The organism is Aequorivita todarodis, from assembly GCF_028561335.1.
Taxonomy (GTDB): Bacteria; Bacteroidota; Bacteroidia; order Flavobacteriales; family Flavobacteriaceae; genus Aequorivita; species Aequorivita todarodis.
The window spans coordinates 57,672-115,342 of record NZ_JAQQTG010000006.1 but is presented as its reverse complement, the minus strand read 5'-3'; the positions used below and the strand labels follow the sequence as shown (position 1 = coordinate 115,342).

Genomic DNA, 57,671 nt, shown 5'->3' with positions numbered 1-57,671 from the left:
TCTTCGTTATTGCAGCCATTGCAAAAGTTTCTTATTGCCAAGTGGGGATTGGCACAACTACACCATCAACCGCATCAATGCTTGAAGTTAGCAGCACTTCTGATGGCGGCAATACCTACAAAGGTTTCATGCCCCCTCGGGTTCCGAACATTCCTGCACGTAATGCAATAATTCCCAATATATCCGACGCGGGACTATTAGTTTTTGTCATGAACAATGGGAATGGACAAAGTTGTCTACAAATATGGGATGGAGGAGTCTGGAATGATATTTACTGCGTAACGATTCCTTCTCCAGAAATCTGGATCAATGAATTTCATTATGATAATGCAGGAATAGATGTTGGGGAGTTTATCGAGATTGCGGGGCCAGCAGGAACAGATTTATCTCTTTATTCACTTGAATTATATAGTGGTGCTACGGGTACCAATTATAGAACAATAGCATTAAATGGGATAATTCCGGATCAATCCAATGGAATTGGAACATATTCTTTTTCAACTGCTGGGCCCTTTCAAAATGGACCAGACGGAATAGCAATCGTTAAAAACGGAATAGTAATTCAATTTCTCAGTTATGAAGGAACTTTTACAGCAACTGCTGGTTCTGCAAATGGAATTACATCTACCGATATTGGAGTTTTCGAAAATGGATCTGATCCTGCAGGACTTTCCTTACAACTCAAGGGTACTGGAAACAGTTACGGTGATTTTATATGGAACGCTCCTTCGGCTGAATCTCCTGGGGGTTTGAATGGTGGCCAGGTTATCAATTAAAAAAAGCAGGCCTTAAAAATACAGGCCTGCCTTATCAACTAAATCTAATTATGAAAATTAGTCCTTAATCACTTTATAGGTTCCAACTTCGCCGTTTACGGAAACTTTTAGAATATAAGTTCCGGCAGCCAGGTTTGAAACATTTAATTCCATGGTGTTTGAGTTGTTGTCCATTTCAATTACACTTTGACCCAAAATGTTGTAAATCGCAGCATTTTCTATAATTGAAGAAGCTTTTAAGTTAACTACATCGCTAGTTGGGTTTGGATAAAAGCTAAAGCCATCCAGCGTATTGTCTTCAACACCAAGTACGGTGGCATTGATAAGTATATCGGTTATTCCGCCAGTGTTCATTACAAAAACGTAATAAGTCTGGTTAGCCAATGTGAATATTGAGGATGAAGTGCCCGGGGCACATTGGTTTGAATTTTGGTCCACCAAAGTCAAATCGGTTTCCGTAGCATTTTCGTCAGCAGCGGTATAAAAAGTTACTGAGCTTGCACCCGCTGGGGTAACAATGGTTGCGTCTGCATTTCCGTCAACGTTTGTTGTGAATTTATACCAAACGCCATTAGCTCCTGTAAGATCGCAATTGTTTGGATTTCCATTTTCAGTGGTCGCTGCAGGCGTTGCAACTGCAGGATCTGTGTAAGGAAAACCAATTTGGTCCACATCAATGGCGTTGGCAATCATATCATTCGGTGGAGGCACTGGCGTACAATCTACATTCAATGTAAAGTTTCCGGTAGCATTCAAGAAACCGTGGACCAAAATGTAGTAAGTAGTATTTCCATCGCTTTGGAAAGAAACTTCAGATTGAAGTCCGCAAGCATCATCGTTAGCGGTTTCGCAAACCAACGCTCCGCAAGCACCCGAATAAACAGTCAATTTACTGTCGTAATCAGTTCCGTTGCAAAGTGAAATGGTGTAATCTGTAACCAGACCGCTGTTGTCGGCAAATTCATACCAAACGCCAGGCCCGGTAATATCAACGCCGCCACAGGCTGGGGCAGAAGCATCAAAAGTTGCATTGGCAGTTGTTCCTGTAACGGTTTCGCCACAAGCTATTGGCAAGGCATTTTCGCATTCGTCGTTTACGGCAAGATCCTCGCAGCTTACCGCCAAGGTAAAGTTGCCGTTGTTGGAGCCAAAACCTTCAACCATAATATAATAGGTAGAAGTGCCGTCGGAAAGAAAGGTAAGTTCTGATTGAATCCCGCAACTATCGTCGTTCATCGCTATTTCATTGGCAAGGGTGCAATCCTCAAAAACCCGGATTACGGTATCAAAATCGGTACCCGCACAAAGGGAAAGGGTTACAAATTGTGAAGTGCCGTTGCCCGTGAACGAATAAAATTCATCATTCGCAGGGTTTCCTCCAGAATCGGTATCGTTAATGGTTTCACCAGTAATTGTATCGCCACAGGTTACGGCTATGGCACTACTGCAATTGTCGTTTCCGTTGTTGTAAAGATTGTAGCGTGAAAAATATCCGTCATAAAAACCTACCACGTTTATAATATCCTCTCCGGCAAAAGGGTTAAAATCAACCGAGGAGCTTCGGAAGGAACCCATAGTTAAAATCTGGTTGCTATTGTTGAAATACACCTGCGGCACATCCTCGGTATTATCGCCGCCAATGGTCCAATGGTTTACGTATTCCCCGGCAGGGGTCATTTCCAATAGAAAATTGTCGCTTTTTCCGTTTGAAGTGGTTAGGGCTTCTGCAGCGCTATTGTCAAAATCAGTTGTACCGTTGAAGGAGCCCGTAGCGAAAAGATTTCCGTTGAAGCCTTCGGTTAGATCGTAAAAATGCTCAAAATCTGTGGTTTCCCCGCCCAATACGTAACTGAAGGCATAATTTCCGTCAGTATCAAATTTGCTCAAAAAAGCATCCCAAGGGCCGTTGGAAACTTGGGTGTTGGTGCCGGTCGTCGGGTCTAAATCGACCGTGCCGGAGAACATTCCTTCCACATAAACTCCGGAAGGCAGGTCGTGAATCGATTTAAAGACGTCCAAACCTGTGCCACCAAAGGCCTGGCCCCAGATATAATCGCCATCTGAAGAAAGTTTTGCCATAAAAAGATCATCACCGCCGTTTGAAGTAAATGTTGAAGTTCCAGCATTTGGATCCAAATCAACCGTATTTCGGAATCTTCCGCCGATAAGGATGTCTTCGTTGGCATCAAATTCCATATCAACTACATCCACAATTCCGGTGGAACCAAAGGTCTTTACCCAAACAAAATTTCCATCGGTATCCAATTTCAACAAAAATCCATCAGGCGATGCACCGCCATTGGTTGAAAATAATTCAAAAGAAGTATTTGGATCCGGGTCAAAATCGGCATATACAAAGCTTCCGCCAATATATACATTTCCGGCACTGTCAACTTCTATGGATTTGGAATCCTCGTTTACGTTTGCGCCCGCCGGGTTACTTACTTGTTTTGCCCAAACGAAATCGCCATTGCTATCCAGTTTTATGATGAAGCAATCACGGCTCAAAAAGGGCGATAATTGTTCCAATAAATATACTCCCGGTCCCGGGTCGGCATCAAAGGCCTGTGAGCCCGCACCTTGAAAATATCCGGTAATATACAGATTGTCATTTGCATCTACGGCTACATCCACGGCTACGTCGTCAAAACCACCTCCAAAGCCTTTTACCCAAACGGGGTTTCCGTCGTTGTCATATTTCGCCAAAAAACCATCTGCATTTCCGCCCGCCCAAGTTATGGAGTTGCCAATGGTAATGGTTCCCGAGTAAATACCAGACGCATACACATTGCCTTGGCTGTCCATGGCCGAACGATAGGCAAAGTCAATGGAGCCGTCGCCAAAAGTGGTTGTTCCAAAATATTCCTGTGCTGTCATAAACATTCCGAAGAAAAATATCGGCAACAAAAGAATCGTTTTTGTAATAGTTTTCATTTTCATTTTGTTTTAGTTAATAATTGGATTTAATTTTTGATATTGAATTCCAGACCTATTCCGCGAACACTGTCAATACTAATGTTGGGGTCGTCCTGAAGCCTTTTGCGAACGCGGGTAATGAATACGTCCATACTTCTTCCCGAGAAAAAATCGGTTTTGTGCCACACGTGCAGAAGAATATCGTCACGCTTAATCAATTGGTTTCTGTTTGAATAGAGATAAAAGAGCAAACGGGCTTCTTTTTCGGTGATTTTCTGGGTTTTGTCGTTAATTTTCAATTCCAGGTTTGTAGCGTCGAACGTGTATTTTCCAATGGAAATGATTTCATTTTGAGGAAGTTCGGCGCGAACGGTTCGTTGTTGTTCCGTACGGTTCATAATATTTTTGATGCGAAGGATCAATTCCTCCGCCTCAAAAGGTTTTACCACATAATCATCTGCACCAAGCTTCAATCCTTTTATTCTGTCTTCCTTGGTTTTGCGGGCTGTAAGGAATAGAAACGGGATTTCCGGATTCACTTCGATTATTTTTTCCGCCAATGAAAAACCGTCCATAATTGGCATCATAACATCGAGAATACAGATGTCAAAATCGTCATTTTTAAAAATTTCAAAACCTTCATTGCCATCCTTCGCCCATGAAACCGAGAATTTATTGAGCTCTAAATATTGTTTCAGCATGGTTCCAAAATCCAAATCATCTTCTGCTAAGAGTATGTTCTTCATATTATTGGAATTTTAATGGTGAATAGGGAACCTTTATTGGCTTCGCTTTCTACTGAAATGCTTCCGCCGTGGGCTTTTATAATTTGCTTTGTATAATACAGACCCAGCCCCAAACCTTTGTAGTTATGGGTGTCTTTCTCGCTTACCCGATAAAATTTTTCAAAAATGAAGCGTTGGTATTTTGGGGAAATGCCAATTCCGTTATCCTTTATGCTGATGTAATGGGTGGAATCGGTTTTGTCAATTCCATAGCTTACCGTCAATTCGGTGCCGCCGTATTTTATGGCGTTGTTCAGCAGATTTATTATGGCCGTACTCAAATAGAATTTATCGGCTTCAAGCGCAATTCCGGTGCTGTCAATGTTTCTTTGAACCTTTATTTCCGAAGAATTTATTGAAAGCAAATAATCGTCCAATAATTCATTTATAAAAACACTTCCATTAAAAGTTCCTTTTGAAAGATGGATTTGCTGATACCCCAAGCTGCTTTGCAAAACCTGGTCTATCAATTTTTGAAGCCTTGTGTTCTGTCTATCTATAACCTGTATCGCGCCGTCCACCATTTCCGTGTTTCCTTTTGTGTGCTCACTGGTAAGGGTTTTGGTGGCGATTGATAGGGTAGAGAGGGGCGTTTTAAGTTCGTGAGTGATGTTGTTGATGAAGTCGGTCTTAATCTTGGCCACACGCTTCTGCTTCATCAAATTTCGTATGGAGTAGTAAAACAAGCTTACCACAAAGAGGAATAACAAGCTGGACAAAATCAGTAGGCCCGATAGTTCCCGCAGCATAATGGCGTCCCAATCTGAAATATTCATAAAAATGCTGGACTGGAAATTGAGTTTAAAAGGGGTCTGATCATCCTGCCAAGTGCTGTTGTTTATAAGAAGCCCGTCTTGGTTCTGAAAATTCTCTCCCAAGAGCATTATGGTATCCTGCTTGGCGGCGTTGTAAATCTGATTGGTGTTTCCCAGGGAATCCGTAAGGGCCACGGAGGTAAGTACCTTTTTGATTTTTACATCATACTTTTCCTTTTCCTTTGCCAGACCCTCATTAAAGAGTTGCACAAAAACTGGATTGATTTCCGAGGTTTTTTGCTGCAGTTTTACAATTAAATCCTGTTCTTTGATATTGCCTTTTTCAAAGGCCTGCAGGTTTTGAAGAAAGTCGGTGCGATACAGCCACATAATGGAATCTACCGTGGCACTGTTATAGACTTTGGCAATGGCATTTCGGGCGTCGATGGTATAGGTTTTCTTCTTAAGTTCATAGGTATTGTAAATAAGATAGCCCTGAATGCCGATTAGGGCAACCAAGGTAAGGACAGAAAAAGCCACTAAAACGTTAAACTTCAATTGCATAGGGTAAAAATATTGTTTAGCCTAAAAGGTAAGGCAATTTTTGAAACCGTTAACTTATCGCTAACCTAAAAAACGGTATTCAATTTAGTCTTCTCAGAAAAGTCCAAAAAAAGCCTCTTTTCAAAATACGAAAAGAGGCTTTAATATGTGAAGCATTGTCGCTATTTCACGGTTATTGTTTAACAATTTTAAAAGTTTCCACAGTGTTGTTTCCAACTACTTTTACGAGATATATACCGCTGGAAAGTGCCGAAACGTTTAATTCTTTATTTGTGCTGTTTGCGGCTTCATTCAGGATTAGCTGGCCATTTATGTTGAAAAGCATAATGCGCTCAAAGGAAGCTGGCGATTTAATGTGAAGCACATCGCGCACAGGGTTTGGATAGAGGGTGTATTCTTGTGTGGTTGCATTGTTTTCCACGGCCAAAATGGTTGGCTCCAGTTTAAGGATAAATCCAACCCGCTGGTAGTTGCTATCTCTACCGGCACCGACGATGGTGGTTCCATCTGCCGAAATATTCAAAGGCAGCGACATAATAATTCCTTGGGTGTCTATTCCCAATGAGTTGGCATAGGTGTTCAGATCTGTAACTCCAAGGGCTTCGGTCCAAATAAACCCGCTACCGAAAAGGGCAGGACCCTGTGGTCGATAAAAGCCCACAATTACACTTCCGTCCCCAGACATTCCGGTAGTGGCACCTCGCCAGCCGGGTTGCAATGGGGGGCCTATGTTTTCAATTCCGGTAGCTTCACTCCAACGATATGCCTGAAAGCTGTTGGCCGAACTACCTTCGCCACCTACCCAAACGGCATCATCAGAAATTACACCGGCGGCCGCGGCCCGTTCTCCGGTAGGGAGGTAGAGGAGCTGCTGCACCCCGTTGGTCCAGACGGCAGCCTGCCGGAACCCGAACTCGCTGTCCTGCCAGCCCACCATCACCGAACCATCTTCACTGGCGGCATCGGCACGGGTACTTCTATCGGTTACCGTCGAGCCTAAATCTACAATTCCAGATGATTCCGTCCAGTAGATAGCGTGGGCACCGGTGCCGGGCAGCCAGCCTAAACCAACTACCGTGCTGCCATCGGGCGAAATGCCCCAGGCAGAGCTTATTTGATCGCCAATTTGGCCACCAATGCCGCCAAGGGGTGTCCAGGTTTGCGAAGGAACATCATAGATTGACATTTCCTTGGCATTGCTCGCAGGATTCAAATAGGGCCCAACGATTTTGTTGCCGTCGTTAGACATTTCCACGTCGCCACCTGTTCCATTTCCGGGGTTGATGCCGCCAATGTTGGTGAAGCCATCTGCCTCAACCCACATAATATTCTCTAGATCATTATAGCCCGCAGCGGCCGATCCGTTTGAATTTACACCTGAGAATGTAGCATTGGGCAGGACAATAAGTTCCCCATCGGAAGGAATGATGTTTACGGATACGTTCATATCAAACAACAAAAAGCCGCCCGCAACCGTACCGCCCATAGCGTGAACAGCTACGTAATACTCTCCTGAGGTTGTGGGGGTAAATGTTTCTGAAGCGGTGTATGCTTGGGTTTTTAAGTCGTTTCCGTCATTTTGGCCAGGAAAAGTACCTTGTTGTAGAATATCATTGTAAGTGCCCAAAATAGTCTGGAATGCTGCAGACGAATTTGGTTCGTCGGTAATTACCAATTCAAAATTTTCCGAGGCTGTACCGTTTCCTAAGTTTAGGGCGTTGTAATCCGTTTCAATAAGATATTCGGTTCCGGCAATCAATGCTATTTTTCTTGTAAAAGCCCAGTCGTCCTTTGAAGGAGTTCCTGCATTTGGAGCTATTATATTTAGTAAAGGATCGTTGTTACCATCACCGGTAATATCGGTTTGATCGTTGTAAGCCCACATAGGAAGTGTGTTGTCTGTGTTTTCATACTCCCAACATTCTGGGGTCCCATTGCTCATGTCTTCTGTATAAGGCACAGTTGCGGCGGTACAGATGGGCACTATTGGGTCTGTGTTTACGGTAACTTCAAAAAGCGCGAATCCTCCGGCCTCATTGCCGGTAGCGCCAGTGGCGTGAATGGCAACATAATATTCGCCCGAAACATTTGGCATAAAAGGTTCTTCCGAACGATATGCTTGTGATTTTACATCATTTCCGTTGTTCTGCCCTGGGAAAACGCCTTGTTGGGCAATATCGGTATAAGTTCCCAATACTTCACTGAAAGTTGCTGTTGCGTTTTGGGCATCGGTAATTACCAATTCAAAACTTTCAAAAGCAGTGGCATTTCCTAAATTAAGCGCATTGTAAAGTGCTGAAACATAATATTGGGTTCCGGCCTCCATTTGTATTTTCTTTGAAAAAGCCCAATCATCCTTTTCTGTAAATTGCACGGCTTGGGGGATCAATCCGTAGAAAGGATCATCAGTTCCATCGCCATCTAAATCTATGGCATCCAAATAGGTCCATTCCGGTGCAATTCCGTCTGTATTTTCATAGGCCCAACAAGCAGGATCGCCGTTGCTGAAATCTTCTAAATAAGGTACAATTGCAGCTGTAGTACAATCAATCGGCGCTTCTTCCACAGAAGTTTTGAACACCAAGAAAACACCCGAATCAGTCCCTGAAGCACCAATTGCGTGGATGGCTACGTAATATTCCCCAGAAGTGGTCGGGGTGAAACTTTCCAAGGCATTGTAAGCGTTTGTTTTGATGTCGTTACCGCTGCCGTTTCCGGGAAAAGTACCTTGTTGCAAAATATTGTTGTAGGTACCAATAATCTCGCTAAAAGTTGCCGTTGAGTTGGGAGCGTCGGTAATCACCAGTTCAAAATTCTCATCGGCTACCGCGTTTCCGAGACCTAAGGAATTATAATCAATCGAAATTTGATATTCCGTGCCCGCTTCCATTTGGATTTTTCGGGTAAATGCCCAATCGTCCTTTTCGCGTTGGGCAGCGTTTTGCGGAACCAACCCCACAAAAGGATCGTTGGTTCCGTTTCCGGTCAGGTCAATGCTATTGTTGTAAGCCCAAACAGGATTTGCGTTGTCCGTATTCTCATACGTCCAGCAAGCGGGAGCTCCCGCGCTAAAATCTTCGCTGTAAGGCACAGTGGCTGCAACCGTACAATTTTGTGCAAGACCCACTGCGGAGAATGCAAGGAAAATTATTAGTAATAAATTTTTCATTGTGAATAGTTTTTTTGATTCAGGGGCTAAAATAAAAAGATAGGCCGCTCGCTTCGGTTAATGAACGGTTAACGGTTAAAATATTAACAAAGAGCACTTTATACAATTGTGTAAGTGCAATCAACAAAATCAGTTGTTTTGCGTTGCGAAGAATGAAATCGGAAAATAATCGAAATTATTTGGCCAAACTATAAGAATTTAGATTGCAACTCAGCAGTCGGAATCATACAACTTTCCCTTTTGCCGAACCATTTGTAGCGGTTTTTGGCGATATAGTCGTACACTGCATTTCTGATGAATTTTGGCACAGCCATAAACCCAAAAAGTAGGGGATAAGCGCCCGACAGTTGTTTGGCAATATGAAGCGCCGCTGAAGATTTTTCGTAATGCTTTTCGCCATCAATAAGTATGATGGAATCTACTTTGGAAGTATCTATGTTATATTTTGAAATCAGCTCTTTCCCAATATCGCTTTGAAGCGCCGCAAATTTGAAAATATTTCTTTTATCGCGTTTGATGATATAGGTAACCGCGCCGTTGCAGAGATTGCAAACGCCGTCGAAGAGGATTATTTTGTGGTCTTTACTTTTCATAAATAGTATTCAGTCGCAGTCTCAGTTAGCAGTTTCATTGAAAACCGCGACTGAAAACTGAAAACTTTTTTTCAGACTTTTTCAAGTTCTTCCAAACTCACATTGGTCGTAAACATTCCATAATTAACGATTGCCTTGTTTTTTTCAATGGTGTCAATCGTGCCGATGGCGCGACCGTCAATCATTCGTACTCTGTCGCCAATTTTTAGGGTAACTTTCGGTTTTGGCGGTGGCAGCTTTTTTGCTTTTTCCTTTTCCTCTTTTTTGCGTTCCCGGATTACTTCCACCTTTTTTTCAACTTCCTGTATCACTTTCTTTTCCTTGGCTTTTACGGCTTTCTTGACTTTGGGCGCCAGCTTTTTACGTTTGCTGTTTTCAATCATCACAAGTTTCATCAACTCGTCAACCAACTGTTTTTTCTGTTTATTGTTAAAATATTTTTCTGAAAGTACATCAACCTTTTTTCCCAGACTGATGAGTTTTTGATTGGCATCAAACAATTCCTGATAACTTTCCAGTTTTTCCTGAACCCGTGCGTTTACCTCTTCCAATTGCTTGCTTTCAATCCGTGCCTTTTGTTCTTCGGTTTTTAACGATTCTGAAGTTTTCCGAAGATTGCTCCGCTCTTTTTGAAGATTGGCAATGGTCTTGTCAAATCGCACTTTACCGCGTTCAATCTTCTTTTTCGCTTTATTTATCAAATTATAGGGAATGCCGTTTTTTTGCGCAACCTCAAACGTATAACTGCTTCCTGCTTCGCCCAAATGCAGCTGATACAAAGGTTCCAGCGATTTATTGTCGAACTGCATATTGGCATTGATGGCGTGTGGCAGTTCATTTGCCAAAAGTTTTAAATTGGTGTAATGCGTTGTGATAATCCCGAAAGCTTCGCGCTCGTAAAAAACCTCCAAAAACGTTTCCGCCAAAGCCCCGCCGAGTTCCGGGTCGCTGCCCGTGCCAAATTCATCAATCAGAAAAAGTGTTTTTTTATCGCACTTTTTCAGGAATTGGTTCATCTTTTTTAGTCGATAACTATAGGTGCTCAGATGGTTTTCGATGGATTGGTTATCGCCAATATCGGTCAAAACTCGTTTGAAAAAACACATTTCGCTTTGCGGTTCGGCAGATATCAACAGCCCACTTTGAAGCATAACCTGCAAAAGCCCAACGGTTTTTAGTGTGATACTTTTCCCGCCGGCGTTTGGCCCAGAGATTACAATAATTCTTTTATCGGGAACCAATTCAATGCTCTGCGGAAATGTTTTTTCTTTCCGTTTGTTATTTGAAACCAGCAACAACGGGTGATAGGCCTTTATTAAAGAAATCTTTTTGTCGGAAACGATAATCGGCAACACGCCGTTTATTTTCAACGCATATTTCGCCTTGGCATAGAGCACGTCCATCGCAATCAAGTATTCCTGATAGCTCGCCAAAAGCGATGCATGCGGCCGTACAAATTCCGTCATTGCCTTTAAAATGCGCTTTATTTCCTCGTCTTCCTCGTATAAAAGATTGTTGAGCTCGTTGGCGTATTCCAGCGTTTCCTGCGGTTCAATATAAACAATGCTTCCCGTTTTTGAACTGCCCAACACGGCGCCTTTCACCTTTTTGCGGTGCATTGCCTTTACGGCCAGCACACGACGGTTCTCTACCACCGACTCGCGAATTTCATCCAAATAATCACTCTGTGCGTATTGTGAAATGGCTTTTGTGAAAGAGGAATTAATTTTTCCCTTTACCACGTTCAATCTCCTGCGAATGGCGCCAAGTTCCGTGGAAGCTTCGTCCTTTATTTCGCCGTATTTGTCAACGCGTTTGTTGATTTCTTCGGAAATGATCGAAGTATAATTTACTTCTTCTGAAAAGGAATTCAAATGAATATAAAACTCTTCAAATTTTTTAAAGAATTTCAGAAGAATCCGCGTGGTTTCAGAAATGGATAGAATTTTTCGGAAACCCGAAATTTCCAGACTGCTGTTTTCAATTTCAAGCAAACGCAGCTCTCGAAAAATTGGATCGAACCCGTGGTTGGGTATTCTATTATCACCTTCGAAAGAGGCTGTGAATTCTTTTACGCGTTTCAATTCCGGCTCAATTTCACCAAAATCCTGATAAGGCGTTATCGCCAAAACCCTTTCGCGGCCGGGCTCTGTAACACAGAATTCAGCAACTTGCCGAAGCACGGCAGGAAATTCTAAATCCTCTAAAGTTTTACTGTCAATACGGGCTTTCCGTTTTATTTCCATTAATTTTACTTTTTCAGCAATCCTACAAAAGTAACAATAATGGAGGTAACAATGGAGCCGGGTTGGAAGGCCATTTTAAAAGATGAATTTGAAAAACCCTATTTCAATAATTTAGTTGAATTTGTAAAGAATGAGTACGCGTCCGCCAAGTGTTTTCCGCCGGGAAAGCAGATTTTTTCGGCCTTCAACCACACCCCTTTTGATGAAGTGAAAGTTGTGATAATAGGGCAGGACCCATATCACGGACCGGGGCAAGCCCACGGTCTATGTTTTTCGGTAGGCAAAGAAGTAGCTATGCCGCCTTCGCTTAAAAATATATTTGAAGAGATACGGACCGATGTGGGTACGGCCATTCCAAACAACGGAAATTTGGAACGCTGGGCAGATCAAGGGGTTTTGCTTTTAAATGCCACGTTGACGGTTCGAGCGCACCAAGCGGGAAGCCATCAAAATAAGGGATGGGAAAAATTTACGGACGCCGTAATCGAAAAACTTTCAACGGAAAGGGAAGGTCTGGTTTTTATGCTTTGGGGCGGACCCGCAAAAAAGAAGGGAGCGAAGGTTGATTCTTCAAAACATCTGGTGCTGACCACCGGACATCCCTCGCCATTGGCCGCGAATAGAGGCTATTGGTTTGGCAACAAACACTTCAGTAAGGCAAATGAATTTTTGAAGGAAAAGGGAGAGACTCCAATCAATTGGTGATATTTCGACTTCGCTCGATAAGTTTGATTCGATTACGCTGGGCAAACATTTTGGAAGAAATACTCAAAATCCCGAAATAGGGATAATCTCAATAAACAATAAGAAATAAATAATAAGAATAGAAACGGGGAGAAATTTTCTATTCTTCTTCGGGTACTTCAGGATCGGTTGTATCGTTACAGCTAAATTGCAATAGCAAGAAGTTTGTGACTAACAACGCCCCCAAAACGATTAAAAAAGTAGTCATAATACTTGGTTTTATACCAATAAGATGCAGCTTCTACTTTTGGGTTGCGTAAATTTTAAGAATTTTTTTTGAAATTTTGTAAGATGTTGTCTTTCTGAATTTTAGCATCAATCAGATCCAATTCCAACAGTTTTTGCTGAATATTTTCCAGCTCTTTCGAAGTCAATTGGCGGTCGCTCCATTCGGTTAACGATAGCCATTCCCGCACGTCCTCGATTTTTTGGCCGTAGCGTTTGGCAATCATTTCATCAATGTTTGGCAGGGTCTTAAAATTCTCGGTTACAGCGTTTATAACTTCCAAGATAGCTTTTATGCTTTCGCCATCTTTCTCCAAAACATCATTCCGAACGGCTATTACAAAACTTGGCCATGGGGTCGGGGACTCACCGACCAATCGGAAAATACCGCTGTCCACATAGGGTTTGGTCATAAATTTTTCCCACATAAAATAGTCGCCGTCTCCCTTTGGCAGCCCTTCCAAGGCACCATCCAAATCCTGGATCACCTTAAATTTTAAATCATTCTTTAAATTCCAGTTATGATTTTCCGCATTTACGAAAGCCATTAAGTGCGAGCCCGAGCCATAGCGGCTAATGGCCGCATCGGTTCCTCGTAAATCGCTCACTTTTTTGTATTCGGAAGTATTGGCAACGTGAATTCCCCAAAGCAACGGGGATTTCACAAAAACCTGCACAATCTTGCAAGGGTTTCCATTGATTATGTCGCGCACAATGCCCTCGGTAAGGATAACGGCCATATCTATTTCCTTTTCACGCAAGGCTTGCGCCATTTCCCCGGTGCCGCCGGGGTAATCCTTCCACCGTAGGTTGATTCCTCGTTTTTGAAATTCCTTATCGCGAAGGGCAATATACCAAGGTAGGTTAAAGTGTTCCGGCACGCCGCCGATTAAAAAATTTTTCATTCCGCAATTTTTTCCAAAGTATATTGAATAAGGGCATCGATGGTTTTTGAGGCATTTTCACTAAAACTTCCCGTGGCGCGATTGGCTACGATAGCGTTCATTGAAACAGCGCGATGGCCCAAAAGTTTCGCCATTCCGTACATTGTGGCGGTTTCCATTTCCAGATTGGTGATTTTTTTTCTTTTATATCGGAAGGAGGTCAGTTTTTCGTTAAGGTTTTCATCCTTCAGTTTTGCTCGAAGTACCCGGCCCTGGGGTCCGTAAAAACCAACATTGGTAATAGTTATTCCCTGAATTGTTTTGCCAGAGGTGAGTTTTTTCAACAATCCTTTATCGGCTTCCACAGCATAGGGAACCGAATTGTCTGGATTCCATTGTGTGTGGTCTATAAAAGATTGCGCGAAATCGCGATTGAAGATTTTATCGGTTTTATCGTAATAGTGCATCACGTTGTCCAAACCTATTCCCAAAGCACTCACCACAAAACTATCTACTTCAATTTCGGGCGTTAGCCCTCCGGAAGTGCCAATTCTTATAATATCAAGTGAAGTGAGCTTTTTGTTGACTTGACGTTTTTCAAAATCTATATTCACCAAAGCGTCGAGTTCATTAAAGACAATGTCGATATTGTCCGGACCAATTCCCGTGGAAATCACACTGATGCGTTTTCCTTTATAGACGCCCGTGTGGGTTTTAAATTCGCGATGCTGGGCGGTGGTTTCAATAGTGTCAAAATATTTTGAAACCATTTCAACGCGGCCCGGATCGCCAACTGTAATAACCGTGGGCGCCAATTGGGAAGGGGCAAGGTCTAAATGGTAGATTTTGCCTTCGGGTGTTAAAATGAGTTCGCTGGGTTGTATGGTTTGGGATTTCAATTTGTTTAAATTTTTAAAGGTTTATGAGCCTGCATGCGTAAGAGGATTAAAATGTTAGAAGGTATAGAAAAGGTGGGTACTGCAAACTGCCACTGCGACTGTAAACTTTTTTCACCCGCCCACTCGTTTCACCTTAAATCCTTTGTCTTTTAAAAACTCCATAATCTTATCGCGATAATCGCCTTGGATAATAATCTGTTCATTTTTAAAACTGCCGCCCACGCTCAACAACTGTTTCAATTCCTTTGCAAGTGTTTTAAAATCTGAATCAGCACCCGTATAACCTTCTATTATTGTTATTGGTTTTCCTTTTCGCTTTTCATATTTGCAAAGCAACGGGTCCTCTTGCATCCAAATAGTAGATTCTTCCTCTGCTTCAGGAATATCATTTGGCTCGTGGTCCGGAAATAGGTTTTTTAATTGGTCTTCTAAAGAATTCAATGTTTCAGGTTTCAGGTTCAACTGCAAACTGCCACTGCGACTGTTTACTTTTTTATCAATCCAATCTCTACCAAACGTTGGTGCAGAAATTCGCCCGCGGTAATATCTTCGTAGGCTTTTGGGTGTTCTTCGTCAATACATTCTGGCAAACAATTCAATTTCATATCGCTGCGCGGATGCATAAAGAAAGGGATGGAATAGCGTGGTTGGTCCCATTCTTCGCGCGGTGGGTTTACAACGCGATGAATGGTTGAGCGCAATTTGTTATTGGTGTGCCTTTCCAGCATATCGCCTACGTTTATAACCAACTCGTCCTCGTTGGGGATGGCATCAATCCATTCGCCGTCTTTGCGCAATACCTGGAGTCCGCCTGCGGAGGCGCCCATCAACAAGGTAATCAAATTGATATCGCCATGGGCTCCCGCACGCACGGCGCCTTTTGGCTCTTCGGTGATAGGAGGGTAGTGGATTGGGCGAAGTATGCTGTTTCCGTTTGTGGCCCAATGGTCAAAATAAAATTCATCCAATCCAATATAAAGCGCTAAAGCACGAAGAACATATATTCCTGTTTTTTCCAGCATTCGGTATGCTTCCATGCCCGTATGGTTGAAATCCGGCAATTCCTTTACTTGCACGTTTTTTGGATATTCTTCAGAAAGGTTTGCGTCATCAGTCGGTTCCTGCCCAAAATGCCAGAACTCCTTTAAATCGCCTTCCTTTTTGCCCTTTGCGTGTTCTTTTCCGAAGGAAATATACCCGCGCTGCCCACCGAGGCCTTCAATTTCATATTTTTTCTTTACTTCGAGCGGAAGCGCGAAAAAACTCTTCACTTCCTTATAAAGTTCATCTACCAAATTATCACTGAGGAAATGGTTCTTAAGCGAAACAAAGCCAATATCTTCATAAGCGGAGCCAATTTGGTCCACAAATTTCTGTTTCCTTTTTGGGTCTTCGGAAAGGAAGTCTGCCAAATCTACGCTGGGTATATTATTCATAGCATTTAAAATTTAGGCTACAAAGATACCAAAATGTAAAAGTTTTTCCGCAGCTAAATATTCTCTTTAATAATCCTTGTTACAATGGGTTTTTTTCTACTTTTGATACTGCAAATTTTTTATGATGAAACCAGAAACTTCCACCCAAATTTTCTTCGACTATAACCGAAAAGACCTCGATGACGCTACCTTATTAAAATTATACCGCGGCATGTTGAAGCCGAGGCTGATAGAAGAAAAAATGCTGATTTTGCTTCGACAGGGGAAGGTTTCAAAATGGTTCAGCGGCATAGGGCAGGAAGCGATTTCCGTGGGAATCACGGCGGTGTTGGACAAAGACGAATATATTTTGCCAATGCACAGAAACCTCGCGGTTTTCACAATGCGCGACATTCCGTTGCACAGATTGTTTTCGCAATGGCAGGGAAAAGCGAACGGTTTTACGAAGGGCCGTGATAGAAGTTTTCACTTTGGAACACAGGAATTCCACATTGTGGGGATGATTTCACATTTGGGGCCACAGTTTGGCGTTGCCGATGGAATTGCACTGGCTAATAAGTTGAAGGGAAACAATAAAGTATGCGCCGTGTTTACAGGCGAAGGAGGAACCAGCGAAGGGGATATCCACGAGGCCTTGAACGTGGCCTCCGTTTGGCAGCTTCCGGTTTTGTTTTGTGTTGAAAATAATGGATATGGTCTTTCCACGCCTACAAACGAGCAATACAATTGCGAGCATATTGCAGACCGCGGAATAGGCTACGGAATGGAAGCCCATATAATTGAAGGAAACAATATTTTGGAGGTTTACACAAAATTAAAGGACTTGGTAGAAAGTATGCGGACCAATCCGCGTCCGATTCTTTTGGAATTCAAAACCTTCCGAATGCGCGGTCATGAAGAGGCGAGCGGTACCAAATATGTTCCGACCGATTTAATTGACGAGTGGGGCTTGCGCGACCCGCTTTTGAATTATGAAAACTATTTGCTTGGGGAAGGAATTCTTTCCGAAGAAAAAATCCAAGAGTTTAAAGAGGAATTTAAGCACGAAATAGATGAAAATCTGGACATTGCCTTTGCGGAACCAAAGATAGAATCTACTGAAGCCAATGAATTAAATGATGTTTACAAACCTTTTAAATATCAAGAAGTTAAGGAAAATTCAGAAAAAGAAAATATTCGTTTGATTGATGCCATTTCCCAAGGATTAAAACAATCCATGGAGCGCCACGACAATCTTGTAATAATGGGCCAGGACGTGGCGGAATACGGGGGCGTTTTTAAAATTACCGAAGGTTTTGTGGAGCAATTTGGGAAAGACCGCGTTCGAAATACACCTATTTGTGAATCTGCAATTGTTTCTGCGGCAATGGGACTTTCCATTAATGGTTACAAAGCGGTGGTGGAAATGCAGTTTGCCGATTTTGTAACTTCGGGCTTTAACCCAATCATAAATTATCTCGCGAAGAGCCATTACCGCTGGAACGAAAAAGCAGATGTGGTTGTGCGCATGCCCTGTGGCGCAGGAGTGGGAGCGGGGCCTTTCCACAGCCAAACTAACGAAGCTTGGTTCACCCACACGCCCGGATTAAAAGTTGTATATCCCGCATTTCCGTATGACGCAAAAGGGCTGCTGGCTACAAGTATTGAAGACCCCAATCCTGTGATGTTTTTTGAACACAAGGCATTGTATAGAAGTATTCGCCAAGATGTGCCAACGGATTATTACACACTGCCTTTGGGAAAAGCATCTCTTTTAAAAGAAGGAAAGGACAATACAATTATAACCTACGGAGCTGGCGTACATTGGGCTTTGGAAACATTGGAACAAAATCCGGAAATCAAAGCAGACCTTATAGATTTAAGAACACTGGTTCCTTTGGACACCGAAGCTATTTATAAATCAGTGAAGAAGACCGGCAAGGCTATCATCCTGCAGGAAGATTCAATGTTTGGCGGTATTGCTTCAGATATTTCGGCTTTGATCACCGAAAATTGTTTTGAGCATTTGGACGCTCCCGTTAAGCGTGTGGCGAGCTTGGAAACGCCTATTCCTTTTGCCGCAAATTTGGAATCTGCCTATCTTCCTAAGGATAAATTCAAAAAAAACTTATTGGAATTGATGTCTTACTAATAATTTAACATTCGCTGTTAAACTTTAGATAAAGGAAATCCAAGTGTTAAAATTGTTGTTTACTTTAGTGAAATACTAATCATTAAAACCCAACATTATGGTACGCTGGATTATTATTTTTCTAGTAATTGCATTGATTGCAGCAGTTTTTGGATTTGGCGGCATCGCAGAAGGTGCAGCTGATATCGCAAAAATTATCTTTTACATCTTTATAGTGCTTTTAGTGCTATCCCTACTTTCAAGATTATTCAGAAGGTAAAAAAATTAACATAACCTATTTTTTAAACACAAACTATCATTTATGAAAAAAATCCTCATTTTGGCCCTTATTGCGGCCACCGCTTTTTCTTGCGGAACCCCGAAAACCGTTCAGGAATCAAGAAAAGTCATTAAGGGATATTGGACTTTGGACAATATTACCTACGATTCTTCCGGAACTTTTAATGTTACCTTATTCAACGAAACTTCCGTAGAGTGTTTTGAAGGCAGTACATGGCGATTTATTCCTAATAACAATACAGGAAATTACACCATTGACAACCCAGACTGTCCGACCGGTGAACGAAATTTCATCTTTACCATCATAGAAATCGATCCCGCGTCCGGACTATATGATTTTATGCTAAAACCAACGGATGCCAAGGGAAGGTCTGAAGATAAAATCGGATTCAGATTGCATCTTGCCCAGCTTAACGAGAACTCAATGCGCTGGGAACAAACCGTGAGTTTGGATGGCAAACCTTTTAAAATAAACATGAACTTTTCTAAAATAAACGAACAATAATTATGAAGACATATTTTAAACAAATAGCATTAGTAGCTTTAGCTTTTACACTTGTTATGAGCCTTGGAAGCTGTGAAGCCACCAAAAACGCCAACAATAAACAAAAAGGTGCCGTAATTGGCGCTACGAGTGGTGCCATTTTGGGTGCCATTATCGGAAATAACGTTGGCAAAGGCGGCAACGGAGCCCTTGGTGCAGTCATTGGAGGTGTAGTTGGGGGTGGAGCTGGAGTTCTTATTGGAAACAAAATGGACAAGCAAGCCCAAAAAATTGAGCAAGAAATTCCCGGAGCCCAAGTAGAAAGAGTGGATGACGGAATCGTGATTACTTTTGATGAAAATAGCGGGGTGTATTTTGATACCGGCAAATACAACATCAACGCAGCCTCGCAGGCTACTTTAGATAAACTGGCAAATGTGCTGAAAGAATATCCAGACACTGATGTTCTTGTCGTGGGCCATACCGATAGCGTTGGTGCCGATGAAATGAATATGACACTTTCAAAGAACAGAGCTGAGTCCGTTACTAATTATTTTGTGCAGAACAAAGGTTTAAGCCCCGGCAGGTTTACGACCAATTGGTACGGTGAAACGGCTCCAATCGCAGATAATTCAACCGCTGAAGGCCGTGCTAAAAACCGTCGTGTAAACCTTGCTATCATTCCAAATGAAAAAATGAAGAAAGAAGCAAAACAACAAGCCGGCGAATAGAGAATCAAAATATTTGATGGACTTTAAACTTAGGCCAAAACTATTAATCAGGTATTTTTTCTGAAAATTTTCAAGTTATTTAAAATCCCGCACCTCTTTTTTTGGTCGGGATTTTTTTTAGCTTTAAGGCAAACAATGGCAAATAAAAGGGATATAATAATAATAGGGGGTGGGTTGGCAGGCCTTACCGCCGCTTTGCGTCTTGCCAACAATAACTGTAAAGTTTGTTTGATCGAAAAAAACGAGTATCCGCATCATAAAGTTTGTGGTGAGTACGTGAGCAACGAAGTGTTGCCGTACCTAAATTCCTTGGGAGTGGATCCGTTTTCAGTAGGAGCCAAAAAAATATCAAAATTTGAGATTACCGATGTAAAAGGATTTCCCCTTAAAGCCAGTTTATCGCTCGGAGGGTTTGGAATAAGTCGGTATGCCTTTGACAATCTGTTTTTTGAATTATTAAGGCATAAGGCTGAAATTATTTTTGATACCGTTGAAAAAGTAACTTTTGAAGAAAATCACTTTTCGGTTACAACGCAAAGAAAAGATGTATTGTATGCAGATTTTGTGATAGGCGCCTTCGGAAAAAGATCTAATTTGGACTCCTTTTTGAATCGAAGGTTTATGAAGAAGAACGCGCCCTGGCTTGCCGTTAAAGCGCATTACGAATATGGGTTTCCCGATGATACCGTAGCGTTGCACAACTTTAACGGAGGATATTGCGGCTTGAGCAAAACCGAGACCAATGCCGTAAACGCCTGTTATTTAGCAACCTTCAAATCCTTTAAAAAACAGGGCGCCATTGATGCTTTTCAGAAAAAGGAACTTTCAAAAAACCCTTATTTGAATCATTTTTTTAATGAAGCAAAACCGATTTTCAAAAAACCTTTGACCATCAGCCAGATTTCTTTTCATCAAAAAGAACCTGTGGAAAACCATATCTTTATGTTGGGCGACAGCGCGGGGCTCATCCATCCGCTTTGCGGCAATGGCATGGCAATGGCGATACGGAGTGCCCAGATTTTTTCAGAAATGTTTTTTGAGGCATTCCAAAAAAGCAGTTTTGACAGAATAAAATTGGAAGAAACATACGCAGCCCATTGGAGGGGCGAATTTGCGGAAAGACTAAAAACGGGAAGGTTTATCCAACAAATCCTGTTGAACCCATTCGCTTCAAAAGTAGGGTTTTCAATAGCGAAGATTGTTCCCTCAGTATTGCCCAAACTAATTGAAAGAACACACGGAAGCCCAATGAAATGATAACATTCAGCGATACATATAGGTCTGAACAAGTAGAGATAATGGACGACCTGGATTTTCAGGGGGAAGAAATGAAAAATCTTCTCAAAGACCTAAAAACCGTAAACAAATGGTTGGGCGGCAATAATATCACAATAGATGGATTGCAGAAATTATTGAAAAATCACCCAAAAAATAAGAGCATTACACTTTTGGATATTGGTTGTGGCGACGGGGAATTCCTCAGAATGTGCAGTGATTTTGGCAATAGAAACAATTTTGATTTTAAATGTATTGGATTGGATTTCAACGAAAACATTTTAAAGGTTGCCAAAAGACAAAGTAATAATCATCCAAATATTTCTTTTGAAAAAGTTGACGTTTTTTTGAATGAAGAATCAATCCCAAATTGCGATATTGCATTGTGCACATTGTTTTTGCACCATTTCAGCAATGAAGAAATTGAAAATTTATTGAATACCTTATTAAAGAAAACAAATATAGGCCTGATAGTAAATGACTTGCACCGAAGCAAACAAGCTTTTAGCCTGTTTAGGATAGTCAGCAAGCTATTTTTGAAAACAAATACGGCGAAACACGACGGATTGGTTTCCATCGCAAGAGGTTTCAAAAAAAATGAACTGGAAAATATTTCCAAAAAAATCCCAAATCAACAAAGTGAAATCCATTGGCGATGGGCATTCCGGTACCAATGGATTCTTAAGAAAAAACTATGAGTATTAAAATAACCACAGTAGCCAAGCAACTTCCTGCACACAGTAGAGAGACTGCGGAAGTAATTCCATTTGTAAAAGAATGGATGAAAGGGCAGGACAGCCGTTTTCAGCGGAAAGTGATAAAAATATTTGAAGGCGCCGGAGTGGACAAGCGCTATTCCATTATGGACCCCGTTGAAGTTTTTGCAAATACAAGTTTTGGGGAACGCAATGATATTTACATCCGTGAAATAAGGAAGCTTGGCGAACAATGCCTCCAAAAAGCACTGGATAAGGCAAGCTGGGAGGCTACTGACGTAGATTTTATAATCACCGTTAGTTGCACGGGAATTATGATTCCTTCGGTAGATGCCTATTTGATAAATGATTTGAAAATGAAGCAAGACATCGTGCGTCTTCCCGTGACCGAAATGGGTTGTGCCGCAGGCATTTCAGGAATTATTTATGCGAATAATTTTTTAAAGGCAAATCCCGGAAAACGTGCGGCCGTTATTGCCCTGGAAGCACCCACGGCGACTTTTCAACTGGAGGATTTTTCAATGGTGAATATAGTAAGCGCAGCAATCTTTGGCGATGGTGCAGCTTGTGTGTTGCTGTCTGCAAATGATGCGGATGATGGCCCCGAAATACTCGCTGAAGAAATGTACCATTTTTACGATGCTACTGATATGATGGGCTTTAAGCTCATAAATACCGGACTTCAAATGATTCTCGACAAAAGTGTGCCCGAAAAAATAGCAAGGCACTTTCCGGCCATTGTCCATCCCTTTCTGAAAAAAAACAATCTTGAAATTACGGATATAGACCACCTTATATTTCATCCCGGAGGTCGAAAGATTTTGGAAACCGTCGAGGATCTGTTCGGCAGTTTGGGCAAAAACATTGAAGATACCAAAGAAGTGCTTAAATTGTACGGCAATATGAGCAGCGCAACTGTGCTATATGTTTTGGAGCGGTTTATGGACAAAAAACCTGCAAGCGGTGATCTGGGGCTCATGCTTAGCTTTGGGCCAGGTTTTTCGGCACAGCGGGTGTTATTGAAATTTTAATTATGGAAGAATTCAAAAATAAATGGGCAATAATCCTAGGCGGAAGTAGCGGACTCGGCTTGGCCTGCGCAAAAAAGCTTGCGTCCGACGGCTTGAATATTTGCATTGTGCACCGGGACCGAAAGAGTAATTTGGCAGCGTTTGGGAAAGAAGTAGAGATAATGAAGTCTTTTGGAGTTTCTGTAAAAACATTTAACAAAGATGCTTTGGACGGAGATGTTGGCAATGAAATACTTAACGAACTGCCCAAGCACAGTGTGAAAATACTTCTGCACAGCATTGCCAAGGGAAGTTTGAAAAAAATGCACGGCGACAAAAATGAAGCCCTTTCAAAGCAGGATTTCGAGATAACCATCCACGCTATGGCCCTTAGTTGGTACGAGTGGGTCCGGGCTTTAATTCAAAAGGAAATAGTCGCAAATAACGCGCGGAGTATTGCTTTTACGAGCGAAGGAAACTCAAAAGTCTGGCCTGGCTATGCGGCAGTTTCTGCGGCAAAGGCGGTATTGGAAGCCTTAATGCGCAGTATGGCCGTAGAGTTTGCCCCATTGGGAATTACAACCAACTGCATTCAGGCTGGAACCACGGAAACGCCTTCGTTCCTGGCAATTCCGGGCAGTGATAAATTAACAGAAATGGCTAAAATGAGAAATCCCTTCAATAGGTTAACCACAGCAGAAGACGTGGCAAATGTTGTGTCCTTGCTCTGTAAAAAAGAAGCTGATTGGATAAACGGCACCATTGTGAAAGTGGATGGCGGCGAGAGTTTAAGATGATATTAAAATATAATTTGAAGCGTACAGAAATCATAGCACAGTTACCGTATTCCGAACCTTTTTTGTTTGTGGATGAAGTGCTTGCCGTTTCGGGGGAAAATATTTCTGGCACCTATACTTTTCAAAAAAACGCGTTTTTTTACAAAGGGCATTTCAAAAACAATCCTGTTACTCCGGGTGTAATTTTAACGGAATGTATGGCGCAGCTTGGGCTGGTATGCCTTGGGATTTATCTTTTGGGCAAAGAGAAAAGTTCGTCAAACCCAACATTTGCCTTGAGCAGTACAGAAATTGACTTTTACCTTCCTGTATTTCCGGGTGAAAAGGTTACGGTGTTTTCAGAAAAAAAATATTTCAGGTTTAACAAGTTGAAATGTGAAGTGAAAATGCTGAATGCAAACAATGAAATTGTAGCCAGCGGTATTATCAGCGGGATGACAGGCCCCTTAAACCCCAAAGGGGAAACCGTGGACGGAAATTGAAAAGAGGCAACAACCAATACAAAACAGTCACTGAGCCTAAACTTTTAAACCCATAAACTTTTAAACTTATAAACTTTTAAACTTTTAAATGAAAAATAGAGTCGTCATAACGGGATTGGGAGTGGTTTCGCCAAATGGTGTGGGCATTCCCAAGTTTACGGAATCCATTAAAAACGGGGTTTCTGGAATCCGTTTCTTCCCAGAATTGCGCAATCTGAATTTTTCATGCCAGTTGGGCGCGATGCCCGTTATTTCCGAAGAAAAAAAACGCGAATATCTTTCAGAGCTGCAACTTCGCAATTTCAATAGCAGCGGTATTTTATATGGTATAATTGCCGGTATGGATGCCTTGAAAGATGCAAAATTGGAACCTGCAAAAAATGATGGGGAACCGCTTTGGGATTTAGGGATAATCTTCGGGAGCGGTACCAGCGGCGTTGAAAAATTTCGCGAAGCCATTTATAGAATCGACGATAAAAATGTGCGCCGTTTGGGAAGCAATTCCGTGGCACAGACCATGACAAGCGGCGTGAGTGCCTATCTTGGCGGACTTATTGGCGCCGGAAATATGATTACCGCCAATTCTTCGGCCTGTGCCACGGGCACTGAAGCACTTTTGATGGGGTACGACCAAATTGCCAACGGGAAAGCCACCTATATGCTCTGCGGCAGCACTAGCGATTCTGGGCCCTACATTTGGGGCGGTTTTGATGCAATGAAGGTAACAACCTATAAATACAATGATTCCCCAGAAAAGGTTGCGGGCCCCATGAGTGCTGATGCCAGTGGTTTTGTACCGGGCAGTGGGGCAGGAGCCTACTTATTGGAATCCTTGGAAAGTGCCCAAAAACGCGGAGCAACAATCTATGCGGAAATACTGGGCGGAGCCATAAACAACGGTGGACAAAGAGGCGGAGGCAGTATGACCGCCCCAAACAGCTTGGCCATCCAAAAATGTATAAAGAGCGCATTAAAAGACTCAAAGATAGACGCTTCCGAAATTGATTATATAAACGGACATTTAACCGCAACCATCAAAGACCCGGATGAGATTGAGAACTGGAGCATCGCGCTGGCCCGAAAAGGGGAGGACTTTCCCTACATCAATTCCTTGAAAGGAATGGTGGGCCACTGTTTGGCGGCCAGTGGAAGCATTGAAATTGTTTCAGCAGTGCTTCAACTTCATCAAGGCTTTGTTTTTCCCAACGTAAATTGTGAAAATCTGCACCCGAAAATAACGACTTTGATTGCTTCTGAAAAAATTTCGATGAAACTACTTAAATCTTCGTTACAAACCATAGCCAAGGCGAGTTTTGGTTTTGGTGATGTGAACGCATGTGCTATCTTTAAAAAAATTTAGAACGCATGACTTCGGAAGAAATTTTCGCACTTCTTGAACCAATTATTAAAACCTATTTGCCACAAGATGTTTCAGCAAAAGAAATAAACCGCGAGAGTGATTTAACCCGTGAGCTGAACATAAATTCTGCCCATCTTGTAGATATTATTTTAGATATTGAGGATGTTTTCAATATTGAGTTCAAAAACGACGATATGGAAAAACTTCGAAATGTAAACGATGCCATTTCGCTAATAGAGCAAAAGATCGCTGTATAACAAAACACGCCAATCGCTTTCTTACAACATTGTTAATTCCATAAAATATGCCCGTTAAAGTGAGTTAAAAGTAATGGCCTCAGCTAATTTATTGAGTAATTTCAATAGAATTTTTAAATCTGAAAGCTATGAAAAAATTAATTTCAATTTTAATACTCTTTATCGGTTTTTCGGCTTTTCCCCAGGATCCATTTCTTCAAAAATCCAATCCCGAAGCAAAAAAGGAAGCCATCAAAATTACCAATCGCTATATTCCCGAACTTGCTTTAACCGGAGAAGAGCAGCTACTGTTCCAGCAAAAGGTTGAGGAATTTTTGATCCGAAAACATAAAATTGAGGCTGAATTTTCCGGAAAGGAAAAACTGGATCTGCTTTATCAGCTCCAGCAACTTGAAACGGACGACATGCAAGATATTCTTACCCGCGAACAGCTACAAGTATATAAGAAGATTAAACCGGAAATTCAGCCGCTGGGAAGCGTAGAAGAGAACGAGAAGAACGAATAGTTATTCGTCCTTTTCAATAAAGTTTTCGTTTTCCGTGGTTCTCTCAATGTCGGGGTCAGCCCCGTTGGAAGGGCTTTGTTCCAGCCCGGCGGAATCCACTTCAAAAAATTCCAGGATTTCCGGAGGATTGTCAATTTGTTTGGTATGCCTGCCCTTTATTGCAATAGGTCGTGAAATTACGGAGTCGTTTTTCTGAATAATTTTCAGCCAATCGTTTGAGCCAAAATTAGCCGTGCTCTCATCGTCAATTTCCAACTGCCTTTTATCCACCAAATCGCCAATTTTAACTCCGAGTGCATCCGCGATCTCGGCCCATTGGGTGTCAGATACTTTGGTTTTTGCCAGATCTATTGCCAGATATTTTTTATCAATTCCCGTAAGATAGCTTAACGTATGCGTTCCAACGCGTGTATTACTACTGTATATAAGTGTAAGTTGTTTGTCGTTTCGTGCTATAACTCCCATATTTTTCATAAAATTAGTGTGCTTTCAATTTTTCCTTGCGTTTTTGAAGTTGTGAGCGAAGTTCTGTGATTACCTTGGCCACTGAGGCTTCAAATGAGGCGGTGGAGGTTTCTGCAAAAATGGTGGCGCCGGGCATACTTAAGCGTACACTGCAGATTTTACCTTTTTCTGGATTAGAGCTATTTTCCTTTTTAAAATAGACATCTGCACCTACTATTGAGTCATATTTATTTTCAAGTTTGTTAAGTTTTTCAGCCAAAAATGCTTCTAATCTCGGGCTCGCTGCCACCTCGTGGTACTCAAAGTTTATGTTCATGCTTTTGTTGATTTTAATTAGCAATTTTAAAGATACGATAGCCAAAAACCCATTCCAAACTTTTAGTAGGATTTTGTGAAATTAATCTTCTTCTGCCGGTTGTGGGTTAGGGTCGGGGATAAGCAAGGAGGCTATAATTCCGGCCGCAAGCGAAAAGCCAATAACGCCGAGCGATAGCCATTCGGGAATTTCAACAGTATGGGAGAGGATCATTTTTACGCCTACAAAAGCAAGTATAACCACTAAACTGTAGTTGATATATCTAAATTTGGTAAGCATCCTCGATATTAAAAAATACATAGAGCGAAGTCCTAAAATGGCGAGTATGTTTGAACTAAAGACAATAAACGGATCCGAAGTAATTGCAAGGATTGCAGGAATACTGTCCAACGCAAAGAGGATGTCCGTTAACTCAATTATTATTAAGGCGACAAAAAGTGGGGTAGCGGCACGAACGCCCATTCGTTTTATAAAAAACTTATCGCCTTCCATTTTATAGCTTATGGGGAAAAGTTTCTTCAGAAAACGAAACATTTTTGATTTTTTTGGATCGAACTCCGATTCTTTATGGAGCAACATCCTAAAAGCAGTTATCAAAAGAAAGGCTCCAAATACATAAATAATCCAATCGAACTTATTGATAAGGGCCACGCCAAAAAATATCATTAACGCCCTAAAAACAATAGCTCCAAGGATTCCCCAAAACAAAACCTCGTGTTGGTATTTCTGCGGAATGGCAAATGATGAAAAAATCACGGCTATTACAAAAACATTGTCAATACTTAGGGAAAGTTCTATTAAATAGCCCGTAATATATTTAAGGACTGCAACATTTGGAGCCAAATCGGTAGGGTTTTCAACAAGTCCGTTCTTGAATAGCCAATAAATAACTCCCGAAAACCCGAGCGCTATGGTTACCCAAATGCTGGTCCAAATGGCAGCTTCCTTTGTTTTGATTACGTGTGGTGTGCGATTGAAAACACCCAGATCCAACGCTAAGAATAAAATGATAAATGCAATAAAAATTCCCCAGACGATCATTGATTACGATTTTGGGCAAAAGTAAGTGTAAACCATGTTTCTAAAGTATAGGAAAATGTTAATAATACAGTTGGCTCGCTATATAGCTGGCTTATTGCAAAGGTTTATAATGGAAAGACCGGCCCTTTCAATTAAAAAATCCCTCCGAAGAGAGATTTTTAAATGTTTTAATTTAGCGAGTGGCAACTTTATTAACCGGGATTAATATCCGCTCCTGGTTTTGGTTTTACCTTTGGTTTCGGTTTCGCTGCTGGTTTAGCGGGTTTTGCTGGAGCAGCGGGCTTCTTTTTAGGTGGTGTTGGCATAATTGAAAGATTATGGTTAAACAATAACTAAAGATACGCATTTAGAAAGTATTGGTTAAATTTTAATTGAAATAAATTCTTCAAGACTATCTGAATTTGAGTATTTTAGCAATACTAACCGAATATTATGAAGCTTAATTCCTTTTTTAAGCAATGCCACGAAAAGGAAGTCTTTAAAATGCTGTCAATATATGTGGTATCTTCTTGGGTGATCCTGCAGGTACTATCAGTAACGTGGCAGCCTTTGGGGCTTCCGCACAAGTCTGTTGCCTTTCTTATCATTGTCTTGCTTCTCTGCTTTCCGATTTACATCTTTTCCCTTTGGAAATTTAAAATCGTCCCTATGCAAAAGGCTGAAATTGACGATGATGAAAAAGGCCAAAAGAAAAAAACAGCATTCCAGAAAATGTACTTTTCTTTTTTGGGGATCATTACTTCGCTTTGCGTAATCGCCGTCTTTTTGATTGTCAACAAAAATTTTTCCCAAGAAAATGATGAAACCCTTCCGAAAATAGTAAAAAGCGATAAAATTGCTGTGTTAAGATTTGGCAACAATACCGGCGATCCAAAATATGACATTGTCAGCAAAATGGCTTCAGACTGGATAATCCATGGAATTACCGAAAACCAGGTGGCACAGGTAATCACCCAAGATTTAATTGATGACTATAAAACCAGTCTAAAGGGAAAAAGCACCGATGATGACGAAAGCACGATAGTCAAGAAGTATCTGAAACCCAGCAAAATCATTTCGGGAAATTTTTATCTCCAAAACGGAAAAATGCTTTTCCAGGGAATGATTACCGACGGAAAAACCAACAAAACCCTCATCTCCTTTAAACCATCGGAATGTGCCACGGAAAACCCCCTGCAGTGCATCGAAGATCTTAACGAATCCATCACCGGATATTTTATAACGGAAGACAAAAAAGGGCTGATGCTCCAAGAAATACCACCCAAATATGAAGCCTATAAATACCTGCTTGAGGCCAAGTACAGCAACAGCAATGACAACAAAGAATACATAGAACTACTTAATAAGGCCATAGCGGCAGATTCCAACTATTTTGAGCCAAAAGTGCTTCGCGTTGCCCATTATTACAATCAAAAGGAATTTAAAAAGGCAGATTCCCTGTTAAATCTTATAAAACCAGATTCCTACTCAAACAAGCGGCAACTGAATTTGCTGAACATGTATGAAGCTCTTTTAAAAGGCGACAATCGAATAGCCTATAAAACAATATTAAAGGAATACGAAATAGCTCCTTTCGATTTAATAACAAATAAAACCGCAATGGTTATTGCCCTACAGTTCGTCAACAGACCGGAAGATGTGGGGGCCATATATAAAACCGTCAATATGGACAGTATGAGCCTGCAAAATTGTGTCTATTGCGTCCAGCGCATTTATGTGAAAGCGTTCGCCGATATTGAATTGGGCAAGTATGAAACCGCAATTCAAAATATTGAAAAGGCACAGAAGGAAGATGAAGCCAAATTATTGAACAGGCCATTGGCCATAGCCTATGTTCGGGGAAACAAAATGGAGGCGCTGGACCAATTTATGAGAAAAATTGAAATTACGGCAAGCCCGGCGGAAGCTCAAGAACTTTATCTACAGGCGGGAAAAGAGTTTTTGCTGAAGGGCGACAGGCCAAAGGCCAATGAATTTTTCGATATGATAATCAATTCCAAGGAAGAAACTTTGGATCCAAAAATGCTTGCGAATGCTTTGTTTTACAAGGAAGCGTATGCCCGGGCGAAGAAAGCTTTAAAAGAGATTCACCTTAAAGAACCCGATAATATTGAGGTTTTGGCAAAATTGGCCATCAGTAATTTTAAAACCGGAACTATTTCCGAAGCAGAAAAGGCCATTCTTGCTTTGGAAAACTTACGTGCAGATTACCAATTCGGGGAAGTGGATTATGCCCTTGGCCAATATTACGCCGCAACCGATAATAAACCTGAACTATATAAACATTTGTTGAAAGCCGCAGCCAGTGGACACTTGTATCATTGGAAATTTTTTAAGAACGACCCCCAATTCAAAGATTATACGAAATCGAAAGAGTTTGAAGAAATCCTGAATTTTTGGAAATAATTTTTTTTATCCCTTCAAACTTTAAGTAAAACAAGAAAATGGCAAAGCTAAAGAACGCCCATGCACTACTAATTGGGGTAGGCAGTGAGGATTTACCGGAGACCGTGAACGATGCCAAAGCCTTATACGAGATATTGGGCAATAAGGAAACGGGCAGTTATTATAAATCAAACCTGAAACTCCTTACGGGCAAAAAAGCAACGCGCAAAGGCATCCTCAAAGCCTTTGACGATTTGCTTGAGAACACCGATGAAAACGCTTCCGTATTGCTCTTTTATTCCGGTCATGGCGGAATGTATAGCGATAATACCTTTATAAAGGACGAGGCAAAGAAGAAACCAGAGGCAGAAAACCAAAAATATTTTCACCTCTGCCCGTATGATTACGATCCAAATAATTACAAAACCACTTGGATAAAAGCCGAAGAGATAAAATATAAGCTTTCACAGTTAAAATCCAGAAGATTGATCTTCTTCTTGGACTGTTGCCACGCCGCGGGAATGACCGCCGGCGTTTCAGGACCGCAGCCCAAACATACCAATGCGGACGGCCTTGCGCAAAACATAGATGATGGCCGCGGAATGACCATCGTTTCCGCCTGCCGAGCGGAACAGTTGAGCGTTGTTTTGGAAGGGGAGGAGAACAGCCTTTTTACCAAATGTATGATTGAAGTTTTAAGAGGAGACAGTAAACGTGAAGACGAAGACCCATTTGTCCGTATTTTTGAAGTAGTTCAATACTTATTTAAGAAAGTACCCGAAATATATCCAGACCAAAATCCGTATGCAAACCTTCAGATATTTGAGGATTTTGTGGTGAGTTTTGCTCCGAAATTGTTAGAAAAAAATGGTGCTGATGATGAAATTGAAACTATAGCAGAGGCTGCTGAAACCATTAAAAAAGAACCGGTTACAAAATTTAGGGAAACCGAGAACTCCAACAGTGCGATTCTTTTTGTGCACGGTTTTTCCGGAGATGCCGAAAACACCTTTTCCGAAGCACCGAAATTGCTAATGGCCAATGAAGAAATGGACGGTTGGGATATGTTTCCGTTAGGGTACAGCGGCAATGTAGTGCCAGAAATGGGGAAGAACATTTGGGCCTGTGCCAGTGACATTAAGCGCAATTCAGATTTTTTGCTCACTTCAATCAAAAACAAGTTTTCCAAATACAAGCGCATTGCCATTGTTGCACACGATTTGGGAGGGATCGTTGCGCAACAGGCTCTATTGGAATTGGAAACAGCAGATTTGGATAGAATCAGCCACGTACTTTTCTTTGGAACACCGAGCAACGGCCTGCCCGAAATTGAACTAAAAAACTTTTTCACTTACGGAAATGATGAAAAGGAACTAAAAGAACGAAGTCCGTATATGCAAAGGCTTAGGGATAATTGGGACAGGAAGTTTCAAAACGGATATCCTTTCACTTTTAAGACCGTTGCGGCCACGAAAGACAAATACGTTCCCACATCTTCGAGCTTGGACCCATTTCCGAAGGAATTTCAGGAGATTGTAGAAGCAGACCATTTTTCTCTAGTCCAGATTGACGATGCGAATGACGATAGCTACCAATTGCTTTTGAAAACCTTGACGAACAAGGGGTTTTTAAATACTTTTTCGAATGCGGAGGAGGTTAATATTGCATTGGGAGAATACAATGCCGTTATAAAATCGCTACTTCCCAAGCTGAAAACCCTTGACGGTAAGGGTTTGGAACAACTGATTTATGCGTTGGAAGGTGTGGGCAAGGAAGTGGAGGCGATGAAAATTTTAAATGGGCACCCAGAGGCAAAGGACAATTCGAACTTATTGGGAATAATGGGAGGGAGGTATAAGCGCCAATATTTAAAGACATTTTCGGCGGAAGACCTCCGAATGGCACTGAAACACTACGGCGATGCCCTAAAAATTGCTGAAACGAAAAATGATTATTCCCAAATATATTATCACGCCATCAATCTGGCCTTTCTCAGTTTGATGAAAGGAGAACGGGGTCCTATGGCCTCGTATGCAGACAAAGCCTACGAAGCCACGGCAAAGGATCCGTTCCCGAGTCTTTGGAAACTTGCAACTTTGGGCGAGGCATTTCTTTATAAAGGCGAATTTGAAAACGCAAAGGACAATTATAAAAGAGCGGCAAAAATGGCGGGCTTGCGCGAAAAGATTTCAATACATTCCAATGCCTACAATGCTTACGTGAGCTTAATGCAGACCAACAATCCCGAAGATCCGTTTATTAAATTTCTAAGAACTAATTTTTTATCGTAATTTGATTCAAAAATAAACGGTATGCTGAAATTTCTTCAAAATGAAAATCCCGAGTTGGATTTTAGGACGGCCAAGAAAAAACCCATCGCCATAAAATGTGTCCAAATTGACGAACCCTTTGAAGTCGAGACAATGGAGGGAACGATGAAAGGGAAGGCGGGCGACTGGCTAATGATTGGCGTGAACGGTGAAAAATACGCCTGTGATAGGGAAATATTCGAGAAAACCTATATGCTATGTGACTAAAATAACGAAGCCCCGAACGCCAAAAAAGAAACAATTAAACAATTTATAAAATGGCTTCAGCAAACACTATTTTTTTTAGTTATTCCAGATCAGATTCAGAATTTGTTCTCAATCTGGCCAAAAACCTTCGGAAAGCCGGAGCAAACATTTGGTTGGACCAATTGGACATAAAGCCTGGCAATCGCTGGGACAGTTCCATTGAAAAAGCGCTGGAAGCATCACAGACCCTTTTGGTCATACTTTCTTGCGCTTCGGTAAAATCACACAATGTAATGGACGAAGTTTCCTATGCTTTGGAAGAACAAAAAACGGTTGTTCCCGTATTATTGGAAGAGTGCGACATTCCTTTCAGGCTGCGAAGGTTGCAGTATGCCGATTTTTCAAAAGACCATAAAATAGGCGTTGAAACACTTATAAAAGCGCTGAACTTAGATAATACCGTGGCTTTAAAATTGGCAGATGTTGCCACGGAAAACCCGCCCGAAGCAAAAAAGGGAAAGACAGAAGCACCTGGACCCAAAACATTTACAAGCGTAGGCCCCGGGAAAACCTTGTCTGAAAGTGAAAAACAGAGCCCAATAGCTTCCCAAAACATCCAAAATCCCCAGAAATCAAAAAAGAAGGTAAAAACCCGCTGGCCACTATTAGTTGGAGCTATCGTGGGCATTGGGATTATAGTATCGCTGGTGGCATTTTTTTCTACCTCAATAGATAACGCTGATAAGAATTCTGAGAATAAAACCGCTGAAGTCCCAACAGATTCACTGCAAGCGGAAAAGGGAAATACTCCCGAAATCCAAACAACAGGGACCGCTGCCACCGATACGGATCCAACAAGAAATACAAAGGACAAAACCAACGAGAAGGCGACAACCAGCAGTACAGTAATTAATGAAGACGTTAAACCAAGTATCGAAACCATTACCATTGAAGGGCAGATATGGACCGCAAAAAATGTAGATGTAAAAACGGCTAACGCCATTTGCTACGGCAATGATCCCTTTAATTGTAAGGAAAATGGGGCTCTTTATACTTTTCGGGACGCCATAGAAGCGTGTAAAAAATTGGGCGACGGATGGAGACTGCCAAACGATTTTGACTGGAAAAGATTGACGCGCGCCTATGGCGGTGCTGCGGGCGATCTGAACACTGGCGAAAAAAGTGGCAAGGAATCGTTTAAAGCCCTTGTGAAAGGAGGTACCACAAATTTTAAGGGAGCCTTGGCCGGGAAAAGAATTTATAACACGGATAACTTTTATTTTTATGACTACAATAGAATAGGTTATTATTGGAGCATTACCCGAAAAAAGCCGCATGAAGATAACGAGGCCATAGTCTATATATTTCGGATAGATGATGAAACGCTTTTGCGCGGATCTATGCCCGTTACGGATTTTGCATCGTGCCGTTGCATAAAGGATTAGGATTATAAATCTGCGAAATTTTGTTTATTATAAAAAGGAGAGGATCACAAGTAAAAAGGACGTGAGCAGCTGTTTTGAGGTGTGTGGTGAAATTATCTATTTTACATAATATAAATTATAGAACATTTATATTATTTTGTGATGCTATCGCTAATTGTGCTATGTTGCTATAATTAGCCGTGTCGCCAATGCCGAGCTTGTCGAATTATAAAATTGCCGCGCACATTTGTGGTTGGTTGATAGATTCTGCTTTTTAAGAATGTTCCCCTATTGTTTTACCAAGGATTTTGAACTTAGGACTGTACTTCAAAAGCTCTTCTTTTAAATTCAAAAGAACGTTTGCCCACATTTTTTTTATTGGGTTCTTAAAGTATCAACCTTCTTGGTTTTTAAGGAATCCAGATTTATATTTTCAATATTTCGCTGCATTTTATCTATTTCGTCCAGCGTCATACCTTCACGAATGGAATCCTTTAGCATCTTCATACGCGCTATTTCCTGATCGGAATAACCTTTTTCATCATCTGCCAGTTCTTTTAAATCTGGTGCTTTTTTTCCAAGCTTGAAATGCATGTCATCACCTGAACCAGTGATAACAACCGGGATTCCAATAATACCAAAGGGTGGCAACCCAATGCGTATTTTCAGATTAAGTTTGCCGTCCAGCGTAGTTTGTCCTTCAGTTTTTAGATGAAATGGTCGCACTTTAAATTTAAATTGCTCTAAATTTAAAACATTGTTGTCTATGGAAGAGTTGATCGCAATTTTAGAAACCGCTGCGTCATTCAATGCCTCAAAACCGGATTCTTTGGATAGCTTGCCCAAAAGCTTATAACCTTCAAATTGAACATCCTCTGCCGTCAATGTTCCATTGCCTTCAAGCGATGGTAAAACAGGCAACATTTTATTATCCAAGGTTCCGGATATTTTATAATCTACAGAAACCCGGCCTGAAGCCTTTGCTGCCGCGGGAACCAATTCCTTAAACAGCTCAATGGTTTGGTAGCCCTTTTCAATATCGAGATGGGTGGCTTTCAGTTCCATCGAAAAAAATGCCTTTTGACTATTTATTGGTCGGTAGATTCCCTCCACATGGGCAGCGCCATCAACCATCCTTAAATCGCTATTTTTCAAAAACAAGCCTTCATTTTGTATTCCCAAAACACCTGTTAGCGAGGTTATGAATAGGCTATTGTATTGCAGGGTATCCACTTCTACTTGAAAAACCATATCCAGATCATTCGGCACCAACATTACGCCCGTAACAGCTTCATTGACTGGTTTGGCAGTTACTGTATTATCTTTTTTAGATTTTGATTGGTTGGCTTGTGATCCTTCCTTCGGAAAAAATTCCGTAACATCAATATAGGAAGATTTCAATTTTATGTCCCCGCGTAAAACCCCTTTGGACAAGAGCGCATAATCCAAATAATTTTTAAAAAAACCATTCATCAATAGGTTTGAGCTACCATGTTGAATAGTTAGCTTGGAGATTGCCATTTTTTCGTTTAGGAACATAAACTTACCTTCAGACACCAACATAGGGTATTGTAACAAATCGGTCTTGATTTCAATATTTTTAATATCCAGTGTGCCGGAACTAAGCGTAGGCACGTTGTTTTTTGAGGCTTCATTTTCAGGATTGGAAACCTGTCCCTGTAAGCTCATGTTGGCCGTTAATGATCCGTTTGAGATAAGGAAAGGCAAATCTATTACTTGATGGAGTGTGGTAAAGTCTATAGTGCCAACACTTTTAATCTGATATTCGGGATAATCAAAATTTTTGAAAAATGCTTTCGCAGTAAAATTGTTTTCAAGAAAGCTAAAGCTTAGTTCATTGATCCTCAGGGAAGATTCTGAATAGGAGTTTCCTTGATTTTGAACAACTGCGTCCAGATCGATGTTTTTTATTGGCTCCGGATGTCCTGGGGTCAAAATAGAGCCGTTGGTTAATTTAAAGCTTCCATTGGTTTTGGGAAATTTGGAAGCCGATGGCTGGTAAACACCTTCTGTAAACCAGTTTGATGCAACAATACCATTAAATTCATAGCCGGGCAATTGCAAGGTCCGGTTAAGACTTGTTAAATCAATATCCGTTAGTATGTTGGATTTAATATATAGGGAATCTTCTTTACCCCTCAGGATTAATTTTCCCGTAGTCTCTTCATTTTTAAACTTGAATTTTATATTTTCCAGATTAAAGTCCAGCATGCCATCTTCCCTTGAGCCCTTAAATTTCACGAACAAATTTTCTATGGCATCAGTGGTCTCTTTATTTGCTATTCTGCCATTACTGATATCCACTTCCACTTGAGTACGATCTGTTTTTAAGGTGTCTGGTACTACCCCTGAGTATCCTTTAAGAGAAACGGTGGCGGCCATATCGCCTTTTAGGTCTATTTTCTTGGACCATTCGGTAAAACTTGGCGGAAGGGCACTTATTACGTTTTCAATGGTTCCGTCCTTGGTTTTAACAATAAAATCATACGCGAGGCCATCCTTAAAAACGTCTAATGTTCCATTAAAATTGACATTTAGCGAGTTTAAGGAAATAGTGTTGTCGTCCAGTTTAATAGAGAGGTTTTTTGTGTCGAATATCGTAAAGGATTTGGCCCTTAATTTTTTTCCCTTAAGATATTCCACGTTGTCAAAAACTACATCAATGCTTTCTATTTCCAATCTGGAACCCAATTGCAATACGCCCTCATCAATCCCTCCTTTGCCTCTGTAATCAAGTTTATTGGCGATGATTGTTATACCGCTGCTTTCGTCTTGATAAAGGACATTCGCATTTTTAATTTTTAGCTTGTCAAGGTTTAGATTTAGGCCCAGCGCAGTAGAATCGTTTTCGGTAGCTACGGAGTCAACCCTATGGTAAACATCATAATTGTTATTTCCTGACCTATCTTTTTTTAGGATAATGCTACAATCGGTTAAATAGGTTTCATCAATTTCTATTTCTTTGGAAAACAATAGTTTAAAAATTTTTAAACCAAAACCGAGCTCCTTGGCGGTAAGTAAGGGTTCGTTTGAAAATGGCTCGGAACCTGCCAGTTGCACCTCTTGAAATGAAAAGGTCAAAGCGGGAAAATGTTTGAAGAACGAAATATCGGATTCCTTAAATTTCAATTCGGTTTTTAACTGTTCGTTGATTCCTTTTTTTAGTTCTTGCGATATAAAATCATTAAAGATGCTGGGAATAAGAAACATAGCCAAGAGAAGGAAAACTATGAGCCCTAACGTTCCTATCAGCAGGTACCGTATAATATTCTTTCGCTTGGTTACTTTCTCCATCTGAAATAAATTTAGGCATATTGATACGTACAAGAGATAACAAGTTTCTGGCAGCTGTAATTTTTTCGGTTTACTTTAAGCCATTATTCTCCTCCAAAAATTGCAGTACCATTTTCTTGAAGTACATAGCCTTTCCAACTTATGAGGGTATAGTTTTTATTGGTCCAATTGCCTTCCTTGGTTTTGGTCAATACCAAACCATTGTTTTTCTTAGGAAGAAAAATCTCTGCCTCGGTACTGTCATCGTTGAACAGCACGTATGCCGCATCTCCTTTGGCCATTGTACCATCTTTTAACGGATTCAATTTTATGTTTAGGTCAGCTATGTCCAAACAGCTTTGCTTTAATTCGGAATAGGACTTTCCGTTTTCAAACAAACACTGTGCTCTTCATTGGTTACAATCCGTTTTGGACAATGGCATAGTTGAAGAATAATTGATGGAATTCACATCCTTAAACGTCGCGTTCCGTCTTCATTCAATTCGCCATAGCCTTCTACCAATTGGCCGTCTTTCAGCATAAAAGCAACTTGTCTCTTGCCTTCTTTCCCTTCAGATTGAAAAGTATAGGTTCCTATAAGTTTGCGATCGTTGAATTCACCAGTGAAGGTTCCTGTGTTTTTGTCCTTTTCGGCAAAAGCATAGGATAAATTACCCTCTACAGGATTATCATTCTTGGTAATTTCCAAGTTTACCGTATTGCCGTTTTGATTGTAGGTATAACAGCCTATTTCGAGAGAAGGCATAGCTTCTTCTACTACTGTTTCTTCTTCAACGATAACTTCATTGGGTTTTTCTTCCTTGTTTTTACAGCTGAAGAAGGCCAGAGTAACAAATGTCAGCAATATTAATTTTTTACTTGCTGAAATAATGTGCGAATTGTTTGAATTTGAAGGTTTCATAAGTTTAGGGATTAAGTGTTAGTCAATTTTTTTAAATACGGTTAAAATACCTAAGGGATTAGACAGGGTCAATCGGTTATTTTCAATGGAATATGTAGTGCTGCTTTGCAACGCCTTCAAAAATTCAGCTTCCTTGTTGGATGGCTCGCACATCATTTTCGTTGTGGCTATTTCGGTAAACCGAAGCAAGCCTTTCTCAAAAAACAAGGTTCCGTTCATACGGTTGCAACCTGCAAAACCCATAAATTTATTTTCAGCGGTATTAATTTCCATAGTAGGAAACTCTTTTGCAAAGTCGTCTTTGCTTATTGTTTTGCCATTTAAGGTTTCAAGTACCCAAGTGTCGTGCAAACGATAATCAGTAATATAGTGGCCGCAACCTTCAAATTTCTGAAAATCTGTATCGGTTTCTTTTTTAAATTCAATAGTCACGGAATATGGCGATACTTTTCCGGACATGGCATTGGTACATGCCGTTTGCGAAATCTGGATGATCATTTTACCAAATTCCGACTCCAAATCATAACGTTTCACATTACCATCTTGGGCAATGATTGGATTTGTATGAGGAAATTTAAGGGAATCGGTAGGTGTTTTATAGACTATAAATTCGGCATTAAACTCCAAACTCCAGAAGGGTTCCGTGCCACTTGCAATAAAATAAGAAGATTTGGTATTGACCGGTTTCCCATTGGCCATTTCTAAATTATCGGCAGAAGATTTTTCTACTTTTTTGAAACGCATCATTGGCACCTCCCCTATCATTAAGTTCAGTTTTCCATCTGCATCAAAACTGTAGCCGTTTATTTTTTTCATCATATTCAGAAATTGCGGTTCGCCCTCGCCACAGTACATCATGGTTGTCGGCCCCGGTTCGCCAAAGGAAATGGATTTGCCGTTCAAGGTGTATTTGGCGGAATAACCGTTACAGCTATTATTTCCGGTAACTTCGGAAGTCGCTTTGTTAAATGTGATCTCTGGTTTTTTATTCGGAAATAGTCCGTCAAAAGCGATACGAGGTCCAGACATATATTCCAATTGCCAAGTAGTACCATAAAGTTGCTCGCTGCTGTTTACTTCTTTTTTAGAGCCACAAGCCATTATTAGAAGCAGAGATAGAACGAATAAAAAGGGGTTGATTTTCATGACTATAATACTTATGTTAGTAGTTTGCTTAATTTTTTCCAGCAGTTATTAATAAAATTAAAGATAGTAATTAATTGTGGTTTAATATCACTCCAGTAACTCGAAAACTGACCTCTAAAAAGTAGAAAAACCAAGAACGAGATTATGGAATGAGTGAGGAATTCCTGAAATAGGAATACCGCCAAAAAGCAAAATGCCAACAAGCCCTTTACCAACATGTAGATTTGTTTAAAAATAAACCGCCAGTTCGGCGAACGTGACATTGCCATAAAAAATGCCCATTAAAACCCCGTTCTTCGAGCCTGATACCATATTTGTTCGAAGCTTGTTCGGAAAAACGCCCCATTTTTCGAGCATAACCTGAACAACACTCGAACAAGGTTCGAACAACACATTTAAAAATTAGGGAAATGTCGGGTTGCAATTTTAGGTCTAAACAAGTTCAAGTTAATTAAGATCTGCGGCTGCATACTCAAAAAAAAAATCACCTGCCATAACAACAGATGATTCCTTAATTCCTGAAAATTGCCTGCTTATTATTTCTTAAGCGATTTCATATCAATTACAAAGCGGTATTTAACATCACTCTTTAACATACGTTCGTAGGCATTATTGATATCCTGTATTTTAATGACCTCTATATCGGAGGTAATATTGTGTTTTCCACAGAAATCCAATAACTCCTGTGTTTCTGCAATTCCGCCAATTAGCGAGCCTGCCACAGATTTGCGCCCCATAATCAAAGGTACCGTAACCAACATTGGGTCCAAAGGGCCTAAATAGCCGACTACTACCAAGGTGCCGCTAATAGTTAACGTACTTACATACGGATTTAAATCGTGTGCATACGGAACCGTGTCGATAATGAGGTCAAAACGTCCCACGGCCTTTTCCATTTGGGCTTCGTCCGTAGATATAATAACCTCATCTGCTCCCAATGCTTTGGCATCTTCCGTTTTATTGGCCGATCTTGAAAATAAGGTTACGTGTGCGCCAAGAGCATGTGCCAGTTTTATGGCCATATGGCCCAATCCGCCAAGGCCCACTACCGCTACCCTACTATCTTTGCCAACATTCCAATGGCGCAGTGGCGACCAGGTGGTAATACCTGCGCAGAGCACAGGTGCAACCCCTGCCTGGTCTAAATTTTCCGGTACCCGCAACACGAATTCTTCATCCACAACAATGTTTTCGGAATAGCCCCCATGCGTGGTGGTCTCTAAATGTTTGTCATAGCCACCATAAGTTCCCACCCATTCCGGGCAATATTGCTCCAAATCGGCTTTGCAATTGTCACAGCTTTTACAGGAATCTACCAAACAGCCCACAGCTACCAAATCGCCTACTTTATACTTTGACACTCCAGCCCCCACCTGGGTTACCCTGCCCACAATTTCGTGTCCGGGCACCACTGGGTATTGCGTCATGCCCCAATCGTTGCGGGCAAAATGCAAATCGGAATGACAGACGCCACAAAATAGAATATCTATTTCTACATCTTTGGATGTTACTTCCCTTCGGTTGATGTTCATTTGTTTTAAATCGGCAACGGCAGACTCGGTTCCGTATGCCTTAATGTTTTTTACTTTCATGGTTTCTTGATTTTATGAGTAGTATGATTATTAAAGAAATTTATATTTGAGAATGCCAATTCTGGTTGGTGTTTTTGGGTCGCACTTAATTTTGGTTTTTAAAATGGACCACACCGCTCCTAAATTATGTATTAAGATACGGAAATACGGTGAATCAAAGGATTGAACTTATCCGAAATACCTCAATTATTGTCCGAAGGTACTATTTTCATTACCCGAATGTTTAGTTGGAAAAACAAGTTATAAAATAATTGGTTGTGGCTACAACCACTTCTTCCTTTTGAAATACCACAGCAAGCCCAGGAACACCAGGATCATGGCGCCCCATAGGTAGTAATATCCATACCGAAAATGAAGCTCGGGCATATGGTCAAAATTCATCCCGTAAATACCCGCCATAAAGGTAAGCGGAATGAAAATGGAGGCCATAATTGTCAAGACCTTCATCACCTCGTTCATCTTGTTGCTGATGGTGGTCATATACATATCCATCAAGCCCCAGATCATATCGCGGTAAATTTCAACACTTTCGTTTACCTGAATAATATGGTCGTATAAATCGCGGATGTATTTGTTAGTGCGTTCCTCAATCAAGGTGGTGTCTATTTTTTCCAAACGGTTTATAACCTCCCGCAAGGGAATGACCGCCTTTCGGATTTTTAAGATTTCCTTTTTTAGTTCTTGGATTTCCTCGGTTATGTTTTCATCGTCCTTGTCATCAAAAAGTTTATCCTCAAGTATTTCTACCTTATTGCTCAAAAATTCAATAACGGTGAAGTAGTTGTCCACCACCGCATCCATAATGGCAAACATTAGGTAATCAGAGCCCAACCCCCGAATCCTTCCCTTTCCGTGCTCCAACCGTTCCCTTAAATCGCCAAACACGTCCCCCTCAGCTTCCTGGAAAGTAAGCACGTAATCCTTGCCCATCACCAAACTGATATGCTCGGTTGTCAACTGTTCATTATCGTAATGCAACATTTTAAAAACGATAAACAGGTATTCCTCGTACTCATCAATCTTGGGGCGTTGATAGGTGCTTACAATATCTTCCTGTATAAGCGGATGGAGCTCAAAATGGGTTCCTAGCGTCACAATGTCATCGGTATTGCTCAAGCCGTTCACGTTTATCCACGTAATATTTGTGGAATCCTCATAATTAAAAGCCTCCTGTATGTTATTGGTTTCAAACCGTTGGTAGTGTTCCTTGGAGTAATCTATGATGTCCAGTTCGGTAACCGTGGTGGTTTTCTTTCCCGTATAGGCAACGGTTCCCGGAGATAGATTTCGGGCTCTTTTCGGTTGAATTTTGGTGGGTTGCGGTTTTTTTCTTCTTTTGGCGGCCATAGGGAAGCAAATTGTGTTTTTAAAGGTAGGGAAAAAGTATAAAAACTATTTCGAATTATGGCGCTCCCGAAGTATTTTATCTATATCCCAAAGCGTAAAGCCCTTTGCCTGAAGTAAAATCACATAATGAAAAAGCAGGTCTGCACTTTCATTTAAAAAGAGGTCGTCGTTGTTGTCCTTGGCCTCAATAACCATTTCCACGGCCTCCTCGCCTACTTTTTGGGCAATTTTATTGATGCCTTTTTTAAAAAGGGAAGAAATATAAGACGCCTCGTTTTCAGGATTGTCCCTTCTATTTTGAATGATTTTTTCCAAGTTTGTAAGAAATCCAAAGTCAGAAACATTTTCTTCTGCCCAACAAGTATCGGTTCCTTTGTGGCAAACGGGTCCCGTGGGATTCACTTTTATTAGCAGCGCATCGTTATCGCAATCTACCGCAATGGAAACCAGATTAAGAAAATTCCCGCTCTCCTCTCCTTTGGTCCAAAGCCGTTGTTTGCTTCTGCTGAAAAAAGTAACCTGTTTTGATTGATTGGTTTTCAGAAACGCTTCCTCATTCATATAGCCCAGCATCAGCACTTTGCTTGTTAAAACATCTTGAATTATCGCTGGTACAAGACCATCGTTGTATTTTTTAAAATCTATTTTCATATCGTTAAAGTCTAACAGGTACGCCCTGAATTTTCAATTCTTTTTTTAAATCATCCACAGCTATTTCCTTAAAGTGAAATACACTAGCAGCCAAGGCCGCATCGGCTTTCCCTTCAATAAAGGCATCTGAAAAATGTTGGATTGTTCCCGCACCCCCCGAAGCAATTATCGGAATATTGAGTTCGGTTGAAAGTTTAGCCAAAGCTTTGTTCGCAAAACCGTTTTTGGTGCCGTCGTGGTCCATGGAGGTAAAGAGAATCTCGCCCGCCCCGCGCTGTTCCACTTCCTTGGCCCACGCAAACAAATCGAGTTCGGTAGGGACCTTCCCTCCTACCAAATGCACTTTCCAATGGCCGTCAATCTGTTTTGCATCAATGGCTACCACGATACACTGCGAACCAAATTTTGAAGCCAAATCATTTATCAATTGCGGATTTTTTACTGCCGAAGAATTTATTGAAATCTTATCAGCCCCGTTATTCAATAGTATTTCCACATCTTCCACGGAAGAAATTCCGCCGCCAACGGTAAACGGGATATTAATGGTCGCTGCGACTTTTAAAACCAATTCTGCCAAGGTTTTTCTGCGCTCCTCGGTTGCTGAAATATCCAGAAAAACCAGTTCGTCCGCTCCGTTTTCGGAATAGAATTTCGCCAGTTCCACAGGGTCGCCGGCATCGCGCAAATTTAGGAAGTTGATGCCTTTTACCGTTCTTCCGTTTTTAATATCGAGACAGGGTATGATTCGTTTACAAAGCATTTAAAATATAGTTTTCGAGTTGTTTTAAACTTATTCGGTTTTCGTAAATCGCTTTACCAACTATTACTCCTTCGCAGCCTATTTTAGCGAGTTTTGGAAGTTCATCAAATGTTGAAATTCCACCTGAGGCAATTAGTTTCATTTCGTTTCCATTAGGTTTCGTCCCGATAGCTATCGGGAGCGCTTTAACAGACTGACATTCGTCGAGTATTTTTTTATATAAATCAAAGGATGGACCCTGCAACATCCCATCTTTGCTGATGTCTGTACAAATTACGTATCTAATACCTTCTTCAATATATTTCTGTATAAAAGGAATCAATTCCAAAGCGGAATCCTCTGTCCATCCGCTGATTGCTACTTTTTCATCCTTTGCATCGGCACCCAGAATTATTTTTTCACTCCCGAATTTGTCCAACCAAGATTTGAAAATTTCAAGGTTTTTCACCGCAATACTGCCGCCAGTGATTTGGTTTGCGCCACATTCAAAGGCAATCCGCAAATCTTCATCGGTTTTTAACCCGCCACCAAAATCAATTATCAAAGAGGTCTGTGAAGCTATTGCTTCCAAAATCTTATGATTTACGATATGCTTGCTTTTCGCGCCGTCCAAATCTACCAAGTGTAAATATTTTATTCCGTGTGCTTCGAATTGTTTGGCGACCTCAAGCGGATTTTCGTTATAAATCTTTTTCGTGCTGTAATCGCCCTTTGAAAGACGGACGCACTTGCCATCCATTATGTCTATTGCTGGTATTATTCTCATTATTAGATGTTAGATATTAGATGTTAGACGTGAGATGTTAGACGTTAGGTTTTAGATTTATAAAGTTTTTAAGTATTTGTTCGCCTGCGGTGCTGCTTTTTTCTGGATGAAATTGTACGCCGTAAAAATTATCCTTTTGTAAGGCCGACGCGTATTGAATCCCGTATTCTGAAATTGCAATAGTTTCTTTACACAAAGGCGCATAATAGCTATGCACCAAATACATAAACTCGTTTTCTGAAATACCCTCAAACAAGCCGGATTTTAAATTGGAAATCTGGTTCCACCCTATTTGTGGCACTTTCACATTGTTCGAAAATTTAATGACATCCATATCAAAAACTCCCAAGCCTTTGGTATTTCCTTCTTTCGAGGAATTGCAGAGCAACTGCATCCCCAAACAAATCCCTAAAACAGGCTGTTTTAAAGTGGGAATTACTTTGTCCAAACCCGACGATTTCAGTTTTTGCATCGCACTACTCGCCTCGCCTACGCCGGGGAAAATTACTTTATCAGCAGTTCGAATTTCAGCTTCGTTATCACTTAAAATTGCTTCCATGCCCAAGCGTTTCAAAGCAAATTTGATGCTTTGGATATTCCCCGCTCCATAATTAATTATTACAATTTTCATTAAAGTAGACCTTTAGTTGATGGCAAAATCATTTTTTCCGCATCGCGCTTTACCGCCATTTTTATTGCCTTTGCGAATGCCTTAAAAATTGCTTCAATTTTGTGGTGTTCATTGTTGCCTTCGGCTTTAATATTGAGATTTGCCTTGGCGCCATCGGTAAAGCTTTTAAAGAAATGCTGAAACATTTCCGAGGGCATTTTTCCTATCATTTCACGTTTAAATTCCGCATCCCAGACCAGCCAATTTCTACCACCGAAGTCAATGGCAACCTGCGCCAAACAGTCGTCCATTGGCAAACAGAAGCCGTAACGCTCCATCCCCAATTTATCGCCGAGGGCTTGGTGGAAAACTTCACCCAAGCCAATGGCGGTGTCCTCGATGGTGTGGTGCTCATCCACTTCCAAATCGCCTTTTACGGTGATTTCCAAATCCATTTGCCCGTGGCGCGCCAATTGGTCCAACATATGGTCAAAAAAGGCAATTCCCGTGTTTATCGCACTTTTGCCCGTGCCGTCTAAATTCAGTTTTATGGAAATATCGGTTTCGTTTGTTTTGCGATGGATTTCGGAAACGCGTTGCTTCAGTTTTAAAAACTCATAAATTTTCTGCCAATCGTTGGTTTCCAAAGCGATGTACTTTTGAAGCTCTTCAGCTTTTAATGAAATTTCGGAAGTGCCCAAATTGGTATCATCATTTATAAAAATTCCTTTGGCATCGAGATTTTTGGCCAATTCCATATCCGTAAGCCTATCGCCAATCACAAAGGAATTTTGAAGGTCATATTCTTCGGAAAAATACTTTTTAAGCAGCCCAATCCCCGGTTTGCGCGTGTCAGCTTTTTCGTGCGGAAATGTGCGGTCAATTAAAACCTCACTAAAAATAACGCCTTCATTTTCAAAAGCTTTCAATATAAAATTATGCACGGGCCAAAACGTTTCCTCGGGAAAAGCATCCGTCCCCAAACCGTCTTGATTGGTTATCATCACCAATTCGAAATCGAGTTCCTTTGCGATTTTTCCGAGATAAGTAAACACTTTTGGGTAAAAAATCATTTTATCAAAGGCGTCAATCTGCTCGTCCACGGTTTCTTTAATGATGGTGCCGTCGCGGTCTATAAACAATACGCGTTTTTTCATTTTTGCAATTCCTTTAGGGTGGCTATTAATTTTTTGTTTTCGGAAGGCGTTCCAATGGTTATCCGCAACGTATTTTCACAAAGCGGTTGCGAACTTCTATTGCGAACCACAATGCCCTTTTCCAATAATTGTAGGTAGCGCTTTTTTGCATTGTCCACTTTTAAAAGGATAAAATTGGCATCGGTGGGATATATTTTTTGGATAAAATTGACTTCAACCAAAGCTTTAAGCAAAACCTCCTTTTCCGCTTTAAGCAAGGACACATTATCATTAAAATTTTGAACATTTTGAAGATGGTCCATTGCGCGAAGTTGGCTGAGTATGTTGACGTTGTACGGTGGTTTGATTTTGTTTAAAACCGAAATGATTTCCGCGGAAGCAAAGCATAATCCCAAACGGATTCCCGCCATGCCGTATGCTTTCGACAAGGTCTGCGTGACAATCAAATTTGAAAACTCGTTCAATTTTGAAATCCAACTTTCCTGCGGTGCAAAATCGATATAAGCTTCGTCAATAACCACCAAGCCCTTGAAATTGTTGAGCAAGCGGGTTATTTTTTCGGAAGAAATCAAATTTCCCGTGGGATTGTTGGGCGAGCAGATGAACAAGAGTTTTGTACGAGTATCCATCGTTCTTGAAATTTCGTCCAAATCCAGCTGAAATTCATCGTCCAGAAGCACTTCCCTGTTTTCAATATCGTTCAAATTCGCCAAAACCCCGTACATTCCATAGGTTGGCGGCAAGGTGATTATATTGTCCTTGGCAGGTTCGCAAAAGGCCCGGAAAATCAAATCGAGCACTTCATCGCTGCCATTTCCCAATAAAATTTGATTGGCAGGAATGTTTTTTTGTTTTGAAAAAATTTCTTTCAGCCTTCGCTGTTGCGGGTCGGGATAACGGTTTACATCAGTTTCGAATGGATTTTCATTGGCGTCGAGAAAAACCATTTCGCTATCAAAATCCTTGAATTCATCACGTGCCGAGCTGTATGGCTGCATTTTCGCCACGTTTGGGCGGATAAGGCTCTTTATATTAAAATCTTTATTCATCGGTTTTATTTTTTAAACGCTCCAACCGCAAAGTCACAGCATTTTTGTGGGCCTGTAAGCCTTCGGCTTCTGCCAAGATTTCTATCGCTTTGCCGATATTTTGGATTCCCTTTGCTGAAATTTTCTGAAAGGTCATGCTCTTCAAAAAACTGTTAAGATTTACACCGCTGTACTGCTTTGCGTAACCATTGGTTGGTAAAGTGTGATTTGTCCCGGAAGCGTAATCGCCCGCGCTTTCGGGCGTATAATTGCCAATAAAGACCGAGCCTGCATTTTGGATGTTTTCAACGAAAAAATCTTCTTCCTTTGAAACCACAATAAAGTGTTCCGGGCCGTATTCATTGATAAGGTTGATGGCTTGGGTATTGTTTTCCACCAAAATAAGTTTTGAATTTTCGATTGCTTTTTCAGCAATTAATTTGCGGGGAAGCGACGCCAGCTGCTTTTCCACTTCTTTTTCTACGGAAATGAGCAGCTTTTCCGAAGTAGTTACCAAAACAACCTGGCTATCAGCACCGTGCTCCGCCTGCGATAACAAATCGGAAGCTACAAAGGAAGCGTTGGCGGTATCATCGGCAAACACCAACAATTCCGAAGGGCCCGCGGGCATATCTATTGCCACGCCGTGTTTGGTGGCAATTTGTTTGGCAACGGTCACAAACTGATTGCCCGGCCCGAATAATTTATAAACTGAAGGTACGCTTGCGGTGCCGAAGGTCATAGCGCCAATAGCTTGGATGCCACCGATTTTAAAAATTTTGGTTACTCCGCAAAGTTTTGCCGTATAGAGAATGGCTGGGTTAATCTTGCCCTTTTTATCGGGAGGTGTACACAATACAATTTCCCTACAGCCTGCGATATTTGCTGGGATAGCCAGCATTAAAACCGTTGAAAACAGCGGCGCCGAACCGCCCGGAATGTAGAGTCCAACTTTTTGGATAGCCCTTTTCTCCTGCCAACAGCTTACGCCTTCGGTAGTCTCGACGGCTATTCGTTCTGTTTTTTGGGCACGGTGGAATTTTTCGATGTTTGCTTTCGCGAGATTGATGGCTTCTTTCAATTCTTCGGAAACATTTTTTTCCGCAGCGGATATTTCTTCCGCTGAAACCGACAGGTCCTCCAATGATATACCATCAAAAAGTTGGGTGTATTTTTTCACGGAGCTATCGCCTTTCAATTTTATTTCAGAAAAAATGTCGTTTACCGTCGCTTCAATATCTGAAATGGTTTGGGTGGGGCGTTTTAATAATTCGCTCCAGGTTTCGGGCTTGGGATTGTATATTTTTTTCATTGCTTCAGATTCAAGATTCAAGATTCAAAATTCAAAATTCAAGATTTAACACTTCGACTACGCTTAGGTTACAGATTTAATGTTTAATTTTCTTTCTTCAAGATTCAACTCATAACTCATAGCTCATCGCTCAAAGTATCATTTTTTCAATAGGGCAAACCAATATTCCTTCGGCGCCGGCGGCTTTCAGTTCCTCGATTACTTCCCAAAAAGCATCGCGGTTTACTACGGAATGGATGCTGCTCCAGCCCTCTTCAGCAAGGGGAAGCAGGGTTGGGCTCTTCATTCCGGGAAGGATTTTTATAATTTCCGCTATTTTTTCATTGGGCGCATTTAGCAATACATAGCGCGAATCGCGGCCTTGTAAAACGGACTGTATCCTAAAACAAATTTTGTCGAGAATTTTGTTGGCGTCTTGGGAAATTGTGGGTGAAACTGCAAGCACGGCTTCGCTTTTTAAAATGACTTCCACTTCCTTTAAATTATTTTTGAAAAGGGTGCTGCCGCTGCTCACAATATCGCAAATGGCATCTGCCAGACCAATGTTGGGCGCAATCTCCACGCTGCCGTTAATAATATGAAGTTCGGCTTCAATTCCCTTTTCTTTCAAATAATTTCGGGTGGTTTCAGGGTAGCTTGTTGCAATTCGCTTTCCTTTGAAATCTTCTATGGAATTATATCTAAAAGTCTTGGGAACCGCGAGGGAAACCCTGCATTTTGAAAACCCCAAACGACTGGCTATAGAAATCTCTTCGCCTTTTTCAACCAAAAGATTTTCACCAATAATGGCACAGTCCACCACGCCATCCTTTAGATACTGAGGAATATCGCCGTTGCGCAAGTAATAGATTTCCAAAGGGAAATTAGTGGCCGAGGCCTTTAACTGGTCGCGGCCATTGTCTATATAAACGCCGCAATCCTTGAGCAATGCCAGCGATTCGTCGTGAAGTCGCCCAGATTTTTGTACCGCTATTTTTAGTTTTTTCATAAAATTTTAGTTGCGTTTAGGAAATAAAAAAACCCGTTTGAATGCTCAAACGGGTTTTCGAATATTGTCGAATTTACACAATAGCCATATCACCTCGCGAGCGCGTGGAAAAAGATATGGTGATGATGTAAAAATGAATTGTTCATAAATGTGAGGACAAATCTAAACAAAAAGATTGTTTATTAAACTGTGAATATAAAATTTAACGCTTTATTAATTTTAGGTGCAATTTCTTTACTTTCACGCAAGCAATTATAAACTGCTGAAAAACCGAGACCTTTTATGCATTTAGAAACACTTGATTGGGTAATTATAGTTTCATTTTTTATCGTTTTCATCGCAATCGGCCTGCTGGTTGCCAAAAAATCGGGCAAAGACTCCAAATCATTTTTTCTCTCCGATAGAAATATGCCGTGGTGGCTGCTGGGCGTAAGTATGGTGGCTACTACGTTTGCGGCAGATACGCCCAATTTTGTGGCGGGCGTTATTCGGGAAGACGGGGTTTTTGGAAACTGGATTTGGTGGAGCTTTCTTTTAACGGGAATGCTGACCGTTTTTTTCTACGCCAAACTATGGCGAAGAAGCGGTATTACTACAGATTTGGAGTTTTATGAATTGCGCTATAGCGGAAAAAGCGCAGCATTTTTAAGAGGGTTTCGGGCAATTTATCTAGGCGTTTTCTTTAACATCGTGATTATGGCGAATGTTTGCCTGGCCGCAATTAAGATTGGTCATGTAATGTTTGGTCTATCTTCCATCGAAGTCTTGCTGATAGCTTCTCCCGTGGTGGTTATTTATTCGGCATTTGGAGGCTTGAAAGGCGTATTGCTGACGGATTTTGTGCAATTTATCATTGCGATGGTGGGAAGTATTTGGGCGACCATTTTCATTGTTAACATGCCAGAAATTGGAGGAATCGAAAAGCTGCTCTCCACTCCTGCCGTTGCAGCAAAAACCGCAATGCTTCCAGATTTCTCAAAACCCGAATTGTTGATTCCATTGTTAATCATTCCGCTGGCAGTACAATGGTGGAGCGTGTGGTATCCCGGCGCCGAACCTGGCGGCGGGGGCTATATTGCCCAGCGGATGCTCGCTGCCAAAAACGAAAAGCACGCCACTTGGGCGACGTTATTTTTTAATTTTGCGCATTATGCCATTCGTCCGTGGCCGTGGATTATTATAGGGCTGGCATCGATAATCATTTACCCGAATATCGAAAGCCTGCAAACCGCTTTCCCCAATTTGAATCCCGCTTTTGTGAAAAACGACCTTTCCTACCCTGCCATGCTTACCTTTTTGCCGGCTGGGCTTTTGGGAATTGTAATCACGTCGCTCATTGCAGCGTTTATGAGCACGATTTCCACACACTTAAATTGGGGAAGTTCGTATGTAGTCAATGACTTCTACGTACGTTTTCTTCGGAAGGAGGCCACTGGAAAGGAGCAAGTTGCGGTGGGTAGAATTTCCACCGTATTAATGATGGTTTTAGCAGGGCTATTGGCGCTCGTTTTGGAAGAAGCGCGCGACGGCTTCAACTTATTGCTATCAATCGGTGCAGGAACTGGCCTACTTTTTATCCTGCGCTGGTTTTGGAGCAGAATAAATCCGTATAGCGAGATAGCGGCAATGCTTATTTCTTTTGTAATCGCAGCTTTCTTTTTTGTGAATGGAAAAATGGAAAATCCGATGGTTGAAATGGCCGGACATTGGCAATTGGTTCTGGGCGTGGTGATTACCACCATTGGCTGGGTGTTGGTAACCCTTTTAACGAAACCTTCAAAAGAGGAGACACTAAACAGTTTCAACAGTCTCATTTTCGGAAAAGAATCCAAGTTCAAAGGTTTTGGTATGAAGATTCTTGGTTTCTTCGCGGGTGTGGTGGGCGTTTATTGCTCGTTATTTGCCATTGGGAATTTTATTTACAGTAATACCATTTTGGCCTTTGGTTTAACCGCTGTGGCTGTGATTTGTGGGTTGGTGATTATTAAATCGTTTCAAAAGACAGATTGATAAAATCACAAAAAAACCTTCCATAAAGAAAGGTTTTTAGAATTAGATTGTAGAAATAAATAATAGAAGGTTTCGACTGCATCTTCGATTCCAATCAATGTGACACGCTCGACCTATCAACAGGTTTAGTTATTCCCCAAAATCAAAGGCAATCCACTATCGCCAGAACCAACCACCACAACTTTGGCATTTGGTGATTTTGCAAGTTCTAAAGTGGCGTCAATTCCTTTGTCCTGAAGGATTTTATCTGTTAATGAAGCACTTAAAATAGCATTTGCATCCGCTTTTCCTTGGGCTTCAATTCTAACTTTTTGTGCCTCTTTGGTAGCTTTCTCCAAACGGAATTCATATTCCAAAGACTCCTGCTCTTGACGAAGCTTGCGTTCAATAGCGTCCTTAATTGTTGGCGGCAGGGTAACATCGCGCACTAAAATTTCGTTTAATTGTACGTATTGCTTGTCCAAAATCTTTTTGGTTTCCTCAAAAATTTCTTCCTGAATTGCATCCCGCTTGGTAGAATAAAGTTGTTCTGGAGTATAGCGACCAACAACACTACGGGCGGCACTACGGATTGCGGGCTGGATAACACGCTGCAAATAATCTTCCCCTTTTTCTTGATGCAGTTTTGCTACATCCTTGGGAACAGGCTGGTACCACGCAGAGGCATCAAGCTTAATTTCAAGTCCGTTTGAGGACAGTACCTGCATTTTTTCGCTTAGTTCCTGTTGCCGAATTTCGTAAACAAAAACCTTGTTCCAAGGAGCGATAATGTGAAAACCCTCGCCAAGAGGTGGTTCGTCAGTAACCACCCCGTTGCCGAAAGTTTGGTAAAGAACCCCGGCGTGTCCGGAACCAATAGTTACTGAAGATTTTGCCACTACAATAATGAGTAAAATAATTCCTACGATTACGGGTATTGTGAGTTTGGGTAATTTTTCCATTTTATATATTTTCTATGAATTAATTTTTAGACAAGTCCGTTATATTTTCTGATAAACCATTCCGCAGCGAGGGCGAGAACGATAAGGGCGAGAAGATATTTCCAATCCACCAAAGGTACCACTTTTTGCTCGCTTTTCTCGATGTTTTGGAAGTTAGTATTTTCAACCAAGGCATTGATAAGCAAATCGCCCTGTGTGGCAAAAAAGGCTTTCCCGTTTGTGTTTTGGGCCACACGCCGAAGTTTTGAAACGTCGGCATTGAGGAATTGCTGCTCCACATTAAAATCCAAAATAGTGAAATTGCCACTGCTTGAAACCGCTTCGTTTGCCACCGAAACCGTGTAATTGTACTCTCCCGCCGGAAGGCTGTTCAAATCTACTTCGTAATAATTGTTTCGCAAAAGCATTGGGAAAACGGTCTGTTTTTCCGTCTCCGTATTTTTTACCGAAATATTCAACGAGGCACGATTGTCAAAAACATAGTTTTTATCAAAATACTGGGCAGAAATTTTTATAGGATTATTGTTGTAATAGAAGGTTTCCGAAGAGACTTCCAACCTGCTTCGGCGTTTGTTGGAAGCCAAATATTGAACGAGGTTTCCTATGAAATCGTCAAAACTTTGAAAACTCTCGGTTTCCAAATAACTGCGGGCGCGCCACCGCCAAAAGCCTTCGCCGTCCCAGATTGCGTCGCGTTTGCCGTTTATTTCCATCGTGGCGAGCAAAGGGTTACCATTTTCGATTCCGCTCACGGTCTGTGCCAGCATCACTTCATTTGGAACGCTGATGGTCAATGCGCCAAACTCTGTGTGGAGCGGCGGGAAATCGTCAAAGCCAATATCCTCAACCACAAAAGTGCCGTAGTTGCTGTTCAATTCGGCTTGTATGTCTTCGCTGGCGTTGGAAGCCTCTTTGGTGAAATTGTCCTGCGTGCCATTTAAAAAATACCAATCCGTTTGCAGGCCCGAAATGGTCCAAGTGTTTTTATTCAACTTTTCAATTTCAGCAAAAACCGAAGCGAAACTGCGGTCCGGTTGATACAGGATTACAAGCTGAAAATCATTTAAAACGCTTACCGCTTCCGCAGGTTTTTTAAACGCAACCGTTCGCCGTTCGTTAGAGGTAATCGCTTTTTTTAGTGCGCCCAAATCGGGGTGGGTAATTTTGCTCACGACCAAAACATTGGTGGCTTGGTCAATCACTTCCACGGCAAACTGCTTGCTGTTGTTGGTTTTGTTTTTTTCATCGGCCAGCGGCAGGATTTGCGCGCTGTATTTTTGGAGTCCGACGTTGGATGCATTTAAGGTGAAGTTAAGGGTTTTTGAAGTTTCGTTTTCCGAAAAGGAAACATTTGTTCTGTAAACTGTTGCAGCACCTTGAGACACCACAAACTCAGAATTTACCGGGCTTGTCCCGCTATACGTTAAAATGACTTCAACGGGAAATTGGTTTTTTAGGAATGCGTACCGGTTTGTGTTTAGTTGTTCAATCTTTAAGTCGGTGTATTGTATGGAATCGCCCAAAATCACTGGATAAATTGGGTTTTCAAACGTAGCCGAAGAAAATTCGTAATCATTTCCGAGGGTTTGGTTTCCGTCGGTTATGACGATTGTGGGTGCCGTTTGGTTTTTGAAAAGTTCATTGGCCGAAGTCAGCGCTTTGGAAATATTTGTGTTTTTTTCTTCAAAAGAAAGGGAATCGCTTTCGCGGAAATCATTTCCGAAGGAATAATAGGAAACATCAAATTTATCGTTGAGTTCGTTATTCTCTTTCAGTTTTTGAAGTAATGCTGAAACGTTTTCCGTCTGCCCCAACTCCCCTATTGAAGCCGAATTGTCAATAAGCACGGGAAGTTTCGGTTTTTCAATGGTATAGGTTTCACTTTTAAATTTTGGGTTGATAATCAAAAGCAGAATTGAAAACAAGGTTATAAACCGAAGAATTCCAAACACCCATCGCAGCGAACCAGTTTGTTTTGACCTATAGCCATACATAAAAACCGCCAGAGCAATTGATACTACTCCGGCGAGGATTATGTAAAGTATGGTTTCTGTGGACACTGAAAAAGTTTAAATGTTTAGGGGTTTAAAAGTTTAAATGCTTAAATGTTGATGAGTTTAGAGTAGAACTGCACACTGCCACTGAACACTTTTTTAAGTAAGCATCCCCCCGTCAACGTTCAGCACTTGGCCAGTAACATAAGCCGATAGGTCGCTGGCAAGAAAAACGCAAGCATTTGCAATATCTTCCGGAGTGCCGCCACGCTTTAACGGAATGGCGTCGCGCCAACCCTGTACGGTGGCTTCGTCAAGTTTTCCGGTCATTTCAGTTTCAATAAAACCCGGAGCGATGGCGTTACAGCGAATATCGCGAGAACCTAATTCCAGGGCGACCGATTTTGTAAAACCAATAATTCCTGCTTTGGAGGCTGCGTAATTGGTCTGTCCGGCATTTCCTTTCACACCAACCACGGAGCTCATATTGATGATGGAGCCTTTGCGTTGTTTCAACATAGCGCGTTGTACGGCTTTGGTCATATTGAAAACCGATTTCAGGTTTACCTCGATTACCTTGTCAAAATCTTCCTCGGAAATACGCATCAACAGGTTGTCTTTGGTAATACCGGCGTTGTTTACGAGAATATCGATGCTTCCAAAATCCTTCAAAACCTCTTCAGCCAATTTTTGGGATTCGTCATAGGAAGCCGCATCACTTTTATAGGCCTTTGCTTTCACGCCGGATTTTGAAACTTCATCTGCCAAAGCATTTGCCGCTTCGGCCGAAGAGCTATATGTGAAAGCCACATTGGCACCGTGCTGGGCAAATGTTTCAACGATTCCTTTTCCAATTCCGCGGCTACCGCCTGTAATGATTGCTGTTTTTCCTTCCAGTAATTTCATATTTTTAAAAGGTGTTTTGATGGTTGGTAAAAAACCTACAAGGTTTGGAAAACCTTGCAGGTTCTATCTTATGGTCAAATATAACAAAAGGTTGCGGGTTCTCCATAAAAAAAGCCCTGCGAATTTTGCAGAGCTTCATTTGTATGTATTAAAAGATTTAGCCTAAAACTTCCTTTACTTTCTTCCCGATTTCGGCAGGCGAATCTACCACGTGGATGCCGCACTCGCGCATAACTTTTTTCTTTGCCTGTGCCGTATCGTCGCTTCCGCCAACGATGGCTCCGGCGTGGCCCATGGTTCGTCCCGCAGGCGCCGTTTCACCGGCAATAAAGCCGATTACCGGTTTTTTAATGCTGCTGTTTTTGTACCAGTTGGCGGCATCTATTTCAAGTTGGCCACCAATTTCCCCAATCATAACCACGGCTTCGCTTTCGGGGTCATTGATTAGCATTTCCAAAGCTTCCTTAGTGGTTGTACCGATGATGGGGTCACCACCAATGCCGATAGCCGTTGTAATGCCAAGGCCTTGTTTTACCACTTGGTCTGCGGCTTCATAAGTAAGTGTTCCCGATTTTGAAACGATACCCACTTTTCCTTTTTTGAAAACGAAACCGGGCATAATCCCAACCTTTGCTTCGCCAGGGGTAATAACGCCCGGACAGTTTGGGCCAATAAGACGGGAGTCTCGGTCCTTTATATAATCGGAAGCGGTAATCATGTCTTTCACAGGAATTCCTTCAGTAATAGTGATAATCACTTTTATTCCTGCATCGGCGGCTTCCATAATGGCGTCTGCAGCAAATGCCGGGGGCACGAAAATAATAGAAGTATCGGCTCCGGTCTTTTCAACTGCTTCCGAAACCGTGTTGAAAACTGGCTTTCCCAAATGCTCTTGGCCGCCTTTTCCGGGAGTTACCCCTCCCACTACATTGGTTCCGTAATCAATCATTTGTTCGGCGTGGAAGGTACCTTCACTACCGGTAAAACCTTGAACTATTATTTTTGAATTTTTATTTACTAAAACGCTCATTTTTAAGTATTTTCTATTGTTTATTTCTATTTATTATTCAATTAAAATTTGAAGTTTCTTTTTTAGAATTTCGGCAAAGATACAGCTTTAATTCCTCCGCCGCGGCGGATCAGGGGCTAAACCTTAACCCTGTGGTAGCTTTCGTTAGTGTCGTCTTTGTCGGTAACCGGTTGGCTCACTTGATATCCCCTATAGATTTTATTGTCCTTTACTTCCCAAATGGCAATGAAATGTGCTATTCCCAATTCCTCATCGGGATTTTCCATGGTACGGATGTAATATTTATAGCGAATGGTTACATGCGGGCCGTCTGCCAACAAATGGCTCACTTCCACTCTTAAATCATTGTAAGAGCGCCTAACTTCTGCAAAAAAGTTTACAATATCGTCATAGTGCATAATGGAAAGGCCGTTGGCACTGTTCCAAATAAGCACCAAATCTGGATGGAAAAAGCGTTCCAATACCGTTTCGTCCCTTAAAATATCAGACCTGTAAAAATCCCTTACTATTTCTTTTGCTTTATTGCTCATGACAGTTCATCCAATTTTTTTATTATATCTGGAATAAGCTTTATGGAAGCCAACTCCTTGTATTTTGTTCTAAAATCGTCTGCGGGGGTCCCAAAATAAGCTTTGTTGCCGGGTAACGATTTGCTCACCCCGCTTTGCGCCGAAATGACGGCCCTCTCGCCTATCGTAATCCCGCTGGTAATGCCCACTTGCCCCCAAATGGTTACATAATCCGCAATTAGAACGCAACCTGCAATCCCCACTTGCGATGCAATCAAGCAGCGTTTGCCGATAACCGTATCGTGGCCAACCTGCACTTGGTTATCCAACTTTGAGCCCTCGCCTATTGTAGTTGAGGCCGTAACGCCCTTGTCTATGGTGCAAAGCGCGCCCAGATCCACATTGTCTTCAATCACAACGTTTCCTCCGCTCAAAAGTTTGTCGAATTTTTCTGGGCGGTTTTTATAATAGAACGCATCGCTGCCCAAAACGCTCCCAGCGTGAATGGTTACATTGTTTCCGATAACGGTATTGTCATAAA

The 57,671-nt window shown here is 41.4% G+C and carries 52 protein-coding genes (2 of these 52 cut by a window edge); 19 read left to right on the top strand and 33 right to left on the bottom strand.

Going from position 1 to position 57,671, the window contains the following annotated elements; all coding sequences use genetic code 11:
• On the top strand, positions 1 to 776 hold the 3' portion of the coding sequence (locus POV26_RS02410; RefSeq protein WP_272854898.1) for a hypothetical protein. Its footprint begins 19 nt before the window's first position; only the last 776 of its 795 coding nucleotides appear in the window; the start codon falls outside the window, past its left edge; it ends in the stop codon at positions 774 to 776.
• A 57-nt stretch (positions 777 to 833) separates the two neighbouring features.
• Here the strand turns inward: POV26_RS02410 and POV26_RS02405 are convergent, their stop codons facing one another.
• From POV26_RS02405 to POV26_RS02380, 6 genes are all read right to left on the bottom strand, one after another.
• Positions 834 to 3,710 carry a T9SS type A sorting domain-containing protein gene (locus POV26_RS02405; RefSeq protein WP_272854897.1) on the bottom strand — a complete coding sequence of 959 codons (2,877 nt, stop codon included), beginning with the start codon at positions 3,708 to 3,710 and terminating at the stop codon, positions 834 to 836.
• Positions 3,711 to 3,739: 29 nt separating this feature from the next.
• Entirely contained in the window at positions 3,740 to 4,438 is a 699-nt protein-coding gene (locus POV26_RS02400; RefSeq protein ID WP_272854896.1) for a response regulator transcription factor, read from the bottom strand.
• Complete coding sequence (locus POV26_RS02395) at positions 4,435 to 5,796, bottom strand: sensor histidine kinase (RefSeq protein ID WP_272854895.1); 1,362 nt, start codon at positions 5,794 to 5,796, stop codon at positions 4,435 to 4,437. The genes POV26_RS02400 and POV26_RS02395 overlap by 4 nt, the downstream gene beginning before the upstream one ends.
• A gap of 172 nt (positions 5,797 to 5,968) precedes the next feature.
• On the bottom strand, positions 5,969 to 8,965 hold the full coding sequence (locus POV26_RS02390) for a T9SS type A sorting domain-containing protein (protein ID WP_272854894.1): 2,997 nt from the start codon (positions 8,963 to 8,965) through the stop codon (positions 5,969 to 5,971).
• A 188-nt stretch (positions 8,966 to 9,153) separates the two neighbouring features.
• A complete protein-coding gene (locus POV26_RS02385; protein WP_272854893.1) occupies positions 9,154 to 9,558 on the bottom strand; it encodes a thiol-disulfide oxidoreductase DCC family protein in 405 nt (134 codons plus the stop codon).
• Between the two features lie 71 nt (positions 9,559 to 9,629).
• The gene (locus POV26_RS02380; protein WP_272854892.1) at positions 9,630 to 11,804 is read right to left on the bottom strand and encodes an endonuclease MutS2; all 2,175 of its coding nucleotides are present in this window, start codon (positions 11,802 to 11,804) and stop codon (positions 9,630 to 9,632) included.
• A 39-nt stretch (positions 11,805 to 11,843) separates the two neighbouring features.
• Between POV26_RS02380 and ung the strand changes: the two genes are divergently transcribed.
• On the top strand, positions 11,844 to 12,509 hold the full coding sequence (gene ung / locus POV26_RS02375) for a uracil-DNA glycosylase (RefSeq protein ID WP_272854891.1): 666 nt from the start codon (positions 11,844 to 11,846) through the stop codon (positions 12,507 to 12,509).
• Between the two features lie 302 nt (positions 12,510 to 12,811).
• Here ung and POV26_RS02370 read toward each other — a convergent pair whose 3' ends face one another.
• From POV26_RS02370 to POV26_RS02355, 4 genes are all read right to left on the bottom strand, one after another.
• Positions 12,812 to 13,678, bottom strand: a complete 867-nt coding sequence (locus tag POV26_RS02370) for a substrate-binding domain-containing protein (protein ID WP_272854890.1) — start codon at positions 13,676 to 13,678, stop codon at positions 12,812 to 12,814.
• Positions 13,675 to 14,556, bottom strand: a complete 882-nt coding sequence (locus POV26_RS02365) for a nucleoside phosphorylase (protein WP_272854889.1) — start codon at positions 14,554 to 14,556, stop codon at positions 13,675 to 13,677. Before POV26_RS02365 ends, POV26_RS02370 begins: the two co-directional genes overlap by 4 nt.
• A 111-nt stretch (positions 14,557 to 14,667) precedes the next feature.
• A complete protein-coding gene (locus POV26_RS02360) occupies positions 14,668 to 14,997 on the bottom strand; it encodes a translation initiation factor (RefSeq protein ID WP_272854888.1) in 330 nt (109 codons plus the stop codon).
• 44 nt (positions 14,998 to 15,041) lie between these two features.
• Positions 15,042 to 15,992 (bottom strand): isopenicillin N synthase family dioxygenase, encoded by a 951-nt coding sequence (locus tag POV26_RS02355; RefSeq protein WP_272854887.1) that lies wholly within the window; start codon positions 15,990 to 15,992, stop codon positions 15,042 to 15,044.
• Positions 15,993 to 16,116: 124 nt separating this feature from the next.
• Here POV26_RS02355 and POV26_RS02350 point away from each other — a divergent pair, with 124 nt between their 5' ends.
• The 12 genes from POV26_RS02350 (at position 16,117) to POV26_RS02295 (ending at position 26,020) form a co-directional block, all read left to right on the top strand.
• A complete protein-coding gene (locus POV26_RS02350) occupies positions 16,117 to 18,123 on the top strand; it encodes an alpha-ketoacid dehydrogenase subunit alpha/beta (protein ID WP_419180002.1) in 2,007 nt (668 codons plus the stop codon).
• Positions 18,124 to 18,220: 97 nt separating this feature from the next.
• The gene (locus POV26_RS02345) at positions 18,221 to 18,382 is read left to right on the top strand and encodes a DUF1328 domain-containing protein (RefSeq protein ID WP_272854885.1); all 162 of its coding nucleotides are present in this window, start codon (positions 18,221 to 18,223) and stop codon (positions 18,380 to 18,382) included.
• 42 nt (positions 18,383 to 18,424) lie between these two features.
• Entirely contained in the window at positions 18,425 to 18,907 is a 483-nt protein-coding gene (locus tag POV26_RS02340; RefSeq protein ID WP_272854884.1) for a lipocalin family protein, read from the top strand.
• Positions 18,908 to 18,909: 2 nt separating this feature from the next.
• Positions 18,910 to 19,617 (top strand): YiaD family glycine zipper/OmpA-like lipoprotein, encoded by a 708-nt coding sequence (locus POV26_RS02335; protein ID WP_272854883.1) that lies wholly within the window; start codon positions 18,910 to 18,912, stop codon positions 19,615 to 19,617.
• Positions 19,618 to 19,752: 135 nt separating this feature from the next.
• Entirely contained in the window at positions 19,753 to 20,874 is a 1,122-nt protein-coding gene (locus POV26_RS02330; RefSeq protein ID WP_272854882.1) for an NAD(P)/FAD-dependent oxidoreductase, read from the top strand.
• Complete coding sequence (locus POV26_RS02325) at positions 20,871 to 21,590, top strand: methyltransferase domain-containing protein (protein ID WP_272854881.1); 720 nt, start codon at positions 20,871 to 20,873, stop codon at positions 21,588 to 21,590. Before POV26_RS02330 ends, POV26_RS02325 begins: the two co-directional genes overlap by 4 nt.
• Positions 21,587 to 22,639, top strand: a complete 1,053-nt coding sequence (locus POV26_RS02320) for a type III polyketide synthase (protein WP_272854880.1) — start codon at positions 21,587 to 21,589, stop codon at positions 22,637 to 22,639. Before POV26_RS02325 ends, POV26_RS02320 begins: the two co-directional genes overlap by 4 nt.
• A gap of 2 nt (positions 22,640 to 22,641) precedes the next feature.
• Complete coding sequence (locus POV26_RS02315; RefSeq protein WP_272854879.1) at positions 22,642 to 23,415, top strand: SDR family oxidoreductase; 774 nt, start codon at positions 22,642 to 22,644, stop codon at positions 23,413 to 23,415.
• Between the two features lie 14 nt (positions 23,416 to 23,429).
• Positions 23,430 to 23,897 carry a 3-hydroxyacyl-ACP dehydratase FabZ family protein gene (locus tag POV26_RS02310; RefSeq protein ID WP_272854878.1) on the top strand — a complete coding sequence of 156 codons (468 nt, stop codon included), beginning with the start codon at positions 23,430 to 23,432 and terminating at the stop codon, positions 23,895 to 23,897.
• A gap of 88 nt (positions 23,898 to 23,985) precedes the next feature.
• A complete protein-coding gene (locus tag POV26_RS02305) occupies positions 23,986 to 25,257 on the top strand; it encodes a beta-ketoacyl-[acyl-carrier-protein] synthase family protein (protein ID WP_272854877.1) in 1,272 nt (423 codons plus the stop codon).
• 5 nt (positions 25,258 to 25,262) lie between these two features.
• Complete coding sequence (locus POV26_RS02300) at positions 25,263 to 25,514, top strand: acyl carrier protein (protein WP_272854876.1); 252 nt, start codon at positions 25,263 to 25,265, stop codon at positions 25,512 to 25,514.
• 128 nt (positions 25,515 to 25,642) lie between these two features.
• Positions 25,643 to 26,020 carry a hypothetical protein gene (locus POV26_RS02295; RefSeq protein ID WP_272854875.1) on the top strand — a complete coding sequence of 126 codons (378 nt, stop codon included), beginning with the start codon at positions 25,643 to 25,645 and terminating at the stop codon, positions 26,018 to 26,020.
• On the opposite strand, the gene POV26_RS02290 is transcribed toward POV26_RS02295, so the two are convergent.
• The 3 genes from POV26_RS02290 to POV26_RS02280 all read right to left on the bottom strand — a co-directional run bounded on the left by POV26_RS02290 (position 26,021) and on the right by POV26_RS02280 (position 27,842).
• Positions 26,021 to 26,485: an arsenate reductase family protein gene (locus tag POV26_RS02290; protein WP_272854874.1), complete on the bottom strand. Its 465-nt coding sequence runs from the start codon at positions 26,483 to 26,485 to the stop codon at positions 26,021 to 26,023.
• 13 nt (positions 26,486 to 26,498) lie between these two features.
• Positions 26,499 to 26,801 carry a ribosome hibernation-promoting factor, HPF/YfiA family gene (hpf, locus tag POV26_RS02285; protein ID WP_272854873.1) on the bottom strand — a complete coding sequence of 101 codons (303 nt, stop codon included), beginning with the start codon at positions 26,799 to 26,801 and terminating at the stop codon, positions 26,499 to 26,501.
• A gap of 81 nt (positions 26,802 to 26,882) precedes the next feature.
• Complete coding sequence (locus tag POV26_RS02280) at positions 26,883 to 27,842, bottom strand: TerC family protein (protein ID WP_272854872.1); 960 nt, start codon at positions 27,840 to 27,842, stop codon at positions 26,883 to 26,885.
• Positions 27,843 to 28,274: 432 nt separating this feature from the next.
• On the opposite strand from POV26_RS02280, the gene POV26_RS02275 reads away from it, so the two are divergent.
• The 4 genes from POV26_RS02275 to POV26_RS02260 are packed head-to-tail and all read left to right on the top strand — an operon-like array spanning position 28,275 to position 34,188.
• A complete protein-coding gene (locus tag POV26_RS02275; RefSeq protein WP_272854871.1) occupies positions 28,275 to 30,248 on the top strand; it encodes a tetratricopeptide repeat protein in 1,974 nt (657 codons plus the stop codon).
• Positions 30,249 to 30,286: 38 nt separating this feature from the next.
• Positions 30,287 to 32,518, top strand: coding sequence for a caspase family protein (locus POV26_RS02270; RefSeq protein ID WP_272854870.1), 2,232 nt, complete (start codon positions 30,287 to 30,289; stop codon positions 32,516 to 32,518).
• Positions 32,519 to 32,539: 21 nt separating this feature from the next.
• Positions 32,540 to 32,764: a hypothetical protein gene (locus tag POV26_RS02265; RefSeq protein WP_272854869.1), complete on the top strand. Its 225-nt coding sequence runs from the start codon at positions 32,540 to 32,542 to the stop codon at positions 32,762 to 32,764.
• Positions 32,765 to 32,814: 50 nt separating this feature from the next.
• The gene (locus POV26_RS02260) at positions 32,815 to 34,188 is read left to right on the top strand and encodes a TIR domain-containing protein (protein ID WP_272854868.1); all 1,374 of its coding nucleotides are present in this window, start codon (positions 32,815 to 32,817) and stop codon (positions 34,186 to 34,188) included.
• A 354-nt stretch (positions 34,189 to 34,542) separates the two neighbouring features.
• Here the strand turns inward: POV26_RS02260 and POV26_RS02255 are convergent, their stop codons facing one another.
• The 14 genes from POV26_RS02255 to hisG all read right to left on the bottom strand — a co-directional run bounded on the left by POV26_RS02255 (position 34,543) and on the right by hisG (position 49,740).
• Positions 34,543 to 37,482, bottom strand: a complete 2,940-nt coding sequence (locus tag POV26_RS02255) for an AsmA-like C-terminal region-containing protein (protein ID WP_272854867.1) — start codon at positions 37,480 to 37,482, stop codon at positions 34,543 to 34,545.
• An 83-nt stretch (positions 37,483 to 37,565) separates the two neighbouring features.
• Positions 37,566 to 37,814: a hypothetical protein gene (locus POV26_RS02250; protein ID WP_272854866.1), complete on the bottom strand. Its 249-nt coding sequence runs from the start codon at positions 37,812 to 37,814 to the stop codon at positions 37,566 to 37,568.
• 113 nt (positions 37,815 to 37,927) lie between these two features.
• The gene (locus tag POV26_RS02245) at positions 37,928 to 38,383 is read right to left on the bottom strand and encodes a CIA30 family protein (RefSeq protein ID WP_272854865.1); all 456 of its coding nucleotides are present in this window, start codon (positions 38,381 to 38,383) and stop codon (positions 37,928 to 37,930) included.
• 18 nt (positions 38,384 to 38,401) lie between these two features.
• A complete protein-coding gene (locus tag POV26_RS02240) occupies positions 38,402 to 39,484 on the bottom strand; it encodes an META domain-containing protein (RefSeq protein ID WP_272854864.1) in 1,083 nt (360 codons plus the stop codon).
• Between the two features lie 581 nt (positions 39,485 to 40,065).
• A complete protein-coding gene (locus tag POV26_RS02235; protein ID WP_272854863.1) occupies positions 40,066 to 41,121 on the bottom strand; it encodes an NAD(P)-dependent alcohol dehydrogenase in 1,056 nt (351 codons plus the stop codon).
• A gap of 261 nt (positions 41,122 to 41,382) precedes the next feature.
• Entirely contained in the window at positions 41,383 to 42,468 is a 1,086-nt protein-coding gene (corA, locus tag POV26_RS02230) for a magnesium/cobalt transporter CorA (RefSeq protein ID WP_272854862.1), read from the bottom strand.
• A gap of 45 nt (positions 42,469 to 42,513) precedes the next feature.
• The gene (gene hisIE, locus POV26_RS02225; protein ID WP_272854861.1) at positions 42,514 to 43,119 is read right to left on the bottom strand and encodes a bifunctional phosphoribosyl-AMP cyclohydrolase/phosphoribosyl-ATP diphosphatase HisIE; all 606 of its coding nucleotides are present in this window, start codon (positions 43,117 to 43,119) and stop codon (positions 42,514 to 42,516) included.
• A gap of 4 nt (positions 43,120 to 43,123) precedes the next feature.
• A complete protein-coding gene (hisF, locus tag POV26_RS02220) occupies positions 43,124 to 43,879 on the bottom strand; it encodes an imidazole glycerol phosphate synthase subunit HisF (protein ID WP_272854860.1) in 756 nt (251 codons plus the stop codon).
• Positions 43,869 to 44,645: a 1-(5-phosphoribosyl)-5-[(5-phosphoribosylamino)methylideneamino]imidazole-4-carboxamide isomerase gene (gene hisA, locus POV26_RS02215; protein ID WP_272854859.1), complete on the bottom strand. Its 777-nt coding sequence runs from the start codon at positions 44,643 to 44,645 to the stop codon at positions 43,869 to 43,871. The genes hisF and hisA overlap by 11 nt, the downstream gene beginning before the upstream one ends.
• A gap of 37 nt (positions 44,646 to 44,682) precedes the next feature.
• Positions 44,683 to 45,276, bottom strand: a complete 594-nt coding sequence (hisH, locus tag POV26_RS02210) for an imidazole glycerol phosphate synthase subunit HisH (protein WP_272854858.1) — start codon at positions 45,274 to 45,276, stop codon at positions 44,683 to 44,685.
• A complete protein-coding gene (gene hisB, locus POV26_RS02205) occupies positions 45,276 to 46,412 on the bottom strand; it encodes a bifunctional histidinol-phosphatase/imidazoleglycerol-phosphate dehydratase HisB (RefSeq protein ID WP_272854857.1) in 1,137 nt (378 codons plus the stop codon). Before hisB ends, hisH begins: the two co-directional genes overlap by 1 nt.
• Positions 46,409 to 47,461, bottom strand: a complete 1,053-nt coding sequence (hisC, locus tag POV26_RS02200; RefSeq protein ID WP_272854856.1) for a histidinol-phosphate transaminase — start codon at positions 47,459 to 47,461, stop codon at positions 46,409 to 46,411. Before hisC ends, hisB begins: the two co-directional genes overlap by 4 nt.
• Positions 47,454 to 48,752, bottom strand: coding sequence for a histidinol dehydrogenase (gene hisD / locus POV26_RS02195; RefSeq protein ID WP_272854855.1), 1,299 nt, complete (start codon positions 48,750 to 48,752; stop codon positions 47,454 to 47,456). The genes hisC and hisD overlap by 8 nt, the downstream gene beginning before the upstream one ends.
• Before the next feature lie 130 nt (positions 48,753 to 48,882).
• On the bottom strand, positions 48,883 to 49,740 hold the full coding sequence (hisG, locus tag POV26_RS02190; protein WP_272854854.1) for an ATP phosphoribosyltransferase: 858 nt from the start codon (positions 49,738 to 49,740) through the stop codon (positions 48,883 to 48,885).
• 282 nt (positions 49,741 to 50,022) lie between these two features.
• On the opposite strand from hisG, the gene POV26_RS02185 reads away from it, so the two are divergent.
• Positions 50,023 to 51,750, top strand: a complete 1,728-nt coding sequence (locus POV26_RS02185; RefSeq protein WP_272854853.1) for a sodium:solute symporter family protein — start codon at positions 50,023 to 50,025, stop codon at positions 51,748 to 51,750.
• Positions 51,751 to 51,875: 125 nt separating this feature from the next.
• On the opposite strand, the gene POV26_RS02180 is transcribed toward POV26_RS02185, so the two are convergent.
• The 6 genes from POV26_RS02180 to POV26_RS02155 form a co-directional block, all read right to left on the bottom strand.
• Positions 51,876 to 52,691, bottom strand: coding sequence for a prohibitin family protein (locus POV26_RS02180; RefSeq protein WP_272854852.1), 816 nt, complete (start codon positions 52,689 to 52,691; stop codon positions 51,876 to 51,878).
• 26 nt (positions 52,692 to 52,717) lie between these two features.
• Positions 52,718 to 54,751, bottom strand: coding sequence for a VWA domain-containing protein (locus tag POV26_RS02175; protein WP_272854851.1), 2,034 nt, complete (start codon positions 54,749 to 54,751; stop codon positions 52,718 to 52,720).
• A 93-nt stretch (positions 54,752 to 54,844) separates the two neighbouring features.
• Positions 54,845 to 55,591, bottom strand: a complete 747-nt coding sequence (fabG, locus tag POV26_RS02170) for a 3-oxoacyl-[acyl-carrier-protein] reductase (protein ID WP_272854850.1) — start codon at positions 55,589 to 55,591, stop codon at positions 54,845 to 54,847.
• 157 nt (positions 55,592 to 55,748) lie between these two features.
• Complete coding sequence (gene sucD, locus POV26_RS02165; RefSeq protein WP_272854849.1) at positions 55,749 to 56,621, bottom strand: succinate--CoA ligase subunit alpha; 873 nt, start codon at positions 56,619 to 56,621, stop codon at positions 55,749 to 55,751.
• Positions 56,622 to 56,737: 116 nt separating this feature from the next.
• The gene (locus POV26_RS02160) at positions 56,738 to 57,151 is read right to left on the bottom strand and encodes a nuclear transport factor 2 family protein (protein ID WP_272854848.1); all 414 of its coding nucleotides are present in this window, start codon (positions 57,149 to 57,151) and stop codon (positions 56,738 to 56,740) included.
• Positions 57,148 to 57,671, bottom strand: the 3' portion of a protein-coding gene (locus POV26_RS02155; RefSeq protein ID WP_272854847.1) for a UDP-3-O-(3-hydroxymyristoyl)glucosamine N-acyltransferase. It continues 415 nt past the right edge of the window; only the last 524 of its 939 coding nucleotides appear in the window; its start codon lies beyond the right edge, outside the window; it ends in the stop codon at positions 57,148 to 57,150. The genes POV26_RS02160 and POV26_RS02155 overlap by 4 nt, the downstream gene beginning before the upstream one ends.

Bases quoted from the DNA above. Each gene is read 5' to 3' on its own strand.
- POV26_RS02405 (WP_272854897.1), bottom strand. From the start codon at position 3,710: ATGAAAACTATTACAAAAACGATTCTTTTGTTGCCGATATTTTTCTTC.
- POV26_RS02400 (WP_272854896.1), bottom strand. From the start codon at position 4,438: ATGAAGAACATACTCTTAGCAGAAGATGATTTGGATTTTGGAACCATG.
- POV26_RS02395 (WP_272854895.1), bottom strand. From the start codon at position 5,796: ATGCAATTGAAGTTTAACGTTTTAGTGGCTTTTTCTGTCCTTACCTTG.
- POV26_RS02390 (WP_272854894.1), bottom strand. From the start codon at position 8,965: ATGAAAAATTTATTACTAATAATTTTCCTTGCATTCTCCGCAGTGGGT.
- POV26_RS02385 (WP_272854893.1), bottom strand. From the start codon at position 9,558: ATGAAAAGTAAAGACCACAAAATAATCCTCTTCGACGGCGTTTGCAAT.
- POV26_RS02380 (WP_272854892.1), bottom strand. From the start codon at position 11,804: ATGGAAATAAAACGGAAAGCCCGTATTGACAGTAAAACTTTAGAGGAT.
- ung (WP_272854891.1), top strand. From the start codon at position 11,844: ATGGAGGTAACAATGGAGCCGGGTTGGAAGGCCATTTTAAAAGATGAA.
- POV26_RS02370 (WP_272854890.1), bottom strand. From the start codon at position 13,678: ATGAAAAATTTTTTAATCGGCGGCGTGCCGGAACACTTTAACCTACCT.
- POV26_RS02355 (WP_272854887.1), bottom strand. From the start codon at position 15,992: ATGAATAATATACCCAGCGTAGATTTGGCAGACTTCCTTTCCGAAGAC.
- POV26_RS02350 (WP_419180002.1), top strand. From the start codon at position 16,117: ATGAAACCAGAAACTTCCACCCAAATTTTCTTCGACTATAACCGAAAA.
- POV26_RS02345 (WP_272854885.1), top strand. From the start codon at position 18,221: ATGGTACGCTGGATTATTATTTTTCTAGTAATTGCATTGATTGCAGCA.
- POV26_RS02340 (WP_272854884.1), top strand. From the start codon at position 18,425: ATGAAAAAAATCCTCATTTTGGCCCTTATTGCGGCCACCGCTTTTTCT.
- POV26_RS02335 (WP_272854883.1), top strand. From the start codon at position 18,910: ATGAAGACATATTTTAAACAAATAGCATTAGTAGCTTTAGCTTTTACA.
- POV26_RS02330 (WP_272854882.1), top strand. From the start codon at position 19,753: ATGGCAAATAAAAGGGATATAATAATAATAGGGGGTGGGTTGGCAGGC.
- POV26_RS02325 (WP_272854881.1), top strand. From the start codon at position 20,871: ATGATAACATTCAGCGATACATATAGGTCTGAACAAGTAGAGATAATG.
- POV26_RS02320 (WP_272854880.1), top strand. From the start codon at position 21,587: ATGAGTATTAAAATAACCACAGTAGCCAAGCAACTTCCTGCACACAGT.
- POV26_RS02315 (WP_272854879.1), top strand. From the start codon at position 22,642: ATGGAAGAATTCAAAAATAAATGGGCAATAATCCTAGGCGGAAGTAGC.
- POV26_RS02305 (WP_272854877.1), top strand. From the start codon at position 23,986: ATGAAAAATAGAGTCGTCATAACGGGATTGGGAGTGGTTTCGCCAAAT.
- POV26_RS02300 (WP_272854876.1), top strand. From the start codon at position 25,263: ATGACTTCGGAAGAAATTTTCGCACTTCTTGAACCAATTATTAAAACC.
- POV26_RS02295 (WP_272854875.1), top strand. From the start codon at position 25,643: ATGAAAAAATTAATTTCAATTTTAATACTCTTTATCGGTTTTTCGGCT.
- POV26_RS02290 (WP_272854874.1), bottom strand. From the start codon at position 26,485: ATGGGAGTTATAGCACGAAACGACAAACAACTTACACTTATATACAGT.
- hpf (WP_272854873.1), bottom strand. From the start codon at position 26,801: ATGAACATAAACTTTGAGTACCACGAGGTGGCAGCGAGCCCGAGATTA.
- POV26_RS02280 (WP_272854872.1), bottom strand. From the start codon at position 27,842: ATGATCGTCTGGGGAATTTTTATTGCATTTATCATTTTATTCTTAGCG.
- POV26_RS02275 (WP_272854871.1), top strand. From the start codon at position 28,275: ATGAAGCTTAATTCCTTTTTTAAGCAATGCCACGAAAAGGAAGTCTTT.
- POV26_RS02270 (WP_272854870.1), top strand. From the start codon at position 30,287: ATGGCAAAGCTAAAGAACGCCCATGCACTACTAATTGGGGTAGGCAGT.
- POV26_RS02265 (WP_272854869.1), top strand. From the start codon at position 32,540: ATGCTGAAATTTCTTCAAAATGAAAATCCCGAGTTGGATTTTAGGACG.
- POV26_RS02260 (WP_272854868.1), top strand. From the start codon at position 32,815: ATGGCTTCAGCAAACACTATTTTTTTTAGTTATTCCAGATCAGATTCA.
- POV26_RS02255 (WP_272854867.1), bottom strand. From the start codon at position 37,482: ATGGAGAAAGTAACCAAGCGAAAGAATATTATACGGTACCTGCTGATA.
- POV26_RS02245 (WP_272854865.1), bottom strand. From the start codon at position 38,383: ATGAAACCTTCAAATTCAAACAATTCGCACATTATTTCAGCAAGTAAA.
- POV26_RS02240 (WP_272854864.1), bottom strand. From the start codon at position 39,484: ATGGCTTGTGGCTCTAAAAAAGAAGTAAACAGCAGCGAGCAACTTTAT.
- POV26_RS02235 (WP_272854863.1), bottom strand. From the start codon at position 41,121: ATGAAAGTAAAAAACATTAAGGCATACGGAACCGAGTCTGCCGTTGCC.
- corA (WP_272854862.1), bottom strand. From the start codon at position 42,468: ATGGCCGCCAAAAGAAGAAAAAAACCGCAACCCACCAAAATTCAACCG.
- hisIE (WP_272854861.1), bottom strand. From the start codon at position 43,119: ATGAAAATAGATTTTAAAAAATACAACGATGGTCTTGTACCAGCGATA.
- hisF (WP_272854860.1), bottom strand. From the start codon at position 43,879: ATGCTTTGTAAACGAATCATACCCTGTCTCGATATTAAAAACGGAAGA.
- hisA (WP_272854859.1), bottom strand. From the start codon at position 44,645: ATGAGAATAATACCAGCAATAGACATAATGGATGGCAAGTGCGTCCGT.
- hisH (WP_272854858.1), bottom strand. From the start codon at position 45,276: ATGAAAATTGTAATAATTAATTATGGAGCGGGGAATATCCAAAGCATC.
- hisB (WP_272854857.1), bottom strand. From the start codon at position 46,412: ATGAAAAAACGCGTATTGTTTATAGACCGCGACGGCACCATCATTAAA.
- hisC (WP_272854856.1), bottom strand. From the start codon at position 47,461: ATGAATAAAGATTTTAATATAAAGAGCCTTATCCGCCCAAACGTGGCG.
- hisD (WP_272854855.1), bottom strand. From the start codon at position 48,752: ATGAAAAAAATATACAATCCCAAGCCCGAAACCTGGAGCGAATTATTA.
- hisG (WP_272854854.1), bottom strand. From the start codon at position 49,740: ATGAAAAAACTAAAAATAGCGGTACAAAAATCTGGGCGACTTCACGAC.
- POV26_RS02185 (WP_272854853.1), top strand. From the start codon at position 50,023: ATGCATTTAGAAACACTTGATTGGGTAATTATAGTTTCATTTTTTATC.
- POV26_RS02180 (WP_272854852.1), bottom strand. From the start codon at position 52,691: ATGGAAAAATTACCCAAACTCACAATACCCGTAATCGTAGGAATTATT.
- fabG (WP_272854850.1), bottom strand. From the start codon at position 55,591: ATGAAATTACTGGAAGGAAAAACAGCAATCATTACAGGCGGTAGCCGC.
- sucD (WP_272854849.1), bottom strand. From the start codon at position 56,621: ATGAGCGTTTTAGTAAATAAAAATTCAAAAATAATAGTTCAAGGTTTT.
- POV26_RS02160 (WP_272854848.1), bottom strand. From the start codon at position 57,151: ATGAGCAATAAAGCAAAAGAAATAGTAAGGGATTTTTACAGGTCTGAT.